General features: G+C 41.6%; 49 protein-coding genes and 3 pseudogenes (1 of these 52 cut by a window edge). 19 read left to right on the top strand and 33 right to left on the bottom strand.

Annotated features, from left to right (window positions below; genetic code table 11):
- Positions 1 to 278: 278 nt before the first annotated feature.
- Positions 279 to 731: a staygreen family protein gene (locus ABVF09_RS07130; protein ID WP_026568819.1), complete on the top strand. Its 453-nt coding sequence runs from the start codon at positions 279 to 281 to the stop codon at positions 729 to 731.
- On the opposite strand, the gene ABVF09_RS07125 is transcribed toward ABVF09_RS07130, so the two are convergent.
- From ABVF09_RS07125 to ABVF09_RS07080, 10 genes and pseudogenes are all read right to left on the bottom strand, one after another.
- Complete coding sequence (locus ABVF09_RS07125) at positions 719 to 2,113, bottom strand: amino acid permease (RefSeq protein ID WP_371068874.1); 1,395 nt, start codon at positions 2,111 to 2,113, stop codon at positions 719 to 721. The genes ABVF09_RS07130 and ABVF09_RS07125 overlap by 13 nt on opposite strands.
- A 263-nt stretch (positions 2,114 to 2,376) precedes the next feature.
- Positions 2,377 to 3,951 (bottom strand): L-lactate permease, encoded by a 1,575-nt coding sequence (locus ABVF09_RS07120; RefSeq protein ID WP_371068873.1) that lies wholly within the window; start codon positions 3,949 to 3,951, stop codon positions 2,377 to 2,379.
- A gap of 36 nt (positions 3,952 to 3,987) precedes the next feature.
- The gene (locus tag ABVF09_RS07115; RefSeq protein ID WP_371068872.1) at positions 3,988 to 4,923 is read right to left on the bottom strand and encodes an L-lactate dehydrogenase; all 936 of its coding nucleotides are present in this window, start codon (positions 4,921 to 4,923) and stop codon (positions 3,988 to 3,990) included.
- A 426-nt stretch (positions 4,924 to 5,349) separates the two neighbouring features.
- Complete coding sequence (locus ABVF09_RS07110) at positions 5,350 to 6,330, bottom strand: oxidoreductase (protein ID WP_371068952.1); 981 nt, start codon at positions 6,328 to 6,330, stop codon at positions 5,350 to 5,352.
- A 145-nt stretch (positions 6,331 to 6,475) separates the two neighbouring features.
- On the bottom strand, positions 6,476 to 7,831 hold the full coding sequence (locus ABVF09_RS07105; protein ID WP_371068871.1) for a hypothetical protein: 1,356 nt from the start codon (positions 7,829 to 7,831) through the stop codon (positions 6,476 to 6,478).
- A 90-nt stretch (positions 7,832 to 7,921) separates the two neighbouring features.
- Positions 7,922 to 9,007: a hypothetical protein gene (locus ABVF09_RS07100; protein WP_153463941.1), complete on the bottom strand. Its 1,086-nt coding sequence runs from the start codon at positions 9,005 to 9,007 to the stop codon at positions 7,922 to 7,924.
- A gap of 214 nt (positions 9,008 to 9,221) precedes the next feature.
- Positions 9,222 to 10,790: a histidine kinase N-terminal 7TM domain-containing diguanylate cyclase gene (locus ABVF09_RS07095; protein ID WP_371068870.1), complete on the bottom strand. Its 1,569-nt coding sequence runs from the start codon at positions 10,788 to 10,790 to the stop codon at positions 9,222 to 9,224.
- Positions 10,791 to 10,940: 150 nt separating this feature from the next.
- A complete protein-coding gene (locus ABVF09_RS07090) occupies positions 10,941 to 11,090 on the bottom strand; it encodes a hypothetical protein (RefSeq protein WP_155911827.1) in 150 nt (49 codons plus the stop codon).
- 76 nt (positions 11,091 to 11,166) lie between these two features.
- A pseudogene (locus ABVF09_RS07085) lies at positions 11,167 to 12,699 on the bottom strand (malate:quinone oxidoreductase); the annotation flags it as partial.
- A gap of 913 nt (positions 12,700 to 13,612) precedes the next feature.
- On the bottom strand, positions 13,613 to 14,605 hold the full coding sequence (locus ABVF09_RS07080) for an aldo/keto reductase (RefSeq protein WP_371068869.1): 993 nt from the start codon (positions 14,603 to 14,605) through the stop codon (positions 13,613 to 13,615).
- Between the two features lie 285 nt (positions 14,606 to 14,890).
- On the opposite strand from ABVF09_RS07080, the gene ABVF09_RS07075 reads away from it, so the two are divergent.
- Positions 14,891 to 15,433, top strand: a complete 543-nt coding sequence (locus ABVF09_RS07075; protein WP_371068868.1) for a hypothetical protein — start codon at positions 14,891 to 14,893, stop codon at positions 15,431 to 15,433.
- 121 nt (positions 15,434 to 15,554) lie between these two features.
- On the opposite strand, the gene ABVF09_RS07070 is transcribed toward ABVF09_RS07075, so the two are convergent.
- Positions 15,555 to 17,486: a fructose-1,6-bisphosphatase gene (locus ABVF09_RS07070; RefSeq protein WP_153463959.1), complete on the bottom strand. Its 1,932-nt coding sequence runs from the start codon at positions 17,484 to 17,486 to the stop codon at positions 15,555 to 15,557.
- 466 nt (positions 17,487 to 17,952) lie between these two features.
- Between ABVF09_RS07070 and bla the strand changes: the two genes are divergently transcribed.
- The 4 genes from bla (at position 17,953) to ABVF09_RS07050 (ending at position 22,929) form a co-directional block, all read left to right on the top strand.
- A complete protein-coding gene (gene bla, locus ABVF09_RS07065) occupies positions 17,953 to 18,882 on the top strand; it encodes a class A beta-lactamase (protein WP_371068867.1) in 930 nt (309 codons plus the stop codon).
- 201 nt (positions 18,883 to 19,083) lie between these two features.
- A complete protein-coding gene (locus ABVF09_RS07060) occupies positions 19,084 to 20,859 on the top strand; it encodes a BlaR1 family beta-lactam sensor/signal transducer (RefSeq protein WP_371068866.1) in 1,776 nt (591 codons plus the stop codon).
- Between the two features lie 22 nt (positions 20,860 to 20,881).
- Positions 20,882 to 21,265, top strand: a complete 384-nt coding sequence (gene blaI, locus ABVF09_RS07055; RefSeq protein WP_153463968.1) for a penicillinase repressor BlaI — start codon at positions 20,882 to 20,884, stop codon at positions 21,263 to 21,265.
- Positions 21,266 to 21,465: 200 nt separating this feature from the next.
- Positions 21,466 to 22,929, top strand: coding sequence for a methyl-accepting chemotaxis protein (locus ABVF09_RS07050; protein ID WP_161993085.1), 1,464 nt, complete (start codon positions 21,466 to 21,468; stop codon positions 22,927 to 22,929).
- Between the two features lie 78 nt (positions 22,930 to 23,007).
- Here ABVF09_RS07050 and ABVF09_RS07045 read toward each other — a convergent pair.
- Positions 23,008 to 23,460: pseudogene (locus ABVF09_RS07045) on the bottom strand (helix-turn-helix domain-containing protein).
- A 324-nt stretch (positions 23,461 to 23,784) separates the two neighbouring features.
- On the opposite strand from ABVF09_RS07045, the gene ABVF09_RS07040 reads away from it, so the two are divergent.
- Positions 23,785 to 24,210, top strand: a complete 426-nt coding sequence (locus ABVF09_RS07040) for a MarR family winged helix-turn-helix transcriptional regulator (protein WP_371068865.1) — start codon at positions 23,785 to 23,787, stop codon at positions 24,208 to 24,210.
- Positions 24,194 to 24,535, top strand: a pseudogene (locus ABVF09_RS07035) (DUF3147 family protein). Before ABVF09_RS07040 ends, ABVF09_RS07035 begins: the two are co-directional and overlap by 17 nt.
- 173 nt (positions 24,536 to 24,708) lie before the next feature.
- Here the strand turns inward: ABVF09_RS07035 and ABVF09_RS07030 are convergent.
- The 4 genes from ABVF09_RS07030 to ABVF09_RS07015 all read right to left on the bottom strand — a co-directional run bounded on the left by ABVF09_RS07030 (position 24,709) and on the right by ABVF09_RS07015 (position 29,283).
- A complete protein-coding gene (locus ABVF09_RS07030) occupies positions 24,709 to 25,149 on the bottom strand; it encodes a hypothetical protein (RefSeq protein ID WP_235162490.1) in 441 nt (146 codons plus the stop codon).
- Positions 25,150 to 25,179: 30 nt separating this feature from the next.
- Positions 25,180 to 26,889 (bottom strand): sodium:solute symporter family protein, encoded by a 1,710-nt coding sequence (locus ABVF09_RS07025; RefSeq protein WP_371068864.1) that lies wholly within the window; start codon positions 26,887 to 26,889, stop codon positions 25,180 to 25,182.
- Between the two features lie 30 nt (positions 26,890 to 26,919).
- Complete coding sequence (locus ABVF09_RS07020) at positions 26,920 to 27,204, bottom strand: DUF4212 domain-containing protein (protein WP_026568834.1); 285 nt, start codon at positions 27,202 to 27,204, stop codon at positions 26,920 to 26,922.
- A gap of 1,407 nt (positions 27,205 to 28,611) precedes the next feature.
- A complete protein-coding gene (locus ABVF09_RS07015) occupies positions 28,612 to 29,283 on the bottom strand; it encodes a hypothetical protein (RefSeq protein WP_371068863.1) in 672 nt (223 codons plus the stop codon).
- Positions 29,284 to 30,014: 731 nt separating this feature from the next.
- Between ABVF09_RS07015 and ABVF09_RS07010 the strand changes: the two genes are divergently transcribed.
- Positions 30,015 to 30,551, top strand: a complete 537-nt coding sequence (locus ABVF09_RS07010) for a hypothetical protein (protein ID WP_371068862.1) — start codon at positions 30,015 to 30,017, stop codon at positions 30,549 to 30,551.
- A gap of 132 nt (positions 30,552 to 30,683) precedes the next feature.
- Positions 30,684 to 31,049, top strand: coding sequence for a hypothetical protein (locus tag ABVF09_RS07005; protein WP_371068861.1), 366 nt, complete (start codon positions 30,684 to 30,686; stop codon positions 31,047 to 31,049).
- 609 nt (positions 31,050 to 31,658) lie between these two features.
- On the opposite strand, the gene ABVF09_RS07000 is transcribed toward ABVF09_RS07005, so the two are convergent.
- Positions 31,659 to 32,129 (bottom strand): LysM peptidoglycan-binding domain-containing protein, encoded by a 471-nt coding sequence (locus ABVF09_RS07000; protein WP_237648666.1) that lies wholly within the window; start codon positions 32,127 to 32,129, stop codon positions 31,659 to 31,661.
- A 259-nt stretch (positions 32,130 to 32,388) separates the two neighbouring features.
- On the opposite strand from ABVF09_RS07000, the gene ABVF09_RS06995 reads away from it, so the two are divergent.
- Positions 32,389 to 32,784, top strand: a complete 396-nt coding sequence (locus ABVF09_RS06995) for a hypothetical protein (protein ID WP_371068860.1) — start codon at positions 32,389 to 32,391, stop codon at positions 32,782 to 32,784.
- A gap of 5 nt (positions 32,785 to 32,789) precedes the next feature.
- On the opposite strand, the gene ABVF09_RS06990 is transcribed toward ABVF09_RS06995, so the two are convergent.
- The 4 genes from ABVF09_RS06990 to ABVF09_RS06975 form a co-directional block, all read right to left on the bottom strand.
- Positions 32,790 to 33,866 (bottom strand): sensor histidine kinase, encoded by a 1,077-nt coding sequence (locus tag ABVF09_RS06990; RefSeq protein ID WP_371068859.1) that lies wholly within the window; start codon positions 33,864 to 33,866, stop codon positions 32,790 to 32,792.
- Positions 33,863 to 34,543 carry a response regulator transcription factor gene (locus ABVF09_RS06985; protein ID WP_153463992.1) on the bottom strand — a complete coding sequence of 227 codons (681 nt, stop codon included), beginning with the start codon at positions 34,541 to 34,543 and terminating at the stop codon, positions 33,863 to 33,865. The genes ABVF09_RS06990 and ABVF09_RS06985 overlap by 4 nt, the downstream gene beginning before the upstream one ends.
- 97 nt (positions 34,544 to 34,640) lie before the next feature.
- Entirely contained in the window at positions 34,641 to 35,456 is an 816-nt protein-coding gene (locus ABVF09_RS06980; protein ID WP_026568841.1) for an ABC transporter permease, read from the bottom strand.
- Between the two features lie 2 nt (positions 35,457 to 35,458).
- A complete protein-coding gene (locus ABVF09_RS06975; RefSeq protein WP_371068858.1) occupies positions 35,459 to 36,472 on the bottom strand; it encodes an ATP-binding cassette domain-containing protein in 1,014 nt (337 codons plus the stop codon).
- A 359-nt stretch (positions 36,473 to 36,831) separates the two neighbouring features.
- Here ABVF09_RS06975 and ABVF09_RS06970 point away from each other — a divergent pair, with 359 nt between their 5' ends.
- Positions 36,832 to 37,494, top strand: coding sequence for a DUF4396 domain-containing protein (locus ABVF09_RS06970; protein ID WP_026772036.1), 663 nt, complete (start codon positions 36,832 to 36,834; stop codon positions 37,492 to 37,494).
- A 264-nt stretch (positions 37,495 to 37,758) separates the two neighbouring features.
- A complete protein-coding gene (locus ABVF09_RS06965) occupies positions 37,759 to 38,901 on the top strand; it encodes a hypothetical protein (RefSeq protein ID WP_371068857.1) in 1,143 nt (380 codons plus the stop codon).
- A gap of 754 nt (positions 38,902 to 39,655) precedes the next feature.
- Here ABVF09_RS06965 and ABVF09_RS06960 read toward each other — a convergent pair.
- The 5 genes from ABVF09_RS06960 to ABVF09_RS06940 form a co-directional block, all read right to left on the bottom strand.
- Entirely contained in the window at positions 39,656 to 40,582 is a 927-nt protein-coding gene (locus ABVF09_RS06960) for a hypothetical protein (protein WP_371068856.1), read from the bottom strand.
- Complete coding sequence (locus ABVF09_RS06955) at positions 40,575 to 41,075, bottom strand: sigma-70 family RNA polymerase sigma factor (protein WP_371068855.1); 501 nt, start codon at positions 41,073 to 41,075, stop codon at positions 40,575 to 40,577. The genes ABVF09_RS06960 and ABVF09_RS06955 overlap by 8 nt, the downstream gene beginning before the upstream one ends.
- A gap of 181 nt (positions 41,076 to 41,256) precedes the next feature.
- Entirely contained in the window at positions 41,257 to 41,799 is a 543-nt protein-coding gene (locus ABVF09_RS06950; RefSeq protein ID WP_371068854.1) for a YcxB family protein, read from the bottom strand.
- Positions 41,800 to 41,897: 98 nt separating this feature from the next.
- Positions 41,898 to 42,509, bottom strand: coding sequence for a hypothetical protein (locus tag ABVF09_RS06945; protein ID WP_371068853.1), 612 nt, complete (start codon positions 42,507 to 42,509; stop codon positions 41,898 to 41,900).
- Between the two features lie 60 nt (positions 42,510 to 42,569).
- Positions 42,570 to 43,142 carry a YcxB family protein gene (locus ABVF09_RS06940; protein ID WP_371068852.1) on the bottom strand — a complete coding sequence of 191 codons (573 nt, stop codon included), beginning with the start codon at positions 43,140 to 43,142 and terminating at the stop codon, positions 42,570 to 42,572.
- 553 nt (positions 43,143 to 43,695) lie between these two features.
- Here ABVF09_RS06940 and ABVF09_RS06935 point away from each other — a divergent pair.
- Entirely contained in the window at positions 43,696 to 44,604 is a 909-nt protein-coding gene (locus tag ABVF09_RS06935; protein ID WP_371068851.1) for a glycine betaine ABC transporter substrate-binding protein, read from the top strand.
- 258 nt (positions 44,605 to 44,862) lie between these two features.
- The gene (locus ABVF09_RS06930) at positions 44,863 to 45,687 is read left to right on the top strand and encodes an aldo/keto reductase (RefSeq protein WP_026568852.1); all 825 of its coding nucleotides are present in this window, start codon (positions 44,863 to 44,865) and stop codon (positions 45,685 to 45,687) included.
- A 240-nt stretch (positions 45,688 to 45,927) separates the two neighbouring features.
- Here ABVF09_RS06930 and ABVF09_RS06925 read toward each other — a convergent pair whose 3' ends face one another.
- Together ABVF09_RS06925 and ABVF09_RS06920 are read right to left on the bottom strand one after the other, a co-directional pair.
- Complete coding sequence (locus tag ABVF09_RS06925) at positions 45,928 to 46,659, bottom strand: SDR family oxidoreductase (RefSeq protein ID WP_371068850.1); 732 nt, start codon at positions 46,657 to 46,659, stop codon at positions 45,928 to 45,930.
- A 2-nt stretch (positions 46,660 to 46,661) separates the two neighbouring features.
- Positions 46,662 to 46,934, bottom strand: a complete 273-nt coding sequence (locus ABVF09_RS06920) for an Atu4866 domain-containing protein (RefSeq protein WP_371068849.1) — start codon at positions 46,932 to 46,934, stop codon at positions 46,662 to 46,664.
- Positions 46,935 to 47,198: 264 nt separating this feature from the next.
- Between ABVF09_RS06920 and ABVF09_RS06915 the strand changes: the two genes are divergently transcribed.
- The gene (locus tag ABVF09_RS06915; protein WP_371068848.1) at positions 47,199 to 48,080 is read left to right on the top strand and encodes an AraC family transcriptional regulator; all 882 of its coding nucleotides are present in this window, start codon (positions 47,199 to 47,201) and stop codon (positions 48,078 to 48,080) included.
- Between the two features lie 374 nt (positions 48,081 to 48,454).
- Here ABVF09_RS06915 and ABVF09_RS06910 read toward each other — a convergent pair whose 3' ends face one another.
- The 5 genes from ABVF09_RS06910 to ABVF09_RS06890 form a co-directional block, all read right to left on the bottom strand.
- On the bottom strand, positions 48,455 to 49,339 hold the full coding sequence (locus ABVF09_RS06910; protein ID WP_371068847.1) for an AbaSI family restriction endonuclease: 885 nt from the start codon (positions 49,337 to 49,339) through the stop codon (positions 48,455 to 48,457).
- A 209-nt stretch (positions 49,340 to 49,548) separates the two neighbouring features.
- Positions 49,549 to 50,331, bottom strand: a complete 783-nt coding sequence (locus ABVF09_RS06905; protein WP_371068846.1) for a toll/interleukin-1 receptor domain-containing protein — start codon at positions 50,329 to 50,331, stop codon at positions 49,549 to 49,551.
- Between the two features lie 24 nt (positions 50,332 to 50,355).
- On the bottom strand, positions 50,356 to 50,580 hold the full coding sequence (locus tag ABVF09_RS06900) for a hypothetical protein (protein WP_371068845.1): 225 nt from the start codon (positions 50,578 to 50,580) through the stop codon (positions 50,356 to 50,358).
- Between the two features lie 13 nt (positions 50,581 to 50,593).
- Positions 50,594 to 51,898 (bottom strand): GTPase family protein, encoded by a 1,305-nt coding sequence (locus ABVF09_RS06895; protein WP_371068844.1) that lies wholly within the window; start codon positions 51,896 to 51,898, stop codon positions 50,594 to 50,596.
- 138 nt (positions 51,899 to 52,036) lie between these two features.
- A complete protein-coding gene (locus ABVF09_RS06890; RefSeq protein WP_371068843.1) occupies positions 52,037 to 55,579 on the bottom strand; it encodes an AAA family ATPase in 3,543 nt (1,180 codons plus the stop codon).
- Positions 55,580 to 55,763: 184 nt separating this feature from the next.
- Here ABVF09_RS06890 and ABVF09_RS06885 point away from each other — a divergent pair, with 184 nt between their 5' ends.
- The 3 genes in view from ABVF09_RS06885 to ABVF09_RS06875 are tightly spaced (each overlapping or abutting the next) and all read left to right on the top strand, a layout consistent with a single transcriptional unit that may run on beyond the window.
- Positions 55,764 to 57,062: a dsDNA nuclease domain-containing protein gene (locus ABVF09_RS06885; RefSeq protein WP_371068842.1), complete on the top strand. Its 1,299-nt coding sequence runs from the start codon at positions 55,764 to 55,766 to the stop codon at positions 57,060 to 57,062.
- The gene (locus ABVF09_RS06880; protein ID WP_371068841.1) at positions 57,035 to 57,598 is read left to right on the top strand and encodes a hypothetical protein; all 564 of its coding nucleotides are present in this window, start codon (positions 57,035 to 57,037) and stop codon (positions 57,596 to 57,598) included. The genes ABVF09_RS06885 and ABVF09_RS06880 overlap by 28 nt, the downstream gene beginning before the upstream one ends.
- Positions 57,595 to 57,671, top strand: partial view of an AAA family ATPase gene (locus ABVF09_RS06875; RefSeq protein WP_371068840.1) — the beginning only. 1,906 nt of this gene lie beyond the right edge of the window; 77 of the gene's 1,983 nt are visible here — the first part of the coding sequence; the start codon lies at positions 57,595 to 57,597; its stop codon lies beyond the right edge, outside the window. The genes ABVF09_RS06880 and ABVF09_RS06875 overlap by 4 nt, the downstream gene beginning before the upstream one ends.

The following is a 57,671-nucleotide window of genomic DNA, read 5'->3' as shown; positions in this document are numbered from 1 at the left end:
CAGAGCGTCAGCTCGAGGAAGCTCACCAGCCGCCCGCGGAAAGCGCAGGGTATTTCCGCAGCGGCGAACACCTACTCAACGAATATAGGAGGGGAGGAAGGAGCATTCAAACTATGTCACATTTATATCTTACCTGAAAACCAAAGTCTAAAAACAGTCTTTCCTTACCTTGTTCCACTCATTTGTTGTGGTGCTCCTGTTCGGCAATTCAATATTCCGAACCAAGGTTTCCAGCCCTGCATAAGGTAAAGCAATGAAATTCAAGGATGTGAAAAACTGTGAACCAATTAAACCCCGAAAAGGTATCCGTAGAGTTCAGAGGTGGCGTCACACCTACCGCCCCCTTCATTTCCCGGCATTATACACTGACCCACTCGGATATTACTGCAGACCTTTTTGTCACCATCGGGAGAAGTTTTGCCTGGGATAAAGTCAACCCATTGTTGCGAGATGAAGTGATCGGAAAATGGTCAACATACAATGACTCCTTAGCCTTCCAAGCGTTCGTTCAGGTCGACGGGCCCGACGGACAGCCATCGGCCGCTGTGCGGGACGAGATATTCCGGAGGGAACTTCCGCTCGCCTTAGAAGCGATCCGTTATGCAGACCATACATTTTTTTCCATACACCCTGTCCTGGATCATTCACCTATTATCATAGACTTTCTTTCCACGGATCCCCGCTTCCAAAATCGAGAATGTTGGGGCACATTTTCGGCCTATGCCCCATGATCTTGCGGCGATTTCCGGAAAACCTTATAGCAAACAAAAATGACGACAATCAGCCCCACACTTATGAACAAGCCTATCCGTTCACCAGCATGGAATAGCGCACCAGCAAGTACGATCAGGATGAGAACCAAGCCCAAATAAGAGGTATATGGATAGCCAAAAGCTTTGAATGTTCCTTGATTTTCTTGATAGGTTGGATGCAACTTCAAATGAGAAGCCAAAATCATGCCCCAATTCAGGATTAAAATCACTCCGGCAGAAGTGGTCACGTATTCATACATCGAACCCGGCAGTAAATAGGAAAATAAAATGGATACAGCAAGCCCGATTGCAGTTATCAACAAAGCGTAAACAGCGACATCCCGGCTGTTTTTCTGTTTGACTTTCGATGGTGCATCTCCGTCCTTGGCAAGGGAAACCATGACGCGGCTTATCGAAAACAACGCGCCCACCATAGTCGAAAAGGCTGCACTGATAATAATGATGTTGAATATGGAATCTAGGTAGGGGATGCGGAAGGCAGACAAAGCGGTGACGAACGGACTTTCCGATTCGTTGATCTCAGACCAGTCCACCATCCATAAAACAAAGAAAAGGGAAAGGACATACAGGGTTACCAACGTGATGATCAATCCGATTCCGGATTTGGAAATATCCCGTTTATGGTCTAATTCAGATGCCGTGACCCCGACAACGGCAATCCCGCCAAAGGAAAAAAAAATAAAAATCATCGCTGCCCAAAGCCCTTCAAGACCATGGGGAAAAAATCCTCCTATGCCAGTCTGAACGGCTGTATCCATCTCCCCTGGGGAAATGGCCCCAAGCAGAAATAAAGCGCCAAAGCCAATGAACGAAACCAGTGTGGCTATTTTGACGGTTGCAAACATTGACTCGATTTTCCCGAAATTTTGCACTCCCAACAAGTTGATACCAAAGCCGAGCGCTGCGTAAATGATAGAAAAAATCCATAACGGAATATGCGAAAACCAAAACTGCGTGAAAGTCGACAGTGCCACAATCTCGCTGGACATAATCAACACGCCGGACAACCAGTACATCCAGCCGGAAGTGAATCCTGCAGCATGGCCAAACGCTTTCGTGGCATATGCGCGGAAAGAGCCTGGCGACGGATCATTTATCGTCATTTCTGCCAGGGCGCTGAACACAAAAAATGTCGTCAGACCGGCAATTAAATAACCAAACAAAATGGACGGGCCCGCCGTTTTGATGGAAAGACCGGTACCAAGAAAGAATCCCGCTCCGATGATGGAACCGATCCCGATCAAGGACAGCTGCCACCAATGAAGATTGCCCTTGCCTTTTTCTATCTGCTTCTGTTGACGATGCTTAACAGCTTGTTTTACCAGGAGATGATGCTTCAAACCGATTTCCTCCTGCAACCCGACTTTGCCCTTATTATGTGCCGGTTGCTACAAAACCATAACCGATTCTCTTTACAAAGGGGGCTCTTTATCAGCGATCCATAGTCTACTTAAAGGGAAATGGCTGCTTTTTCCCAATCAAAAGGGAACGGAAAGATAAATTTGATAAGACTGCCCTATGGTCTTGTTTACGAAAGTACCCACACTGCGCGAAGGAAATCAGTTTGTATTCCAGGTCTACCAGTCACTCCTTAACAATCCTTTTAGAAAAATAAAGATATCACCAAGGTCCAAATGCAAACAAACAATAACAGGCCAAAACTATATTTCAATGTCATGTTTGTTAAGGTTGCTTCGCTGCCTGTTTTACCTACCGCAGCGGTTGCGATGGCAATCGATTGCGGAGAGACAAGCTTAGCTATCACGCCGCCAGCTGTATTGGCGGCAACCAACAAGGAAGAATTGGTCCCGATGATATTGCCTGCAGTAGCCTGAATAGGTGCGAACAGTGTATTGTTGTTCACCACCGACCCTGTCATGAAGACGCCGATCCAACCGAGAACAGGTGACAGTAACGGAAAGACCTTTCCTGTTGTCGCAACTGCCTCCCCTAAAGCAGTTGTCAATCCACCGTAGGTCATCAGCTTGGCAATGCCGATAATGGCACAGATCATGACAATTGGTTTCCAAAATTCTCCAACGGTCTTACCAAGAAGCTGTAGACTCTGGCTAAAACGAATCGCCCTTGTGGAAGCAACTGTCGTCAATCCTGCCAACAATATCGCTGTCCCGGTCGCCCCCATGAAATCAATCGAAACAGGTATGGAAGAACCAGGAATGATGAAGCCCCATACCGCCCAATCAAACACTGCCCCCTCTGCAAACAACCCTTTAAAAACCGGCAAACTCCACACCAGCACGAATGCCGTTAATAGGTAAAACGGAGACCAGGCCTTGATGACTTCGCCGGCAGAATGCTTCTCCGTCTGACACTCCTTTCCGTTCAGTAAAAAAATGTTCTTCGGTTGCCACTTTTTTAAAAATAACGCCAACAAACCCATAGCAAGTAGAGAAGGAATGATATCTGCCAGCTCCGGTCCAAGCACAACTGTAATAAGCGCCTGGGTTACCGTGTATGTTGTTGAAGTAACCAGGATGGCGGGTAGTATTTCTTTCACTCCCTTTATCCCATCAACAAGCAGAATAAGCAAAAACGGAATCGTAAAATTAATGAGTGGCAATGTCAGAGCCGTCATGATCGATACGTCCATCGAAGTCACTCCGCCTTCCAATCCAAACGTGTCGATAATTCCCACCGGGATTCCAATTGCACCAAAAGCTCCGGATGCCCCATTGGCAATCAAACAGAGCATAGCGGCCTGCAACGGCTTGAAGCCAAGCGAAACCAACAGTACCGCACAGATAGCAATTGGAACGCCAAATCCGGCAGCCCCTTCCAAAAAGGCATTAAAACAAAAGCCAATCAGTAATAAATGGATACGCTGGTCCTTCGATATCCCTACAATACTCCCGCGGAGTGTTTCAAATTTCCCTGACTTGACCGCAACTTTATATAACCATACAGCCATGACGATTATATAACCGATCGGCCATACTCCTTGAATCAATCCTTGCATGACGCTGCCCAGGGATTCCCCCAAAGGAAGCCGGAAAAGGAACAATGCAATGAAGAACGTCACCAGCAAATTTAACAGGGCGGCATAAATCCCCTTCATTTTCAATACGGTCAGACATAATAAGAACAAGAGAATCGGTATTGCAGCGACCAGTGCTGATACAACCAGGTTATCAAATGGATTGAAGCTCTCTGCCAACATGTTAACTGCTCCCTTTTATAAGTTAGATCCCGACCGTTACTTCTTCCACAATGCTGCTTGGATATCTTTTAATGTTTTAACAGATTGGGCAAACTGGCCTTGTTCCTTTTCATCAAGCGATAACTCGACGATCTTTTTCACCCCTGTCCGGTTGATCACGGCCGGAACACCGATATAGACATCCTCATGCCCGAATTCTCCATCCAGCATGGCGCCAACCGGGAGGACGACATTTTCGTTTTTCAGGATTGCCCTCGTGATTTTCGCCAATCCCATGGCGATCCCGTAAAAAGTCGCTCCTTTTGATTCAATGATTTTGTAAGCAGCGTCACGCACCTGGATGGAAATCTCCCGCTTTCTTTCTTCCGTCAGTTTGGGAGCTATCGGTGTGCCAGAAATATTCGTCGAACTCCAAACCGGAAGCTGTGAATCACCGTGTTCCCCGATAATATAACCATGGACGCTCGTCGGAGCTGTCTCAAATTCTTCCCCGAGTAAATAACGGAACCTTGCCGAATCCAAAATCGTACCCGATCCAATCACCCGTTCTTTTGGCAGTCCGGAGAACTTCCTGGTGGCATAGGCGAGAATATCAACAGGATTGGTGGCCACCAGGAAAATACCGTTGAAGCCGGAATCCATTACACTGGTGACAATCGAATCGAAGATTTTCACATTTTTCGTTACTAAATCGAGTCTAGTTTCTCCCGGTTTTTGTGCTGCTCCGGCACATATCACGACAAGTGCCGCATCGTGACAGTCCTGATAATTGCCGAACCTTATTTGAACCGAGCTCGGAGCATAGACAATCCCATGGTCCAAATCCATGACATCGCCTCTCGCTTTTTCTTGATTCAAGTCAACCAGCACCAGTTCATCACAAATCCCCTGATTCATCAGCGCATAAGCATAACTGGACCCAACCGCTCCTGTACCGATTAAGACGACTTTGCTGCCAAGTGTTACATTCATCATTCATACCTCCCTATCCATATGTGAATTAATTCACATATGGATTTAAAAATTTTCACCTTGGATTTTTCACCAGATCGACTACATGTTGTGAAACATTTCACAATTAAATTATAATACACCTTTTTGAGATTTGCAATGCTTTTAAGGATAAGAATAAAGCATTTCTGAAATAGAAAGATTTTCGTAAAAGCCTCTCCAAAGTGTACACCGTTTCCTAAGTACCTTACCCACTTTCACAGGAAATCACACAATCCTGGAACAACAGGAAAACCGCTAGACGTGCAATCAAACAGATAAAGCTCTGGAACCCGTGGATTATAGGATTAGTCGCTAGGACCTGATGTAGAAGGAACAGGCTTCACGTTAAAGCCATCAAGCAGGGAGACAACTCGTGTACCTGCTTGATGGCTGCTTTTTTCTTCTTTACGAAACGGGGAAAGGAACACCGATATTTTCCTCGCTTAATTTCCAAAGGCGTTTCGCCGCTTCGGGATCAACCGCCCATGGACGGACACCCGTGGCTTTCTCACTATCCTCTGGAACGACTTCTGCGATATCGACATTTTCGCAATAAACTCCGCCAAGTCCATCAAGCTGCGGGCTCACAGCACACCAGACAACGGTGGCGGCCCCCTGCTCGATGGTATGGAATTGCGGCGTCTCCTCCTTGGATCCGGAACCGTTTTTGCTGTTTTTCATTTGCTTCGGTCCAAACTCCTCTTTAGTTAAATCTCTGCCCAAATCGGTGGTAGGAATCAATCCGGGATGAACAGAAAAGGCACGGACATGGTGCGACTTTCCGCGTTCATCCAATTCCAGTGCGAATAAACTGTTTGCCGTTTTCGACTGTGCATATGCTTTCCACTTATCATACGCATGATGCTCAAAGTGAGGGTCCTCAAAGTCAATGTTTCCCAACCGGTGGCCACGCGATGATACCGCCACAACTCTGGCACCATCCGCTTGTTTTAAAGCCGGCCACAGGCGGGCAGTCAGTTGAAAATGCCCGAGATGGTTGGTGGCGAATTGCGATTCATAGCCCCTTTGATCCCGTCTTAATGGCGGCGCCATGATCCCCGCACTGTTGATGAGTATATCCAATGGACGTTTGGAGGAAAGGAAATTCTCCGCAAATGTATCGATAGAGGCTGGATCAAGTAAATCCATGGTATCTATTTCCACATTGGGAAGACCTTTCAGCGCTTCCTCCCCTTTTTCCAGACTCCGGACAGGTACTACCACGGTTGCCCCTGCTTTTGCCAGCACTTTTGTTGTTTCCAACCCAATGCCTGAATATCCACCCGTTACGATGGCGGTTTTTCCTGCCAAGTCCATATCTCCTATCACTTCTGAAGCAGTTGCATAAGGATCGAAACCGGACCCAACCGGTTTTTTGAGCAATATTTATATTCATAGATGCAACACTCCTTCCTATCGTTTAGTAGTGAATGTTTAAGAGCAAAGCGGTCTTCCCGCCTGCTACCAGCACTTCACTATATAACCTACTATAAACGCGGGAGTGTACTTCAAGGCAAGCATGATGCTCTACCTATATGGAAAGATCCACAGTCGAAAAGGATAAATGATTGGACACCTTGATATCGTCCCGTCCATTTCCACCCGACAGACGCTCCACAAACCGGTTCCAATCACCGATATAATTGGCGGTGTTCCATGTATTATGGTAAGGGTGATAACGGGATAGGCTGTCGGTTTGTTCATCCTGGGTTTTACCGGCATAGGACTGCATAGCGGTGTTCACAACTTGCTTGAATGCAGCGTTGAAGTCGTTTTCTCCCAAGCTTCCCGCCATGCTGCTGACGATCTCGGAAACCAGGCTATTATCCCATCCAACTGCATACGATTCCTTATCCCTTGTGAACGGATCATTTCTCCTGTTGATTATATACTCCTCGGCTTTTTGGTTTTGCTTGTCAATAAAGGTATCGAATGCCGTTCCGAGCTTTGTCTTTACGCTGTCACTGATATCGTAGGTATCGGTAAGCAATGAAAACTTCATGGCGGTCAAACCCAGTTCGACGCCGAACTCTTCTTCCGATTTATGCTTGTTGTATCCAAGCTGCCGGGAGTTATACCCAACGTTCCGTGTCTCCTTGGCCAATATGCCGACCGCGGCTAAGTCCTCCATGCCATACCCTTTGTTTTCCTTATCTTGTCCCTCGACGTTTTCCTTTGCATATGCATGCCGCAATTGTTCCGCCATAAATTGGTTATCGGCCAGCAGCCACTCATCCGCGGTTCCCCTGATCCCTGCAAAATTCTCATTCTGCTCCACAAACGTTTGATACTGCTCTTTTCTTTGCTGGAATTGTGATAAAACACTGGCTTTTAACGCAGTTTGTTCACCACTGACTCCATTATTTTCGAGGAAGCCCCCAATGATAGTTGAAAATGATTCTGCATATTCTTCGATTTGCGTACCGATGATTGTTTCAAGCTTTTGAAACTGGTCTGCCTGCTCCTCACCCGGGTAGCTCTGTTTTATCCGTTGGGAAAACTGCACATACTGTGAAGCTAGATAGTCGAGATCATTGGCAATGTTATCGGTGGACGATGCACTTGCATTCCGATTGGTGAGCCGCAATTCCAAAGACGCCCAGTTTATATCCATGCCTTCCAAATCACTTTCGCGAATAGCCAAGACTTCCTCCTGGCTATAACTCCGTTTGTCGAAAGAAATCGTGCCGTCCTCCTTTTTGGAAAGGTTAACCAGAATAGGAGACATCATCCGGCGGAGTGCTTCTTCCTTATGGACGTTTACGGAAGCAGACACCTCTGCTTTTTGTGGTGATTTCAAATTACTATTGTTTAGAAAATTCGTGTTGAAGGGTTGGGACAAGCTTCGATCACCAGCATGTCCTCTGATATTTTGTCCAACTTTCATGATATGGCACTCCTTTAGCCTGTTTTTTTACAACCTTTTTCTTGGTGGGCAAGAAATCTCGTATTTCCCCATCCTAAGAATTCATAAAGGTTAGTTCAAGAAAGTTATGGTGGGAATAGACTCTGCTCCACTTGCATAATAGTAGTTCAACACACTAAAGAAATCGATTGACTCACCTGTATTTAAGTCAAATACCAAAATATGATCTCCCCAATTTGTTAGGTCGTCCGTGTCCAGTCTTCGTGGGGTAGTTTTCCCAATAGTATCAACAAAAGAGCTATCATATTGTGTAGGAGGTCCTGAACGGAAAGAAGAAACGTGGTGAGTAAATAATGAACCCTCGTCCAAGTAGAGCAATATTGCATTATTTGAGCTTGCATAACTTGCAGTATAACTCACAGGTGCAGAAATAGATTTAATGTTAACATCAGAAATACTATGCTGACGTTGGTTATAATTTCCATCCCACGCAAAATAAAACTCTCTCTCCCAATCTAGTTGGGTGTTTTCTCTTCCTATAGCAGCAACAAATACACCATTTGAATAAATGTCACCATTTGGATAGCCAAGCACAGCATATAACAGAGAATCTGATGTAGAGTACACACTTTCTGCTCCGTTAGGATTGGTTGCATTCATTTTAATCGTATAGGTATCTTCTAATGTATTGGAAGAATATACTCTGAGTGCCCAGTCTCCCGAAGTTATTTGATTGTTTGCAACTAATTGATTAGCATATCCGCCGATTGATGTAGGATATGCAGTCCCTGTTTCCCAATCGATTTGATAAAGTTCTACAATGTAATCCGGGTTCTCAGTTTCTATTTCGAAAAGGATACTCCTATCACTAGGAATGCTAAAAAACCAAAAGTCATCAGGGTCAGAACTTGTCAATGAATCATTAAAATTCATCCTATCTCCAGAGACATCAAAGTTCGAACTTACCGAAAAATCTGGTTTCTCTATAGAAATCCCACTATCCTTGTTTACTTTGGGAATCTCGGATTTAAAATCAACTTCGTTGTTATACAAGGGAGCTTGAACTTTGAACTTTTCTAAATTTTGTTGTTCATTTAGGGATGCGCTTTCAACTGTGGTAGAAATGGTGGAAATACTTAGAAGTAAGATAAGAAAAAAGATAGGAATAGAAGCATACTTTCTTTTAAGATTTTTCATTCATTCTCTCCTCCAAAAATTTTTATCAATCAATGTTTATATCGACATTATATAATGGAGTTTAATAGTTTGCTTGGTTTATTTTTATATTTTTGTAAATTACCAGGAAATAACGCAACATAAATGAATCCCTTGCTTTTCTCAGAGTACAAATTCTAGATACTTATAAGAATTCATATTACTTAACTCCTCCATAAATAAATTAATTTTAATTCTAAAACTCTCGTAAATTCTTTTCCTTACCACTAAAAATCACCACCTGATTCCGCCCTTCTCCTTTTGCCGCATATAGTGCTTTATCCGCTTTATTCAATACCAGATTCAGCGTATCTTCAGGCACTTTCTCCGCCTCTGCAACGCCGCAGCTTAAGGTGACGGAAACCAAACCATCGGTCGTTCTGAGTGGATGTTCCTCGACACTTTTCCGCAATCGTTCCGCGATTTCCCATCCCTCCCACGCTGTTTTCCCCTCCAGTCCAAGTACAAATTCTTCTCCGCCGTACCGGGCAAAAAGGAGGTTTTCCTGTAATTGGTTCTGGCAGATTCTTGCAACGTGAATAAGTAACTGATCCCCGGCAAAGTGACCAAATGTATCGTTCACATTCTTGAAAAAATCCACATCCATCAAAATAACCGTAAAAGGAAAGGCATTATTTTTCGCATTATTGAACGCTTTCTCGCACTTTTCGAAAAATGCCCGACGGTTGTATAGGCGGGTAAGTTCATCATAATAAGCCAAGTTTTCCAACTGAAGCTGAAGGCTTTTCACCTCGGTGATATCGGTAAAAATAATCAACAGACCTTTCGCTTGCTGGAGAGGGGCGGTTCGGACCTGATAGGTGCGCTTTACATCATCTACCGTTAATTCGATTTCGCTTTGGGATTTTACCGATTCCAAATTAGAAGGAAGCGGCGCCCCGGAAAGAATCGGCCACACTTCCCTAAAATCCATCCCGAACAAATTTTTCCTTAAGCGCGGCAGCATTTGTTGACTGGCATGATTGAACTCTATCAAATGGTTGGAAGCATCCAACACCAGCACGCCATCATTGATACTATGAAATATTTCATCCTTTGCAATCGGCATCACCCTGAACAACCGAGAAGAATTAATGGACCATAAATATAAAAGGGAAGAAAGCCACAAAACCATCGGTACAGGATCAATACCTGGAGGCGTAATTCCGATCAGGTAAACAAAAGCAGTGACCATCGGGACCAGCGTACTGCACATCAGAGCGATCAACTGGGGTTGGTAAATTTTCGCCGTTTCTTTCCACCGGGAAAGCACCAGCAGAAACCCTACAAACATACAGGCGAACGTATAGATGCCATGAACCGCATACCACATGCCGATTTCCTGGTAAATATAAGGGATACCCAAGACAGAATCCGCTTCAAAAACTTTATAATGAAGATGGTGAAAATCATTCGTGGCAACCATCAAAAAACTGACAAACGGAAGCAGCAAAAGCAGGAACAGGGTTTTCCTCTTCAATTGGATGCCTAAGTATCTCATGATGAACAACAAACCGAAGGGCGCGGCGAATGGCAGACCGATATATTGGATGGTTGTCCAAAATTTCATCTCTTCCAAGGTGGTTGCCATCAAGCCAAAAGCAGCAGCAAAACAATAGATGGTTATCGAGGCAGTGTATAGAATGAAGTAGTTGGCAATATCACGGTAATTGTGGCGTTTTCTACATACATATAAACATAAATACAGATTAAGCACACCAGAGGTGCAAATTAAGGTTATAAAAGCGGTTAAAGGAGCATGCACGATTTACCGGACCTCTTTTTAGTAGGTATTTTTCTATAATGTAGCACAGATTTCGTGCTTTTTGTGGTTTTCCCAGAAAAATTTTCCAGCGTGCGAAGGAAGAGGGTCCCGGCATGGGAGTTACTGGTACAATCAGAGCAGGGCTGGCATCTACCGTCGGTTAAATTGTCTTGTCAGTTCTAGGGAGGCAAATATGGCAACAAGCAGCATGACTGTTCCGTTGAAGTAACTATGATGAGAGAGATTCAACCATACCACCAGCATGGTCAGCACAAGGGAAATGAAAAGTGAAACTTTCACCAAAACCACCATCCTCTTCTTCCTAACATAAAAGGAAGCATAAATGAGTATATACAGCCATTTATGCTTCTTCCTATTACTTGCTATGGGCAAACGCTGCGTCTGCCAATCCAAGCGTCCTGCCTGTAGAGACTTGCAGCTCGCGGATCAACTCAGGTTTTTCCAAAAGGGGTTCGCCGTAAGACGGAATCATTTCTTTGATTTTCGGTTCCCACTCTTTCAATTGCTGCGGGAAGCACCTTTCGATGACTTCGAGCATGACGGATACAGCAGTGGAAGCACCTGGGGAAGCACCAAGCAGCGCGGCGATCGATCCATCAGCGGCACTTACCACCTCCGTGCCGAATTGCAGTGTCCCTTTGCCGCCATTCTCGGTGTCCTTGATGACCTGCACACGCTGGCCTGCTACGACCAAATCCCAGTCCTTGCTGTCCGCATTCGGGATAAACTCCCGCAGTTCTTCCATCCGCTTTTCTTTGGATAATATCACTTGCTCGATTAAATACTTAGTCAGCGATGCATTTTTCACACCTGCCGCGACCATCGTAGCAAGGTTATCCTGCTTCACGGATGTTACCAGATCAAGCAGCGACCCGGTTTTCAAAAACTTCGGCGAGAAGCCGGCAAACGGTCCGAACAACAAGGACTTCTTGTTATCGATAAACCGAGTATCCAAATGCGGTACGGACATCGGCGGAGCACCCACCTTCGCTTTTCCGTAAACCTTGGCATGATGCTGTTCGATCACTTCCGGGTTGTTGCATACCATGAAGAGACCGCTTACCGGAAAGCCGCCGATATGCTTCGATTCAGGTATGCCCGTTTTTTGCAGAAGATGCAGACTTCCGCCTCCACCGCCGATGAAGACAAAATTTGCCGTATGGTACTCTATCTTTTCACTTTCGATATCCTGTACTTTTACTTCCCAAGTGCCTTCGCTCGTTTGCTTGATATCTTCTACACTGTGTTTATAATTTATTTCCAGTCCGTTGCTTTCCAAATGATTGAACATTTTCCGAGTCAACGTGCCAAAATTGACATCTGTTCCCGTATCGATTTTCGTGGCAGCGATCGGCTCCTCCATCGAACGCTGTTGCATGATAAGCGGAATCCATTGTTTCAGTTGTTCCGGATCATCGGAAAATTCCATTCCTTCAAACAAAGGATTGTCTGCCATCGTTTTAAAACGCTTTCTTAGAAATTCCACGTTCCGCGCCCCTTGCACAAGACTCATGTGGGGCAATGGCATGATGAATTCCTGTGGATTGTCGATGCGTTGGTTGTCGACAAGATAAGACCAAAACTGTTTTGATACCTGGAACTGTTCATTCACCTTGATGGCTTTCGAAATATCGATCGAGCCATCAGGTTTCTCATGTGTGTAGTTCAGCTCGCACAACGCAGAGTGTCCTGTTCCGGCATTGTTCCACACATTCGAGCTTTCCTCTCCTGCACTGTCAAGCTTTTCAAATACACGGATGTTCCATTCCGGCACTAACTCCTTCAGCAACGTTCCGAGCGTTGCACTCATGATTCCTGCGCCAATTAAGATAACGTCTGCTTTCGTATATGATTTGCTCATTTTACCTTCAAACTCCCTAACGTTTGCTAAAGATGTAGTTACTTCTGCGAAGGCGTTTACAACAGCAAGGTTAGTTTCGACAAAGTTCTACATCTTTTCCAAATATTTTTATCTCCTCTCTAGTTTATCACTATTATCAAAAGATTAAAATATTTATTGCTAATATAAGGGATTTTGAGTTGGGAAGACTAAATGATTAAAAGAGATTCATAAAAAAGCCACCGGACAAAAGCTTGGCCATCAAAGCAAATTCGTTCGGTTGTTTGATGCGTGCTTCGTATCGCTATCGCTACAGCAAGATACTACACTTTCCACGGGCACGGCTTCAACTTCCTCAGAAAGCAAAAGACGCTTTCTTGCGGGATTTTCAGCTCGTGCTGATTCCGTTGGAGTCTCCGTATCTTGCCTCCGCTACATTTTCGGATGCTGATTTTTATATGATCAAGATAAAGTAAGTAGAACCGCATTTCTTCTATTGACGGTTAGGTTTTCTAAACAATGATGAACACGAAACCCAGCATGGAAGGTTTTTATTTTAGAAATTGAAATTTGCGAACCAACACCAGAAAAACAAAAAAGAAGGACTCCTCTTTCCATTCGGTTTAGCTTTCTTCCTATAAGAAAAAACAGAAATCAGCCAGGAGTGGCGCATCGTTCGGTTGCGGATAATTCCATATGAACGTAGGCAAGGTACGCAGACTCCTGCGGGATGAGCGCGAGCTGAAGATCCACTTGGCAAAGCGGTTTTCTTTGCCAAGTTAGCTGAAGCCGTGCCCGCGGAAAGCGAAGTACCTTGCCGGAGTGAAGCGTTACTCTTTTTAAAAGGAAAAGTTAGCACGGTTTACTTTTTTGTAACCAAAAAACCGAACGAATTGGAATCGTTCGGTTTTTGTTTTGATCACGATACTTTTGTCCCAGCCTCTTCTTTTATCCTGTACCTCTAGCGTGATGTCGGCAATGGAGCATTCGCTGAAACAAAGCCTTTATTCACCAGCTCGTTCCAGAAATCCCCGGGGATATCCCGTTGGATCATCTCGATGTCCTCTTTGATTCTTCCTGGGTGGGTTGAACCAGGAATCACTGCTTTGACTGCTGGATGAGCAGTCGAGAATTGCAGTGCTGCCGCTTTCAATGGGACATCGTATTTCTTGCCGATTTCATTTAACCGGTTCACCCGGTCCAAAATTTCAGGGCCGGCTTTTTCGTAGTTATAATGGTCGCCGCCCAGCAATACCCCGGAATTGTACGGGCTGCCGACCACAATATCGATGCCTTTCTTTTCAGCTGTCGGCATCATCCGCTGCAAGGCATGCTCGTGTTGGAGAAGGGTATATTGCGTAGCTGACAAACAGACATCCGGCTGGGTTTCCTCCAGCATCATCGCCAATTCGATCGGTTCTGTGGTATTCACCCCAAGACCCCAGGAACGAATGACACCTTCTTCCCGCAGCTTTGTCAGTACCCGGAAGGCACCTTTTCTGGCTTCTTCGAACTTCGCCGTCCATTCTTCTCCATGAAAGTCAGGAGAAACATCGTGAACGAATACCATATCGAGCCGATCGGTCTTCAACCGTTCCAGGCTTTGTTCAATCGATCGCTTCGTCGCATCCTCGGAATAATCGGTAATGACTTTATTGTCGCGGGCATACTCGAACAGCCCTTCCTTGTCCTCTTTCTCATCGAGGACGTAGCGCCCGACCTTGGTGCTTATCACATAATCATCCCGATCATATTTGGATAACACCTCGCCGACGCGCATTTCTGCCAGGCCGGCACCATAGAAAGGCGCTGTATCAAAGTATCGTACTCCTTGATCCCAGGCGGTTTGAATCGTGGTTTGCGCTTCCTCTTCCGGAACCTCCCGGAACATATTTCCCAAAGGGGCGGTGCCCAGTCCTACTTTATGATTTAGTGCTTCTTCTAGTGATTTCATCGATTCTGTTCCTCCCTTTTTCAAATCATTTTATATCATTGTATAACCTTCAACAGGAAGATTAAAACAATTGATATACACCGTGTTCTTCCTAAATGTAATGCTTGGAAATAAGACATCATTTCCTTTTTGAGATTGCTTTACTCCAAAAAAAGGGGATCGCTAGCAGTTTCTTGAATAAGTAATATTAAGGCAGATTAACCATCGAACAAATCAAGGATAAAATCAAAATCGATTCGCAGAAATAGTTCATATGGAACATGGTTTATAAAGGGGGACTCTCTTTTGAAAAATGCCGTTATTTTATCACTTTTGCTGCTAATTACTCTATTGTTTACTGCTTGTATGGACGATGACAGCCAAGCGATGAATGATGAAGGTTCAAACCAGGACAATGAAAACCCGGAAAAAACGGAGAAAACCAAAACCGAAATCCCAGAGACAGACAATTGGAAGCTATCCTCAAAGTTTGACTATACCGTCGAACCGAAAAACAGCGATCAACATACTTATAAGATTGTAGGAAAGAAAGATACCTTTGGGTTTACTGGTCCTTTTCCAATCGTCTCCAAACAGCCAAAAAAATATATGTGGTTCTATTTTGGAAAAGAAGATGTATATGATATTCCGGTAGAATTAAAAGCAGTCAAAAAAGGAACCGATAAGATTATAAATTTAGACTCCGGGACTTTCTTTAAGAGCGCGGCGGTAAGCCCTGATAGTGTCAATATGCCTTCAATACTAAGATTTCCATCAGCTGGCGTTTGGAAAATACTTGTTTATATAAACGAAAAGCATGTTGAAAGTATCGTCGTAAATGTCGAATAAGTTTTTACCATGCAACAAGGGATTGTGGAGAAGAATCACCAATAAACACGAAAGCCAAGCCCGCCAGGCTTGGCTTCTTTTGCTATTCACTCTTAACCCTCTCAAAAAGGGGAATCAAATTTTATTTCAAATACCGATACTCCAATAAATCGTTCAAGATAGACACTTGCTGCAATAATTCCTCGCCGACATTTGTTTCCCGTACTTTTTTCCTTTCCAGCTCTTTGTCGACCAATCGCTTCACGGACAACACGTCCATCCCGTTCTGCAGGATTTCTTCCTTGGAGTTAAAATGTTTGTGGGCGACGAGCTGCATCCCATATGAATTGTATAACAACGTATATCCTGCAATTCCCGTTGTGGGCTGATAAGCCTTGGAGAAGCCACCATCGATCACGATCATCTTTCCGTTGGCTTTGATGGGGTTTTCCCCTTCAATCTCTTTTACCGGTGTATGACCATTGATGATATGGCCCTGGTCCGGGTCCATGTCGAACTCTTCGAGGATTTTCCGACAGATGTCTTCCTGTTCGCGTAAGTAGTAATAAGGATTTTTCTCCTCTTTGTGCGTTTTTTTGTCCTTGATGAAGTACCTTTCAAAGGTGGTCATCGCTCTTTTGCCGAATAAAGAGGAAGATTCCCCGGTCCATAAATACCAGACCATATCGGTCGCCAAATCGTCTGTCTCTTCCGGATGGGCAAAGGCATGACGCAAATGGCGCTCGAAAACATCAAACAACTCCCGCCCTTTGTAGCTTTTTCCTTCAACCTCCATGCTCTCCATGTTTCCATCTTCATCCAAAGGAATACAGCCATGAATCAACAGGTTGCTGTTATACTTCAAATAAAGGCTGCCTTTTTTCATGAGGAACTTCATGTGTCTGGCCAGTTTTTCCGAATGCTGAACAGAAAACAGCAGCCGGTCGATCACTTCTGCTTCTTCCTCCAACAGTTCTTCCGGATGCTCTGGATTGACCGTAGCAAAGCATGGGTTTTCAAGCGGGTATGTTTCCCCGTGAATCGTCACTTCGTTTGTTTCGTAGTTAACTTTGTCGAGCAGCAGCCGATCAGTCATATTAAAGTATGGACGCCTCTTGATGATCGGACTTTCGAGCTTGAATTGAATCATCGTGATTGCCTGATGAATTTTCGTAATCTGCCATTCTTCATAATCGGACAGTTTATCATCCGGCTGTTTTTTGGGACGAAAAGCCGGATTATCTTCATAGTATTTCTCAGCAAGGTTGAGAAGCGGCCGGAGATTGATGCCGTAAGCATCTTCGATGATACCCAGGTTGTTATAACGGGCGCATATCCGGATAATGTTGGCAAGACAAACCTTGGATCCGGCAAAAGCACCCAGCCACAGCACGTCATGGTTGCCCCACTGAATATCGACAGAATGGTAATTGATCAGCGTCTCCATGATTTTATCCGGTTCCGGCCCCCGGTCATAAATGTCGCCTACGACATGAAGGTGATCGACGACCAGCCTTTGGGTTGTATAGGAAAGACCGATAATCAACTTGTCTGCCTGTCCGAGCGAAATGATTTCCTGGACGATTTTGGTATAATATTCTTTCTTGTTGGTGAATTCATCTGTTTTGTACAGCAGTTCTTCAATAATATATACGAATTGCTCCGGCAATGCTTTCCTTAGCTTGGAACGAGTATATTTGGAGGAAGCATAGGAAATGAGCTTGATCATCCGCTCGATCATTTCCGTGTACCATTGATTCAGTTCCCGGGTACTGTTGAAATTGCTTTTAATCAATTGGAGTTTTTCTTCCGGGTAATATACCAATGTCGCAAATTCGGTGATTTCTTCCTCTGATAGCTCCTTGGCGAACAGGTCGCTTATTTTCTCTTTCACTTTGCCTGAGCCATTTCTTAAAACATGCTGAAAGGCTTTATATTCGCCGTGAAGATCACTGACAAAATGCTCGGTACCTTTGGGCAGATTGAGAATAGCCTCCAGGTTGATAATCTCCGTTACCACTTTTTCTTCACTGTTGTATTTCTGGGCTAGCAAATCTAAGTATTTGGTGTTCAAAACGAATAAATCCCCTTTCGATGCTCCGCCTTACTTTTGATAATGTATAAGCAGCTGCAACACAGTCTATGTGTAGTTTTGCAATAAAGTCATATCTTCCCTTTTCTCCATTTGCGACCGAATTTCCTGCACGGAGCTGGTATGAAAAATATACCAGGGACCGCCGTATTCTGGATTAACACATGCCAGTCACTTTCTGTTGATCGTCCTTTGTAAATACCCCATGTGCTTGGTTATTAATCGAGCGTTTCATCCATCTTTTTCTTTCATCGGCCAAGTCCTTTCGTGTTGATGCCTGTTCCCCCTTTCCCCTGCAACCAAATCACTTCGGGGTTGACTTTCATGTGATTACATATGTAATATTGTCTTACGCGTGTAATCAAAGTGTTGTAGGCGGGATAAATGCGAAATGTAACAATCAATCCATCAGAAGAGTACTTTACTTTGACAGAAAGAAGGGATTATGATGAGGAAAACAAGCCCAGCCAAGTCCAGGCTAGTGAAATTCACACTATACATAGCGTTGCTGTGTCTGACAATGCTGACTGCTTGCTCAAATACAGAAAATAAAACAGATACATCATCCAATGAAAAAAGTGAAGCAGCGAAAACCATCGATTTAGATGAAGCATTCACCGAAATCGAGGAAGCGTTTGACGCACGACTGGGTGTTTATGCCATTGATACGGGCACGAATCAAAGCGTCGAGTACAATCCGGATGAGCGTTTCGCTTATTCTTCCACGTACAAATTACTAGCCGCTGCATTCGTGTTGAAGCAAAACGACCTCCAGGATCTTGAGGAAGTCGTGACCTATAGCAAGGATGATCTGGTTACCTATTCTCCTGTAACGGAGAAACAGGTCGATACCGGCATGACCCTTTCAGAAATCAGCGAGGCGGCCATCCGAGAAAGCGATAATACCGCCGGTAATCTGTTACTGGATGCCCTCGGAGGTCCTGACAACTATAAGCAAGCCTTGCGTGAAATCGGCGATGACGTGACCCAGCCCGAGCGGTACGAAACCGAATTGAATGCATTTTCACCAGAGAATAAACGTGATACCAGCACTCCAAGAGCTATGGCCAACAACCTGAGAAAAGTGGCACTTGGTGATTTTCTTCCAAAGGAAAAACAAGAATTACTTATCGATTGGATGAAAGGAAATGCAACAGGAGATGCATTGATACGTGCAGGAAAACCGGAAGGATGGACAGTCGGGGACAAAAGCGGAGCCGGAAGTTACGGCACAAGGAATGATATTGCCATTGTATGGCCCCCAGGTAGAGAGCCGATCGTCATGGCAATAATGTCCCGGCACAAGACAGAGGGTGCAGAGTATGACGATGAGCTGGTTGCAAAAGCAGCCAAAGCCACACTTAACGCTTTTAAGTAAAAGGAGTACACATGTCGGAAGACCTGGCATGTGTCCCTTTTTTGTTCCACCTTCATTTCTGACTTATTCTCTCATTTCATCATCGTCTATAGTAGTATACTATTTATGCCAAATGCAGTGACTGCCTGCCTTGACTAACATTTTGACGACAACATGGACAAATGGGCTTACAATCGGTTCCCGAACAAGGAGATGAATAGAATGCCAGACTTCCACCTGGCCGTATGCATGTTTGTATCTTCTGTCGTGGTCATTGCCATCGTACTGATCCGGAAGATTTTTCAGAACCAGCTATCATCCAAATGGCAATACAATTTATGGTTTCTTTTGCTAACTGCGCTAACACTTCCCTTTCTCCCTGCACATATAGTGCACGTAGGAGCTTCATTCGTGTGGCATCAGAACCAAACGAACAATCCATCGCCACCCCATTCTTCCCCGGAGAATCCCCTAATGGAAAACGGAAGAACTTGGGCGCACGATTTTTCCATTTCCGTCAATCGGTTCGACGTGACATGGCTAAGTCAAATCCTGACCATTGTCTGGGTTGCTGGCATCCTTGTGATGGTTGGCTTGAACCTGCATGCATGGCTGAAGCTGCGCCAAGTAAAAAAATCTGCCAGGGTCATGACGAATCAGCAAATACTCGCTGTATTCGAGACATGCAAGCAACGTTTGCGTGTCTCGCAAAAACCTGTGCTTGCGGATTCACCGCTTGTTAAGTCGCCGATGACGTTCGGCATTTTCAGAACCTATGTCATCCTGCCGCGTGGGGCAGAAGCATGGCTTTCCGAGGAAGAACTGACATACATTTTCCTTCATGAATTACATCACGTGAAGTATAAAGACATCGTCACGAATTACCTGGTCGTCCTGTTTCAAATGTTGTACTGGTATAATCCGCTGATTTGGATGGCATTCCGGAAAATGCGGTTAGACCGGGAAATTGCCTGTGACCATGCCGTCTTGAAAACACTCGCTCCAGACGACTATGCAGCCTACGGAAACACGATCATCAAGTTTGCGCGGAAATCCTCCTTTTCTGCAAGCCGGTTCGCCATGGTCAACCAACTAGCCAGTTCCAAGCAACACTTAAAAAAAAGGATTGAACGGATTGCTGCCTTTTCAACAGAATCCAGACGATTAACATTAAAAAGCATGGCGATATTCAGCTTGCTTGCAGCCCTGGTCGTTTGTCAGATACCGGTTGTTTCGGCCATGTCTTATGGAGAGGATCGTTTCCATTTCGAAAACAACCAGACAACATATGAGGATTTAAAGGTTTTTTTCAACGGGTATGAGGGCAGCTTCGTCCTGTACGATTTGCAGAAAGCACAATACCATATCTATAATAAAGAGAAAAGTGTGTTAAGGGTTTCGCCGAACTCCACCTATAAAATTTACGATGCCTTATTTGCATTAGACGCTGGTGTCATTACTCCCGGGCAGACTTCTTTGAAGTGGGATGGAACAACTTATCCATATAAAGCCTGGAACCAAAATCAAAATCTACATACTGCGATGGAAAATTCCGTGTCCTGGTATTTTCAGGAGCTGGACAAAAAGATTCAAAGGCGTCCTATTCAAGCCTACCTGCAAAAGATACAATACGGAAATCAAAATTTGTCTGGTGGAATGGAATCATACTGGCTGGAATCTTCGTTAAAGATTTCACCAGTTGAACAAGTGCAAACGCTCAAGAACTTTTATACAAATCAATTGATGTTTAAGGAAAAGCATGTTCAACTCGTCAAGGAATCCATTAAGCTGGAGACAAAAGACCATGCAGCACTATATGGAAAAACCGGCACAGGCACTGTAAACGGAAAAGATGTGAACGGCTGGTTCATCGGATATGTAGAAACGAAGAACAACACCTATTTCTTTGCAACCAATATCGAAAGCAAAAAGCATGCAAATGGCAGTACGGCTGCCGGGATTACAAAATCCATCTTAAAAGACAAAAATCTTTATTAAAAAGGCAAAGGCAGGGATTCACATGAGAAATGAGATACCCAGCATTTCAGAGTCGGAATGGGAAGTGTTGAAAGTACTTTGGCATAAAGCGCCGCAAACAGCAAATGACATCATATCCTCTTTGCCGGCCCAAACGACCTGGAAGCCGAAAACAGTGCGCACCCTGTTAGACCGACTAACCAAAAAACAAGTCATCGGCGTTAACAAGGACCAGCGAGTCTATACGTTTTATCCACTTTATTCGCAAAACGAATGCCAACGCGCCAAAACGGCGTCCTTTGTGAAACGATTTTATGATGGGACGTTCAAATCGATGCTCGTTCAGTTTATGGAGGACGAGGAATTGTCCGATGAAGATATTAAAGAACTGCAATCTATTTTGGAGAGTAAACAGGATAGACAATAACGCTGCACTGCTCGAAGTGAAGGTTCATACCTTCGCTTTTTTTATGGACTTTCTTCCTATTTCAAGAGCTATTACGATCATCAATTTACAGCCACCTCCCATCCCCCATCGGATAAAACAGTTCCAAATACCTGAAAATGACGTGCGTTTTTTTATTTTTCTGCTACTATTATAGTATAAAAGGACGAAGGAGAATGGGAATGTCAATCGAAGAACTAAACCTCAAAACCTTGAGAAAAAAAAATAACGTCATCTTGATGATGCTGATCCTGTCGGTGATCTTGGGTACCGTCGTGGAGATGAGTTTAGGAAAACCACTGGAGCTTATTTTGACCATTGCTATCGGCGGTGGAGTACTTTGTATCGTTGTCGCTTTCTTGAATATAACCAAGCGTCTGACTAAACAATTGGCCTATTTATCGATAATCGGGTTGGGGATGCTTTTGGGAGCGATTATCATTGTCAGCCCCTCGGAAAACAACCTTTCTTTGATTTACTTTTTGTTGATTTGTTCCGCCCTTTATATGAACCTGATCCTCTATGCCATCGGTACGGTTTTCGGAGTCGGTTTGCTCATTTTCGCTTTTACTTTAAACGGAGATGTCTATTCATCCGATATCGGCACCTATTTGCTATTGTTTTCTTTAGCTGTCATTGTTCTATTCTTTCAACAAAAAATCATGGGCAGCCTGGAAAAGAACCTCAGCTCCACCCAGATTGCCATGGCAGAAAAACTGGAAAAGGAAGAAGCACAGCGTGTCACGTTAGCAGATAACTCGGAAGTCATTGCAGCGAATATGCGTAAGATAGAAGGACAATCGGAAGAAGAGAAAGCAGTGACCCGTGAGCTCAACATGGCGCTTCAAGAGATGGCGTCTGGAACCCAGTCACAGGAAAATGCCATCACCGATATCACAAATGCGATTGAAAGCACCGCAAATCAAGTGAACGTGATGAATGGCCGAGTAGACCAAATTATCGACTCGACCACTCACATGACGTCACAAATCGATGAAGGGCGTTCGCAGTCGCAACTACTGAGTGACCAAATGGACGAATTCAAGCAGTTTATCCAATTAACGCAAAAGAATATGCAGCAGCTCAGCGGAAATATCGAGTCCTCCCTTGGATCCATCCAGGCAATTCAGGAGATTACTTCCCAAACGAATCTCCTTGCACTGAATGCATCCATCGAGGCGGCAAGGGCTGGAGAAGCCGGAAAAGGATTCTCCGTAGTAGCCGAGGAAATCCGGAAACTTGCTGAAACAACCGATTCAACCGCTGTCCAGATCTCTACTACACTGAATGAAATTCATTCGAACAATCTGGATACACAAGACCAAATGAGTAATGTCGCGAGTAAAATGGATGAAAATATCGAAGGCACAATCAAAAACAAAGCGATCTTTGAATCGATAGAAAAGTCGATCGCCAATTTGAAACAGGAAATCCATTCATTTAGCACCGTCGCGAAAAAAATTGATCAAGAAACCGGGTCCATCGAAGGAGCGGTCAGCGAATTTGCTTCCATCTTACAACAAGCCTCCGCTTCTCTGGAAGAAATTTCGGCAACCGTCCAATCCCAAACGGAAAATAAAGAACAGCTTGCCCAATTGATCCAAGACACTAATAAAGCCACGCAAAACCTTGCCGATCTTTTTTAAAACGGGAATTCTTTCACAGGAGAAACGGCCTTGCCCCTGCTACCAACAGGGACAAGGTCGTCGTTTTATTTACCTGTTCTAATCTTGTTTGTACTTCTCTTTCACCATACCGGCACCGATTCCTCCCCCGACCATGAGAATCAGTGGTCCGAAATTCCATAAAAAGGACCCGCCATACAAAGACAAATCCCATCCCGCTACCTTATTCAAAAGGATGACTACCAACTTAATCACCAAAAGAACGGCCCCGATTAAAAATACGATGTCAAAAAACTCCTTCAGTTTCGGATAAGCCAATTGCCTGCTATCGTTTATCACTTTTTCCTTCAGATCCTCATCACTTCTCAATAATTCATCAATCGTGATTCCGAATAGGTCGCTCTATTTCATGATGATTTCAATGCTGGGAAAATTCTGGCCATTTTCCCACTTTGAAATAGACTGCCGGCTTACAAAAAGTTTCTCGGCCAAATCTTCCTGGGACCAGCCCTTATCTTTTCTTTCCTTTTTTAGCTTATCTGCAAAGTTCATGTCACCATTCACCTTTCTGTTGTCTATGTGTCCATTATGGTTATAGCGGAAGCAAAAAGTAAAGATAGCTCTGGTTGCAACTCGGAGCACGCTAAGGTTGCACAGACAAAAAAACTTGATTCAACAGGACTTAAAACACCATTTCATCGCCTGGAAGGATGTCTGATTTCACTGGAAACTGAACAACATCACTCCTGGTGATCCTGCTTATCGCTACATTTTTTACACTTCCGAACTCGTTGCTTGTGTTGAAGAGGTTGCTATCCCTCCATTAATATCGTATGATAAGATATATTCCATCAATACGATATAAAGAGGGGAACTATGGTTAAAGAATTTGTTAAATTAAATCAGCTATGGACCGATATTTACTATCAGTTACGTTATAACCACCAAGAAAAGATTACGCATCAAAGCATACGTATTCTACAAGTTATCCAAAAAGAGGATGAAGTGGGGATCAAAGAAGTTGCAGAAGCTATTCAGGTGTCTCACAACACAGCATCGGAGCATATTAAACGCTTATTGAAAAAGAACTATGTATTTAAAACCCGCAGCAACGAGGATGAACGAAAGGTCATTATAAGGCTTACCAATTTGGGAAGTGATGTATTACACCGCCATTCCAGTCTCGATGATGAAAAATTAAAACAGGTTCTGTTTGACCAAATGAGCGAGGAAGAAAGAAAGCTCATCTTAGAAGCATTCACCTTACTTAAGGAGAGGGCAAAAGATGTTCACAGTCGTTAAAGTTATCATTTCAGCCATTATTATTGGTGTTATCACCGAAATTTCTCGAAGATACCCTCAACAGGGTGGAGTTATTGCTGCTTTACCGATCGTCAGCCTGTTAAGCATTTTATAGCTATATACTCAAGGTGAACAGATGGATAAATTAAGTAAGTTTGCTATTGGTGTCCTATGGGGGATTCCCGGTACAGTGGTAATGTTGCTAACCATAGGAGTCGCACTGAAACATTCCATTCATTTATTTGCTTCCATAGGTCTGGGAATGGCAGGTTGGCTAATTTTATATTTTGCTCAGGATTTCATTGTGAAACATCTAATTAATTAACAAGAGCATTATGTAACAAACTTTAACTTTTTAAAAAATATAGAAGACCGACTAAAAAAAGTCGGTCTCTTCCTTGCTGTTACGAAGTTAATTAGCGGATCATTATGGCTACTGATCGGTTCGTTTTTGGCAATGTTTTTTCACATCTAAACTGCTTACATGTTTAATGTAATCTATTCAGCCAGATACTCCTCAGTCGCTGCTCTTCTAATAAAATGGCCAGATCCAAGCCATGCCGATAATGCAAATATCAGATAAATAGCTTGTGTGGCCTGAGCACCCTGCAAGAGCACTTGTAATCCCATTCCAAGTCCCAGTGCGGGGATCACCACCAGAAAGGTGCGAAAGATGCGTTCAAACCCTTTGTGAGAAGGCAATGGCCAGATACGCGAAAATGCGATTCCGAGCAGGACACCCCATACCGTCACCACAAAAAGCTGGATGAGCACCAGTGGTGTTGGAAATGGCCAGTCTAACGCGTAAGAGCCTATTAGGTAAAACAGCTCCAAAAACAGCGTGATGCCGATTGCTTTGCGAAAAGTTTGCAGCCCCATCCAAGGATGAAACCATACGAGTACTGTGGCCGAAATGGCGATGATATTTATTAGATCCAACGTATCCACCCCCTTCTCATCAATGGCTGATCAGTTATCTTCTGTCGTTGCAGCGATTTCCAGCTCGCTGTCGACTTCAGGTGCCCGGACATTTTCTATCAGCTGCTGGATTTCCACTGGAGGTGCAGGCGTATTCCGGGAGACAATGAAACTCACGATAAAGTTTAATGCCATTCCGATAACACCCACTCCTTGGGCATTGATGCCAAAGAAGCTGTCCAAAATAGCTCCATCGGTTCCAAAAATCGATTCCGAGAGAATCAGCCCGATCATCAGAAGCGTGAAAATCAAGCCTGTTAGAATACCGGCGATGGCCCCTTCTTTATTCATCCGCTTATCGAAAATTCCGAGCAGGATAACCGGGAACAGACTCGCCGCACCTAACCCGAATGCCAAAGCAACGACCTCTCCGGCAAACCCTGGCGGATTGATGCCGACATAGGCGGCAATCAACAGAGCGACCAATAAGGTAATCCGACCGACCCGCAGTCTTTGTTTTTCGGAAGCATCTTTATTAAATATCCGATAATAAATATCGTGCGAGACTGCACTCGACATGGTGATCAACAACCCGGACGCAGTAGACAGGGCTGCCGCCAAACCACCTGTTGCCACGAGTGCGATAATAAACGGTGCTAAGTTGGCAACTTCAGGCGTGGAAAGCACAATGATGTCTCCATCGATGACGACTTCATTGTCTGCTTCTCCTTCTGAAAAATTGACGATTCCATCGCCGTTGAGATCATTGAATTGGAGTAACCCGGTTGTTTCCCATTTGTTCACCCAGTCGATGTTTTGCACTTCCTCCAATGGTTGATTTGCGATAGTATTGATCAGGTTGTACTTCGCAAACGCGCCGACGGCCGGAGCTGTTAAATAAAGCAGGGCAATGAAAATGATCGCCCATACCGCTGACCAACGGGCGGCCCGGACATTTTTGACGGTATAGAAACGGACGATGACGTGTGGCAGCCCAGCGGTTCCGGCCATTAATGCCAACGTGATCATGAACACATTGAGCATGGATAAATCGGTGAAAGGTGCCATGTACTCTGTCATACCAAGGTCGATCTGGATGGAAGTCAGCCGATCCACGATATCACTGCCGGTAAGTGCCAGCTGTGGAACTGGATTACCTGTCAATTGTAGCGAAATGGCGATGGCGGGGATTAAAAAGGCGATGATGATGACGAAATATTGGGTTGCTTGTGTCCAGGTGATTCCCTTCATCCCTCCAAGAAGGGCAAAGAAACCGACAATGGCCATTCCAATTAATACACCAATGATGATGTCCACTTGTAAATAGCGGCTAAAGACAATACCGACACCGCGCATTTGTCCTGAAATATAAGTGAGTGAAATAAAGATTGTCGCTATAGCTGCGACCGTACGGGCAGAGCTGGAATAAAACCGGTCCCCGATAAAATCGGGCACGGTGAATTTTCCGAACTTCCTTAAGTATGGTGCCAATAATAAAGCCAACAAAACATATCCGCCAGTCCAGCCCATCAAGTAGATGGTCCCGTCATATCCTAAAAACGCAACAAGTCCCGCCATGGAAATAAACGATGCAGCGGACATCCAATCTGCAGCAATCGCGGCTCCGTTCGCCACTGTGGGAACATTTTGTCCTGCCACATAAAAGCTAGACGTATCCTTCACCCTCGACCACCAGCCGATCCCTGTATAGAGACCGAACGTAATCAACACCATGATGATGGTAATTGCTTCTACACTCAATGCCATACCTCCCTGCAAATTTATTTCTTTTTACTGATCCTTCTTTTCATAATACTCCCGGTCCAATTTGTCCATTCTGATGGCATAGCTTAAAATTAACAGGATAAATACCAGGATAGCGCCCTGCTGTGCAATCCAGAATGACAACGTCACCCCGAAAAAGGGAACTTCGTTTAAAGGAGCGGCAAAAAGCACACCTCCACCTAAGCCAACAAGAAACCAAATCACTAGTAAAAACGAAATGAACTTGATGTTTTTCTTCCAATACCAATTCTGCTTGTCATCAAGTGTTTGTACTTTTTCCGGTTCTCCCATTGTCCAGCCTCCTTTGATTTTCATTCATCATCAAGCCAATGACTTACCGTCCAATAGATTTTGTTACTAGATAATTTAAAGCGCTTACAAAATTCCGGAAATAAATCACCCCCTTGAAGGCCATGAATCTTTGAAGCTTCTTTTTATTTATATGAAATAATCACGTTTTTATTTTTAGATAATTCAAAAATCTCAAGAACCAAGTGTGGTAGTAAAGACTGTCAGTGAAGGTGGAAATCAACATGGTGCACAAAAAGTTTTGATGTCGCTATCCTGCTTTTCCGGCACTATAGCTTAATCAAGATGGATGGGAACCCGGATTTAAGTTCATTGATTTTGCCCTGCCAATGACGGAACGGGGTAAGCAATGGACTTAATATGGATTGATTCCAAGTGTAAGATGTTCTGAGGTATAAATGTGTGGTGTCTACTATTCAATGAAGCTAACTAGACCTTGATCTTGCGAGAGCGGTGGAACCGGCATTCCAGATTGGGATTTCGGCTGGAATATTTAACATAGTGAGAACTAAGTTTATATTTCGACAGCCAAGCTAATTCTCCTCCCTTTCCTTTAAATTACCGCTTATATTTTTGCAATCTGTTCAGCAAGGTGATCGCTTCTTCATTCTTCTGAATGGATACAACGAATTAACCTAGGCGCAACTAAATATTTGAACAGTTACCTTTGGTTTTAAAGGAATTTAATACAGTATATGGAAACATATGATACACTATGGTTACTCAGATACACAACATAAACATTCCTTTTATCAGCTGATGAGCAAAAGACTTATAGAATAATTGACAGGGAGGGGTCCGATGGAAGTCTTGATTTTTGTACTTCCGATTATTTCAATTTTGATTGGACTGTACTTTATAACATTAGGACTATGGGAATTAAGAGAGGGCACAAATAGAAAACAATACGTAAAGTATATGTTCACCGGCTTATTTTTGCTGGTTATTTTAACTCCGATGATCTGGGTTTTTGGAAATAGTTTTTTATTTACCCTAATGAGTTAAGTATGAGGAAAATGGACTCAAAGTATTAAATCACCTTTTATCCAGTTGTTTGATGCGTGCTTCGTATCGCTACGGCAAGATACTACGCGTTCCACGGGCATGGCTTCATCTTCCTCAGAAAGCACCAACCGCTTTCTTGCGGAAATTTCAGCTCATGCTGTTCCCGTAGGAGTCTCCGTATCTTGCCTTCGCTAGGTTTTCGTGGTCTGATTTCTACATGATCTAGACAAATTCTTCTATCTGTGTTTGATTTCTAAACAGTGACGAAGAAGAAAAAATCAACAGGAATTCTTCAGAAATTGGAGGGTGCAGTTCAACAGCATAGTAAGGAAAATGCCCTTAGTTCCCATGCAGATCAGCTTTCTATCAAACAATTGACTAAGTTTAATGGATTTTCATCAATTGAATGAGCCGTTTAACTTCTTCTTCCTCGCCTGGTTCAACGTAGACTTTCTCCGTGTCTTCGATAATACCTTCTGTGTACTCCTTCATGAAGTTTTCATCTACATTAGGATCGCCGCTTTCCCAGCGCAATGGCACGTTATATACATTGATTGTTCCGTCACCGTTGCTGCTATATGTAACAGAACCATCCACTAACCGGGAACCTGCTAACTGGATGACATCCTCCGGATAGACAGCACTCGTCTCATCGTCGGGATTGATCAGCTCGCCAACTGATATACGATGAACATTCAGTTCATCGATTTCCTGATTCGGCCCTAGCTGCAGCCAAACCCTTGCGTATTCGATTTCCTCTGAAGAATATTCTCCCAACGGATCGCTTTCTTCACTTCCAGCGTTCTCAGATGAACTTTTGTTGCTTGTTGTTTCCGAACTTGAAGAAGTATCCTCCGATTCAGTCTCTTCTGAATCCGTCGAGGAATCTAAAACATCTTCCTCTTCAGCTGGTTCGTCTGACTTTTCTTCCGATTCGACAGCGGCATCCTTTTCCGCGGTTTCTGATTCTTCTTTGGAACTGCCACACCCCGTAAGCAACAGGACAAACCCCAATAAGGCAAGACTGCAGCATATAAGTTTTAAGCGTTTTTCCATTCCGTCACCCCTTTCCTGTACTCATAACTTAGCATACCGAGTTCTGATGTCAACGAACTAAAGAAATGAGTTCTCACACAAAAACTTTCTGGTTATTAAGTATTATGATCCACCTAGACTCTTACATTATATACCACCATTTTTTCAATCAAAGTACATTAGAATGGTTAATAGTTATCGAATTGGATATTCCCTTAAAAAGTGGATAATGAGGTAATTCGTCTCTATGAATATTCATATGATAGTTAAAACATCCCCACCCAGCCATATGGTTGTATAGAAGGGTGAATCTAATAATGGAAAGCAAGCACTCAATTAATAACCTTATAGCAAATCCCTGATGGTGTAGGGTAAGAATTTATTCGTTAAATTTCAATAATTTCGAATATAATATTTCCTCAATGAAAACTTTTTATAAGACATTAGATTATTTTATACCAATTCAATTAGTATTTTTTATCTACAATAAAATGTCAAAATAAGTCGATAGACTCCCACTATTAGCCTATCGAAAAAAATTGGAAAAGATTGTTACCCTAATAACAGAGATACCTTTTGCTTATTTTAAGGTGTCTAACAATATTTTAATAGGGGGAATTCTCATGAGTTATCTCAAGAAATCGTTGGTTGGCAAGGCTTTCGTGGTGTTAACAATTTTCTCAATGATTTTTACCTTAGTAGGGCCTTCCGTAAGTGCTACAACTACTACACAGGAGAAATAAAATGAAGCAATGAAAAAAGTAAATCTCAGTGATATCGAATTAAGCCAAAGTGAACAAGAATTTTTAGATAAAGTTATTTCAGTTGGGGAGTTTTTCGTGCCCAACAAAAAAGATAATACGCTAGACATTAGCCTAACAAAGAAAGAATTAATCAACGACTACAATTTTTCTGAAGAAGACTATAAAAAATTAAATGACAATGTTCTAAATTATAAATTACCTCAAGCCTCAAAACGTACTGTAACACCTCAATTCCATGTAGAAAATGGAGCTTTATATATAAGTCACACTGATTTAGTAGGAGGGGCGTTTGGTTTAGTTGCGGCAGCTCAGGCGGGTCCTTATGCATTGCAGGCAGCTTTAATTGCTCTTGGATCTGCCACATCAGGCCCTGTAGGAACAGTTGTGACTACAATTCTCGGAATTCTTTCTGTACCCTCTTTGACCACCTTATCCGGCATGATTATTTGGGCGCTAGGAAGTGGACAAGGTGTATATATTAAACCAGTATTTAGTTACCCTCCTTTAGAACTTGGATACTGGTAGAAATGGAAGAATTATCACCTATAAATAAGAGAGAGCCTTAAAGGGTCTCTTTTATTTAGTAAGTGTTTATTTTCAATGGGTTAGCCTATGTTAGTATATAAGTACTTAGAGTTGATGGAGGTTGGTTCCTTTATGGGAAAGTATGTACTTAAAAAAAACAAAGGATCATTACACCTTAATTCTTGGTTTGGCTATGTGTTGATTGCAGCAAGCATAGCGGGTTATTTTGGATACTACCTTCCAAATGATGATGCATTTATATGGCAATGGGTAATATTATCATTAGCAGGTGTTTTATTCTTAAGCTATAAAAATATCAAACTTAAAAAAAATAAACTGAGGACCGTGATTTTAGACATTTTGTACATGATAGTTTTACCATTAATAGCAAGCATACCTTGGCCAAGGGGTTTATCAATACTTTTGATGATTTTTGTGGCTGGTCTCTTAGTTCCTCTATTAATGCATCTTGCATTTCAACCTTGGTCAAAAAAATAATAGTTATTTGGTTGTTTCGGATTGAGTAATCTAACAATGAACCCAGGGCCTATACAGCAAGAAAAGTACACCATTGCACTAAAGTTAAAGTCTACTAAGAACCTACTACCAAAGATTTTTTGCATTGTTTGTTTTATATTTTTTTCATATGTTTATACTGAAAGTCTCAAGAATAGGTAAGATCCCATCTAGATGGATCTTAATCTTGCCAATTATTATGTTGATTTCCCTACTATTAGTCCTGAAGTATTTAGGAAAAAGAACAACCCATTTAAGCAGGGTTGTTTTTGTATCTTACCGTAAAGGATAAATGCTATTTTAGAAACTACTATGAAATATCCCTTTAAGAATCAATTAACCATTCCAGACATGAACAAAGCATTGTAAAATTAAACATCGGGGGAGACAATAGATGTACTTTATGAATACTACAATATAGTTGAAATGACATCTGCACATCTCCTTAGCAAAAATTAAATACGATGGAGAGTCTTATCGATGAGTATTTGACGCTTATGAAAAGATACCTGTGCGGTCATTCATAAGAATCTAAAAACCAGCCCCCTCCTTCTCGAGAAAGGGACTGGCTTCAATGTTTTCAAAACTATTCTAATACAAAACTTTCAATTCCTTGACGCCAAACTCCAACGCATCTTCTACGTCCTCCATATAAACATCCATCCGCCCTTTGGTGATGGCACTTCCCCTGTCTTCACAAGTGAATGTTTTATCAAAGTATGGAATGTAGACTTCTGTCCCAAAGGAGAAGGATGGCGGACAGGCGATCGTTTCCCCTTCTTGAACTTCGGTCCCCGATGCTGTAATGCCATACCCCGGGTCTCCTGGGTGTTTTCCGGTTGATTCATAGCCTGCTGTATAAGCAGATACTCTAAAGGTTTCCCCTTTTGCGTCCGGTATGGTGATCGTTTGTCCGGCAAAAATGACATCCGGATTGGTAATGGAGGAGTTATACTCCAGCAAGGAATCGACACTCACGTTATGTTTCATTGATATTTCCGATAGCACGTCGCCTGATTCGACCGTGTACTTGCTGCTTGCAGATACTTCGCCTGCAAACACGATTAATCCTAAAATTAGTAATGTGACTAGTGTTAAGTATTTGATAGTGATTACCTCCTATGTTTTTTCTGCTATAGATATCGCATAGGAGGCAGTCTCTTTTGGTGGTTTTAATAGAATTGCAATATAGATGTAAAGAGAAACGAAATAATAATCATTGTCCTCTTTCCCTTTTATAGTTAACTCTTGGAGTTATCTAATATGATAAAGTAACCCTAAGAGTTATATATTTTCTTTAGATTTTAAGGGGGGGAAAGGTATGTTCAAGAAAAAAATTAAAGCAGGTTTAATCTCATCAATCTTTTACACCCTGGTAATCACAACATATCTAGAGCTTAACAGTTTTCCGAATGAAACTTTTCCTTTTTATTTTTGGCTATTCTTTATTGCAATGTTTATTTTTCCAGCTATATTGATATTTGGATTATTAATATCATATATTTGGGATAAAATCTCTGACAAGTATAACCTTAATCACATAATTAGTTTGTTGTTTTACAATTTTTCCGCACTTATGATAGCCACTATTGCAGGTTTTTTTATAGATTTGGAACTCTTTTTGGTCATCTTGCGTCCAATAGTTTTCATTTCTACCATCCTTTGCGCTGTTACTTTTTGGTTTACTTTGTTTTGGTTGGATAAGAAATCCTATTGAGTACTTTAATAATATAAAACCAATTCCACCGTAATCTCCGTCCCTTTTCCAAGCTCACTATCAACGTGGATATGTCCGTTGTGCAATTCAATGATCTTTTTGACAATCGACAAACCAAGACCGCTACCTCCAGCATTGCGGTTTCTTGATTTGTCTGCTTTGTAGAAACGCTCGTACAGATGCACCAAGGTTTCCTTCTCCATCCCGATCCCTGTGTCTGAAATCCTTACCTCCACGCTGTTTTCAGCGGTTTTATTCGCTTTCACTCCAATAGTACCAGCGGCAGGGGTGAATTTGATGCTGTTATGCAGAAGATTCGTCCATACTTGGTCCATCAATTCTTCATCCGCCCTGAGCGTTACGTTCTCCAGGGAAACGTCCATGTTGATTTCTTTCTCGGTCCACTGCGGTTCATTGGCAAGGATGATGCGGCGCAGCTGGTGATCCAGCCGGTATTCATTTTGTTCAAGAGCTAAATGCTCGGACTCCAAAGAAGTGAGCTTCAATAAATTTTCACTCAGCTTGGACAGCCTATAGCTTTCCGTCTCAATGATTTGCAGGTAATGGTCGCGTTCTTCCTGGCTCAAGCTTTTATTTTTCAGCGCATGGGCAAATCCGCTAATGGATGTCAGGGGGGACTGGATTTCATGGGAGACATTGGAGATGAATTCCTGGCGCATTTCCTCCATTTCCCCGAGTTTGTCCGCCATATGGCTGATGCTCTCGACAATTCTGGAGTATGGATGATCACCCTGGTCCCGAAATTGTGTTTGATAAAAGGAAAGGTCGATATTGAAATTTCCTTCCGCCATCATCTTCATTGCCTGGATGATCGGATGCAGGAATTTCTCCTGATTGTTCCTCATCCATTTTGTTCGGCTGATAAAATGCATAGCAAACCCAAACAACAAAAAACCGAAGATCGAATTGACCAGCTGCTTGACAAGACCATGTGGATGATATCCTATCGCGTCATACAATAGAGAGGTTAACCAATAGGCACAGGACCATCCGATCAATAAAGCAGCAGCGACACCCAAAATGGGCATAATTCTTCGTTTAATGAATTCCCATCGCTTCACTGCCTCACCTCCAAACGATATCCGAGGCCCCGGACGGTCGCGATTTTAAACGGGCAGTCGTCTCGGGAAAAGCGCTGCCGCAACCGTTTGATGTGGACGTCCACCGTACGTTCATCGCCCTCGTAGTCAAATCCCCAAATGTCTTCGATCAATTGTTCCCGGGAGAACGTTTTTTGCGGCTGAGCCGCAAGCTTGAACAGCAATTCAAATTCTTTCGGCGGCAAGTATATTTCCTCTTTATCGATAAACACCTTATAAGCTGCACGATCAATAAGGACATTGCCTATTTCCATTTGGTTCGATATGGTCACCTGATAACGTTTAAGCAGTGCTTTCACCCGTGCCTCCAGTTCAGCAGGAGCGAACGGTTTTACCAAATAATCATCCGCGCCAAGGTCGAAGCCCTTCACTTTTTGGGCTGTTTCACCTTTTGCCGTCAACATCAAGACCGGCAGCGTGGCGGAATAGTAGCTGCGCAATTCCCGGCAAAATGCCCAACCATCCATATTCGGCATCATAATATCCAGGATGATCAAATCTATTTTTTCCTTTTCCAGTACGGACAGGGCTGCTTCTCCGTCTTCCGCCTCCACGATCGCTAGTCCTTCTTTGGATAAAATCACCCGAATCAATTCCCGGATGTTGGAATCATCATCTACCATCAATATTTTAGCCATGCAGTTCATTCCTTTTTATCAACTAAAGGGAATCGCCGGCCAGTTTTGCGATTCCCTTTGTTCTTTTTCCTATTTTATATCATCACGCGCTTTATCACTATGCCTTCCGCATATAAGTCCTTACTGTCAATGGTGCAAAAATGGCCACAATGATAGCTGCCCCCACCAAGGAGAGCGTAAAATCCCAGCCGATGGACCCCGCATTGATCAAATCTCTGACCGCTGTGACCAGATGGGAAATCGGGTTTATTTTCACAAACCATTGCAGCCAATCCGGCATGGTTTCAGCCGGGACAAACGCATTGGAAAGAAACGTCAGCGGAAACAATACAATCATCGAAATGCCTTGGACACTGGAAGCCGTCCGTGCAATCACGCCGAAAAAGGCAAAAATCCAGCTAATCGCCCAAGCACAGCCAATCACGAGGAGCGCTGCAATCAAGACATACCCCAATCCACCTTCAGGACGGAGTCCCATGACATATCCCATCGTAAAAGTGAGCACGGTGGCAATCGTGTAGCGGATACTGTCCGCCAACAACGCTCCGGCCAAAGGGGCAATTCGGGCAATCGGCAAGGATTTAAATCGATCGAATACCCCTTTGTCCATATCCTCCCGCAGTTGTACACCCGTTACAATCGACGTGGTAATGACCGTCTGCACGAGAATACCAGGAATGATGACGGGTAAATAACTTTGCACATCGCCAGAGATGGCACCGCCGAAAATATACGTGAACATCAAGGTGAAAATGATCGGCTGCAACGTCACATCGAACAATTGCTCCGGCGTGCGCCGTATCTTGATCAACCCTCTAATGGCCATGATGAATGAATTTCTCACCGATTGACGGAAGCTCGTTTTGTTGCGAAGCTTCCGTTCGTGAGCAGGTTTTATTTGTGTACTATCCATACTTATACCTCCACTGCTTTATTATTGGTTTCATCGGGAGTTCCAGCACCTTGACCGGTAATCGTCAAAAACACTTCGTCCAGACTTGGTTTCTGTACGCTTAATTCAGCCAACTGAATATCCGACTCTCTTAAGGCAATCAACAAGTCCGTCATCCGGTCGACATCTGCCATCGGCGCGGTGATTTTGCCGCCTTCCGTGGAAACTGTGGACCGGACATTCAATACCCGTTCAACAATGAGCCGAGCATCCTGCATCTGCCGGTCATGTTGCACTCCCAGGTGCAAGGATGAGGTGCCGATCGATGCTTTCAACTCATTTACCGTACCTTCCGCAACGACTTGGCCATGATCGATGACTGCAACCCGGTCGGCCAGCTCGTCTGCCTCTTGTAAATACTGTGTCGTCAAAAGGACGGTCGAACCTGACTTGACCAAACGCCGGATGGTGTCCCACATTTGGTTTCGCGTGCGCGGATCAAGCCCTGTCGTCGGTTCATCCAGAAAAATGAGCGGCGGCTGGGCAATCAGGCTGGCAGCCAAATCCAATCTCCTGCGCATACCTCCCGAAAAGTGTTTCAACGGCCGCTTTGCCGCTTCCGTCAAACCGAATTCCTCCAACAATTCATCCGCCTTCTTTTTTGCCTCCGCTTTCCCGAGGCCCAGCAGGCGGGAAAAAATCATCAAGTTTTCGGTAGCGCTGAGTGACTCGTCAACAGAAGCATATTGCCCCGTCACTCCGATCAATTGCCGGACGATATGCGGCTCCTTAACCACGTCATGGCCGAAGATGCTTGCAGAACCGGCGTCCGGCCGCAGCAAGGTAGCCAGCATTCTGATGACGGTCGTCTTTCCCGCCCCGTTCGGTCCAAGCACTCCGTAAATCGAGCCTGTGGGCACCTGTAAATCTACGCCGCCCACCGCCCGGTTTTCTCCAAACGTTTTCACGATCCCTTTCGCTTCGACAGCCCACTCGCCGCTGCCTTTAGTGTTATTGTTCTTATTATTCTTTTGCATGCTGATCCTCCTGTTTCTGTTTATATTTCGGATAAAATCTACGGATAAATCATCTCTGGATAGTCGTCCCTTGCCTTTTACTCCTTGTCAATTCCATAAGAGTCCATCGATTGATTGGCAAAAATGTTCATTACCTGTTGGATTATATACGACGTTTATGAACGTAATATGAACAGCGGAATATGTCTTTGAAAAGAATAGTAAAAGGGATATATGCCAGGCATTGGCCAAGTGATAGAAACAGAAGTCCAATAGGCGGTACAGCAGCCGCACCCGGGATAAATGTAAGAGGATATTCATGTAGAAGCTGATGTTTTTGTATGGAATAACTGGGAATAGTTTTGGAGAGGTGATACAAAATGAGCATACTGACTACGATAGCCTGGATTGCGATAGGAATCGGCTTGTTATCCTCCCTCATCATCCTTGTCGACATTATCAGACACCCGCAAATGATGTGGATCATGAACATCGTCTGGCCGATCAATGGTTGGTTTCTTGGTCCTTATGCGGTTTGGACTTATTTCAAATGGGGACGATTGAAAGCGAAAGATTCGGAAACGGAGGACGACCGCGGCTTCCCTGCAAAGGTGTACTTTTCAACAAGCCACTGTTCATCAGGGTGTACACTAGGGGATGCGTTCGGCGTACCGATTGTCACGCTGACCGGTTTCACCATCCTGGGCACCACTTTATTCGCCCATTATGCGGTACAGTTCACCCTGGCATATTTATTCGGCATTCTATTTCAATTTTTCGCTATTTATCCAATGAATAAAGACGCCGGTGTGTTGAAAAACCTTAAAAATTCGATCAAGGCGGATACGCTTTCCCTGATATTGTTCGAAGTAGGCATGTTTGGCTGGATGGCCCTCGTGCATTATGTCATCTTCGCCGAACCTCCAAAGCCCCACCAGATGAACTATTGGTTCATGATGCAAATTGCGATGATTTTCGGATTCCTGACAAGCTATCCGGCAAACTGGTGGCTGGTCAAAAAAGGCATCAAAGAAGAAATGTGAGTTTGATTAGCAGAAGGAGAACTGCTATTTTTCACCAATGATGATGGCCGGAACCCATGCGTTGGCCTACTCCGCCCCGCATAGGCTCCGGCTTTTTGTTTTACATCGTCTCCCCTATAAATGCATACAACAGCATGGTTCTATGGCATTACCTTTCACGAGGTGTTCATGCTAAAATATACCTGTTTGCTATTAAACTATTGAAATTAGGGAATAGATATAGAATCATAGATGAAGGAAATCCATACATAAGGAAGTGACAACATGAAAAAATTAGCCCTGCTACTCTCGGGAGTTCTCCTGGTCTTTTTCCTGGTCGCTTGTTCAGAGAACACCTCTACAAACGGCGACAACGAAAAAAACAAAGAAGACAAGCAGTCGGAAGAAAGCACCTCAGGAGATAAGAAGGAAGAAACCAAAGAAACAGATGAAAAACAGGAAGAACAGGAAAAGGAAGAAACGAAGCCCCCTCAGCCTTATGAACCGTTAGAGCCGTCGGAAGACGCCGAACCACTCAAGGATAAACTGTCTGAAGAAGAGTTGGAACAGATGCCGAAAGCCGAAGCGCACGGAGATGATCGCACAAGGATGGTTCCAGTCGGAGAAACGTTGGTAGAAGGAGCCGAGGATAAAACCGAAGGCCCTTTGAAGGATCATAGACTTGTAGCCTACTACGGGCACCCGAACTCTACCAATATGGGCATCCTTGGTGAAATGGAACCCGACGCACTGATGGAAAAGTTAAAAGAACAAACGCAGGCTTATTCAGATGCCGATCCGTCCCGTCCGGCCATTCCGACGATCGAGCTGATTTCAACGGTGGCACAGCGTAACCCCGGCCCCGAAGGAAAGTATTTCCACAGGACATCACCGGAGCAAATCGATGAATATGCCGAGCTCGCCAAAGAAAACGATGCGCTGCTTATGCTGGATGTCCAACTGGGAACGGATTCTGTATTGAATCAAGTGAAGTTGTTGGAAAAATGGCTAAAGCTCCCTTACGTGCATTTGGCCATTGATACTGAGTTCCACGTGAAAGAAGGAGAAACGCCTGGCATCGATCTTGGTCAAGTGAATGGAGAAGAAGTGCAAGAAGCAGTGAACTATCTGACGGAGATGGTAGAAGAAAATGACTTGCCGGATAAAATCGTCCTCGTCCACCAGTTCATGGACGAAGCATTGACAAATAAAGAAGCCATCAAGCCGACCGAGAATGTGGAAGTCGCTCTGAACTATGATGGCTGGGGCAATTCCGACACGAAGATGTCGCTCTACCGCAAGTTCGTGCGAAACGAAGCCGTCCAATACGGCGGGTTCAAGATCTTTTATCAAAAAGATGAACCGGTGTTGAGCGCGGAGGATGTATTGAAGCTTGATCCGAACCCGGCGATTGTCAATTACCAGTGATTAACAACTAGCAAAGATAATTTACTAGTTATATCTGTAAAAGAGGAAGCACTGAAATAACTGGATGCATTTTTCTATAAATTAGACAGAAAACATAACTCTCGGGATAACCATCAAATAAAATTATACCGTAAACAACGAAGCAGGGTCATAACCCTGCTTCGTTGTTTACAGACAGAACGAACAGCAGATTTTGAAATGGCCGCCAACTAAAGATCTTTCATATTCAATCAGATACCCCAAGGTTGTTTAGATGCTATTGAACTTTGTAGTCTAGGGGTGATTTTATTTTTATAACCTTTTCATGATGGAACATTCCAATAAGCCATGGAAATATTAGTGCCATTAGGGTTGAGATAGATTACTGGAATGATCTCCAATATTATGATCCGGAAAATAATTCGATTAAGGCGGAGAATTTTCTGCAATACCTAACTACATTAAATTGATCCCGAACCAAAAGAAAAACAATAATACAAGGATATTTAAGAGTGTTAACGCAAGGGCAATTACTGGTACCATTTTCTTTTCCCTATCATCTTTAAAAGAGTGATGGCTAAAATAATCGAGACAACTGTGCCTGTAGTATGAACCAAACTAACATGGAACCAATTGTCTCATCCGTCACAGTAGCAATAGGATCTAAGATTGCAATGGAGAGGGAACTAATACGCTAAGTATTACGAATGCGTAACTTTTCCATGTGGACTTCTTTTCTTCCATTTCCATACCTCCATAACCTTTAACGCGTTAACTAATCCAAAGACCTGTAACCCTTTAAGTCTGGCTCATATTCAAACTCCTCCAGGTCCTCATCTACTTCCAAAGTTATCGTATAAAGAGAATCAATGATATCTCCGTCCATACCATATATTTCATATTTGATTAATATTCCGGTCTCCTTATCCACCCAAAAACGAAAAGAATCTGCTGCATTATGTTCTTTTCCATAATCACTAAGCTCACCTGCGATGATAAAGACCTTCCTGCCATTTAGCTCTGCATTCTGCTCCTCAATCGACCACAAATCCATGCTTGCCAGGTAATTCATGGCCATATGTCGTGGAAACAATGATTGAGTAACAGGTTTTAATCCGGGTTTCCTATCTTGATTTTCTGTTTTAAAATAAGTTCTGTCCGACTCATCTAATTCCCAGATAAAATCCTCATTAAAGTAGTAGTTGTTTTCACTCCCGCCATCGATACTTCGAGAAGTGGCATAGCCTCCAAATGGGTCCTCCAAACTAAGCCTAAACTGAACTTCCTCATTCAAATCTATCGTGCTCCGGTGATAGGTGAATTCGCCTTTTGCTGTCGTGAAATTTTCCTCTGCATGCATCATAAGCTTTTTGATAGCTTTTTTGGTTAATTGGTCTTTTTTGGACTCTTTGGAAGAATCATCATTCTCACTAATTGATGGATTATTTTCGGAAGAAGAGTTGAATTGATTGCCATCCTTTATGACACCAAATCCAATATAGCCAATACCCAGCAATAAGATTGCCGTTAGAGCAAAACTTATTGTAATCCTCCAATGATTTCTTTTGTGCCGATTCTCAGCATTTTTACGATGTAATTTTTCCAAGACCTGCGCTTTACTCTTTTTTGTGAATTCGACTTTTGTTAATTCTGAAGAGTTATCCATTCTCTGTTTTAATGCCTGAAAGAATTCATCATTCATTCTTGGACACCTCTTTCTTTAATAAGTCTTTGGCCCTACTCAACCGGGATTTAATTGTGTTTTCATTCTTCTCTAATGTGTCGGCTATTTCCTTAATTGTCAGCTCTTCATAATAATATAATGTAATGATTTCTCTGTACTTAACAGGAAGGTTCATAAGGCATGTAGTCACATCTTCCTCTATGCTCTTCTCAAGAACCTTTGTTTCCACTGAGGGGCTTTTTAGTAGATTGATAAGACTTTCTCCTAATAATGTCCGTTTTTTGTAAGCACTCCGCAAATAATCTTTGGAGCGATTGATTGCTATTTGGATCAGCCAGTTCCTTAGCGAGTCCCCTCTAAATTGGTGGTAATGTGTGAAACACTTAATAAAGGTTTCCTGCGTAATATCGTCAGCTAATGAATAATCTCTAACATACATGTAGACAATCCTCTTAATATCCGTACCATAGCGGATCATGATTTCCCCGAATTCTAATTCCTGATCATCCATTTTTCCACCTCTACAATAGGACGGGATAGGTTCTGAAAAAGTTTAATTTATTTAAAAAAATGAAAAGTTGCTGGAAGAATACAAAAAGCGTATCCTTGGACACTACCGAGGATACAATTCTCTTATATCGGAGGGTTTTTCTCCTTTTGACCAGAAGCAAGCCACCCACAGTAATTCGTAATTATAGCTGGGAGGTACCTCCTTGATTCATCCAGTTCACTTTCTCTCTTATATAACGTTGATACTCTTCTCTCTCCGCAACACTTAAATTAGAAGGCTCTTTCTTTAAAATAACGGCAAATAATTCTGATACATAAAGGAAAAAGTGGTGTTCATCTTCACCGACTCTTTCAAATTCATCCCATGAATAACGGTCATGAAAGTTATCTGTCGTTCTTTCAATGCCAGAGTCCGTGATCACCACTTCATAGTCTCCTAAATGAACAGGTTTCGCCTTTTTATACAGCCTTTTGACATGAAACATGGTGAACCAATCATAAAATGGAGAAAAGCTTAAAGAGACACTACATGCAATAGCAAATGCTAGCAGTGCCTCGATCATAAGGGGAAATCTCCCTAGCATTACTAACGGGAAAAGAAAAACAAAGAGAGGAAAGATTGTCGTACCGCTCTTTTTCCTTTTGGTATGCATTTTTGAATTTGCCAAAGATTCTCTTTGCAAAGCGATCAAATCATCAAGCGTGATACGGTATCTTAATACCATCTATCATTCTCCTTAGTTTGGAAAGGTATCCCAAATCCAACTTTTCATAGCTTCCTAGTTTACTAGAATCCTTAAGGTCAGCGATTATGTTTGCGTTTTTACAGGTTGCAATGTAATTCTCTCTTCCTGTATATCCTCTTCCATTTCGCCTCTCCACTCCACGATGATGTATACTTCCGAAATATCCTCGATAGCAAGCGGTTCCCCTCGTTTATTTCTGCCGAAAACTCCCCGGTCGATTGCTCGGAGATTTCCAAATCTCCCGGATCCACATCTTTTCCTTCGGTGGAGAATGTTTGTTGATGAAGCGGGATGTCGTCCCTTCCATCCACCACAATATGGACCGCCGCTTTGAAGTAATCCGCCTGAAACAATTCCTCGCCTTTCATATATATCCTCCCAGCAAAGGTTCGGAACAACGCCGGATTCGCTTTTATGGTGTAATCCATGACTTTCCAATGTTCACTTTCTCCCCCATATGTTACTGTCGTTTGCTCTTTTGGCAAATCCCTATCATAGAAGAGTTGCTCTGCTTTCTCTAAAAGGGTGGCCAGTTGATACTTTTTCTCTGAAAATAATTCCCCTGTGTTTACCTTGCTTAGCTGTTCAGACAACCCTTCTATTTCCTCAAAGGTAACTCCCGGCCTAAGCTTCAAATCCTCTTCCAGGACTTCATCCACTGGCTTCTCTATATTGGCATGAATGAACAAATCATAGATTTCTTCTTTTGGGATTGAGAGGGAATCGTGTTCCTGCTGTTCCGGCAGCTTTTAGATGAAGAAAAAGGACAGCACCATTATTAGCAAGGCTGCTTGCAGTGCCGGGATTACTATTCGTATAGGAGACGGTTCATCGTGTTTGAGTGAGTCGACATGTGTTTGAAGAAACTCCCGGAATTCAGTGGCAGTCTCGTACTCTAACTCCCTTTTCGGTATGATCGTTCCTTTTCCATCTTTCCCATAGAGGTAAAAATAGGAGTCATCTTCTATGGCTTGATCAAAATGTTCCCAGAGGTAGAACTGTTGTTGAGTATCCGAGTGAAACGTCATTCCTTTTTCATTTATGATTGCATGTCGCGTTTTCAATAAAGCCTTATGAAAGAAAAAGCGATCCCTCACATAAAAAGCCAACCGCTCCAAAACAGGAAAAACCACTCCGGCAAAAACCAGGGTTTGAATGAACGTATCTGTTAGATTGGAAGACTGGAAATGGATGAAAAAGGTAGCTACAACCAAAAGAAAATATAATCCTAGTCGTACTTTTTTCAAGCGTTGAGAATAGACCCGGGCATTTTTTGTAAAGGCTCGAAAATCTCTTGGCTCCAATTTGAAGGGGAATTCCATACCTATACTCCTTTAATTATCATTTCTATTCCAATATATCATTTTCTTTACTATTTATATACATTTAATGGAAAAAGGCGCCTTCATGTTATGCTTACCTACTTCTCCCTAACTATGGAAGACGCGTTATAGGAGTGCTCCTCGTTTGATTTGAATATCTACCTACATAAAGTATTTTATTGTCTCCTTGCACACTTTTCCTATCTTGGAATCGACGGACATGCTTATCTATCCTAAGAGCGAAGCCAATTGGTACAGCAAATTTCTTATTCACTATAGTAAAAAATTCACATTGGGTAGAATGTGATGGAATTTAGAAGGAAACAAATGTAATAGACAATTAAAGTTAAGAAAATTTTAACTGTATGTACTTTTTGTACAAAATTAACTATTTTTACTGTTTGTTTTTATCAGAAGGAAAGATGTAATATTTAAGTTAGTCGTTTTTAAATCTCCTATTTACCTTTTTAATAAAAATTAATATAAACCAATCATTATGGAGATTATACGTAGAAAAATAGTAAGAATACCATACTAAGGAGTGTATTACATCATGTCATACTTAAACTGGAAGAAACTAGGGGTAATTGCTGGTTTATCCTTATCGCTTACCATAGCAGGCTGTGGGCAAGGCAATTCAAACGACGAGTCCACGGCAAATGTGAGTGAAGAAATGGAATATACTATTACCGGGATTGAACCTGGCGCCGGACAAACAGAGACAAACGAGAAAGCTATAGCTGAGTATGAGAGTCTCGCTGGTTGGGAACAAAAAACCTCTTCATCAGCTGCCATGCTTACCGCGTTAGGTGAGGCAATGGAAAAAGAAGAACCGATTGTTGTTGCTGCGTGGTCCCCTCACTATATGTTTGCAAAATTTGATATTAAGTACTTAGAAGATCCACAAGGTGTCTTTGGTGAGGAAGAACACATTGCTACACTTGTAAGAGAAGGCTTAAAGGACGACATGCCAGGTGCATATACGATTCTGGATAGATTCCACTGGGAACTACCAGTATTGGAAGAAGCATTGCTAAAAGCTCAAGAAATGGATTTTGATTTTGAAAAAGTAGCACAAGAATGGGTGGATGAAAATCAAGAAATAGTTGAAGAATGGACAGAAGGAGTAGATTCTGTTGATGGTACCCCAATAGATTTAGTTTTAACTCCTTGGGATGCCGAAAGCTTTTCAACGAATGTGGCAAAAATTGTTTTAGAACAAAAAGGGTTCAATGTTTCCCTTACACCAGTTGATCCTTCCGTCATGTTTGAGGCAGTTGCAACAGGCGATTCCGATGCTACGCTATCTCCATGGATGCCTGCAACTCACGGTGCTTTATACGAAGAGTATGAAGGGCAATTTGAAGACTTAGGACCAAATCTAGAAGGTGCCAAGATTGGCTTGGCTGTACCATCCTATATGGATATCGAGTCCATTGAAGACCTTGAACCTGCAGAATAAGTAGTCAATAAGACACCAAAAGCTCTCCTTTACAGCACAGAAGGGGAGCTTTTTTATTTATTTAGATACACAGTATTCTACTTCATTTCCAAGGAAAACCCCGCTTTTTCGCGGACCTTGCACAAATTATCTTATGTGCAAGAGTCGTCTTTAAAAGGGAGTATACTGCCGAAAAGAATATAAATGCAATTCCCCGGTTAGATTAATTGCATTCCCTTTATAAAAGTATTACGGTAAATAAAAAAGGAGAGTGAACCAATGAACTATATTACTTTAAACAACGGATTGAAAATGCCCCAGCTCGGATTCGGCGTATGGCAAGTAGAAAATGACGAGGCAGCAAAAGCTGTATCCAAAGCGCTTGAAGTTGGTTATCGCTCTATCGATACCGCGATGATCTACAAAAATGAAGAAGGTGTAGGAAAGGCGATCAAGGAATCATCCGTTCCACGCGAAGATTTGTTTATCACAACAAAGGTTTGGAACAGCGATCAAGGCTATGAAAACACCTTGCGTGCCTTTGATGAAAGCCTGGAAAGACTCGGTCTGGACTATGTTGACCTATACTTAATCCACTGGCCGACACCAGAGTATGATGACTATGTGGACACGTATAAAGCGATGGAAAAGCTTTATAACGACGGCCGTGTCAAAGCGATCGGCGTGTGCAACTTTGAAATCGAACATCTACAACGTCTGCTAGACGAATGTGACGTAAAACCAGTTCTAAACCAAGTTGAATGCCATCCACATCTTGCCCAAAACGACATCAAAGAGTTCGCCGCCAAGCATGACATCTTTGTGGAAGCATGGAGCCCATTAGAACAAGGCGGGGAAATCCTAAAAAACGATGCTGTCAAAAATATCGCAGCATCCCATGACAAAACACCAGCCCAAGTAGTGCTGCGCTGGCATCTACAGAACAACACGATCGTTATTCCTAAATCCGTAACGCCTTCCAGAATCGAAGAAAACTTTAACGTTTTTGATTTCGAGCTAACCAATGAAGAAATGGAAAGCATTAATAGCCTTAACCTGGACAGACGGAAAGGCCCGCATCCGAATGAGATGAATCATCGGTAGGTTTTTAATAACACACTAAAAAGAGACAGTTTTTGCTGTCTCTTTTCCACTTTTTCTAAGTGGATTACCATCAAAATAACCAGAATTAACTTAAAGGGTTGATTAACAAGCGTTAATCAGCTGTTTCGGTTAAGAAAAGGGAAGAGTACTGTCTTGTTAATAGTTATCAAGAATTTATATACTCATCCCCCAATTGAATTTCTAAATCCTCTTACATACTAGTCTCTACCTAAGGTTTCCTCACACCATTGGTTTAATGACCACTTCACTTACATCTGTATTTTCTGGCTGTTCAAGCGCATAGACAATAGCGCGAGCAATGGCCGTTGCTGGCAGAGCGGTACGCCGGTATTCCTTCATGAAGTCCCTTGCATCGTTGTCGGTAATGCTATCAGCTAGTTCTGATTCCGTTACCCCTGGCGATAACAGGGTTACACGGATATCTTGCCCTACAGTCTCTTGACGCAATCCATCCGTTATTGCACGTACTGCATATTTGGTCGCGCAGTAGACAGCAGCTGTCGGGCTAACTTCGTAGGCACCGGTGGAAGCGATATTTATGAAATGACCGTAACCTTGTTTTTTCATGACAGGAAGACCAGAGGCAATGCCATGGAGGACACCGCGAATATTGACATCAATCATTCGGTTCCATTCCTCGATCTTCAATGCTTCCAAAGGAGAGAGCGGCATTACCCCTGCATTGTTGACTATAGCATCCACCCGTCCAAAACGACTTTGGGCTAATCTAATGATTGCCTGCATCTGTTCTAATTCTGTCACATCGAGCTGTTGAACGACTACAGAACCACCATCCGAAAGAATGTCAGATGCCAATGCCTCTAGTCTTTCCATACGTCTTGCCCCGATAACAAGATGAACGCCCAAGCTTGCAAGCAGTCGGGCTGTTGCTTCACCAATTCCGCTGCTTGCCCCTGTAATCACAACAACTTTTTCATTAAGTGCAGACATCATTATTTGCTCCCTTCACTGAGTTCTTCCAGATATAACACCATACCTGCATGGTAAAGCACCCCGTTGATAAAATCACCATCGGCAGTAAAGCCTGTATCATCAATATAGTCGATATGATTGCCCTTGATGGTATAGTTGCCTTGGTAGGCACTTTTGCGGTCACCACGAGCTTCGTCGTATCGTCCGTTCGGAAGCAGCTCGTGACGAATATAGCCGTCCGCGGTCACCCAGGTTCCCAAATAGGGATGTAAATGATCATGTTCTTTTTTCATTTCATAACCTCCTTATTTATACGATGATGGCACTCCATTTTTTGCAGGATAAGATAACATAAAAAAGCGTACTAAAGAGCGAATGACAGAAATTTGCTCAATTTCTACCCCTCCAATTAAAGTGTCTCATCATAAATTCATTATGAACTTTTGAGCCAAAGAGGGGGTAGCGGAAAAATACACAATTATTGCCTAATCCTCCAATAAAATATAGTATAGTGTAAGATATCTATAAATTTGCTGGAAAAGATGGGGGAGCTGTCCATGGAGCAAATGAAGGAATTAGCAGAGCTGATTGAAAGAAATGTAACGACGGACGGAACGCATGAGACGTCTATAGCAGGCTTGAGATTTGTTCGTTCCTCTCGGATTTCCGAACCGGTTTACTCTGTTTATGAACCGTCCTTATGTGTTGTGGCCCAAGGATCAAAATTGGTCTTGCTCGGGGAAGAAAGCTATAAGTATGATTCGGCCAGTTATTTGACTGCTTCTGTTCATTTACCGATCACCGGGCAAATTGTAAAGGCTACACCTGAAAAACCTTATTTATGTGTTCATTTGCAGCTTGAAATGAGTCAGATCTTTGAAGTCGTTCAATCATCGAACCAAGAAAAACCTAATAGCTCCCCAGGACGTGGACTAGTAATCAGCCGGATAAATGACTCGCTCCTCGATGTGGTATTACGGCTTATTCGGCTATTGGAAAACCCTAAGGATATACCAGTCCTAGCTGAAAGTATCAAACGTGAGATTATTTACCGGGTACTACAGAATGAACAGAATGAGTCCTTGAAGCATTTTGCACTTGTAGGTAGTCAAGCCCACCGGATTGCAAAGGCGATTGGGGTGTTGAACAAAAATTTCGCTCAGCCCTTAAAGGTTGCCGATTTGGCGAAAGAAGCTAGAATGAGCTCCTCATCCTTCTACAATCATTTCAAAGAAGTCACGGGCATGAGTCCAATCCAGTATCAGAAACAGCTCCGGCTGCAGGAAGCACGCCGATTGCTTTTAACGGAAAACATGGAAGCAGCTGAGGCAGCGTTTCAGGTAGGCTATGAAAGTCCATCGCATTTCAGTCGGGAATACAGCCGTAGGTTTGGCCAGTCCCCAATGAAAGATATACGACTTTTGCGGGAAATGTTTTAACCCATTAATTGTTTCGCTCCGAAATGTCGGTATGGAGTATCTCTTGATCTATTTTCAAATGAAAGCGTAGTTAATAGCACAGAAGTGACCCATGATTTAAAATAGGACTCATACTCAAGATGGGGTTTGAGTACCTGATTTAAATTTTATTCACATATTTCGCTTTGACAAGATGCGATCTTTCTGAATCATTAACATTTTTATCTTTTTGAATAAACTCATCTGATCTTTCCATAGAAAGTAACATAAATTTTGAAACTATTAATTCGAGATCAGACCCCTTATCCGAAAAGGAACACTCAAAGTGTTATTCAAGCATTGCTTCTGAGTAGAATATTTGAACTTTTAAATTTATATAAGCCTATGTTCATTGGTTAACTAACAATTTTTAATTTATCATTTACTCGTAAGTATCTGATAAACATCTCATTATCGGGAGATATGCCAGAGACTTTGAAGATTCCAACAAACCTATACCTATTAAATCCAAGATTATCTTTGTATTTTGCAAATACTGCCCTTTCACGGCCAGATTCAACTTCTTCCATATAGCTTCCGCTTCTTTCTTTGACAATTCCCCCATCTTGGTGGGATTCATCAATGTATAACCAATCTTCTGCTAATATATTTAGCCAACCTCCAGCTACTGATTTAGTATCCCCATTTTCTATAATTGAGAGTTTCGGACACCATAACCACAGTTTATCTTTCACCCTAAAATAACTCCGTTGGTACCTTTTAGCATTTTTCCCGAATACAGTATTGGCTATATCCTTTATATCCATGAATGATATCTCATCGTAAATGGTTAGATATTCTTGTTGTTTCAACTGCTTTAATTCTTCTTCATATGTTTTCCACTTCAAAATAGTTTTTGAAGCCTTATCTTGGATAACTGAAACAATCTCATTGATGCTGTCATTTATCTCTTTTATCGACTTAGTGGCATCAATTCTAAACCACTGAAAATCATGAATAGAATCCTCATTAACAGCAGAAATAATATCATCCATACGGAGTTTATCTTCTTTTTGATTTTCTTGATGGTATGCTTCATCCACTTCCACCCCTATGTGTAATTGAGGGAAATATAGATCCATCAAAGCATATGTGCCATTTTGTCGTTTTACATATTGCTGACTAACAGGTTTAAGATTCATGTCGTCCAACTTATGCCAGATAGCAGTTAAAATATAATTCTCGTAATCTTTCCTCTTGGTACGTGAAAAGGTCTTTACTAAGTAATCACGCTTGTTCATCACTACACCCCTTCTTATTAAATTACTTCAATTTTTGTTAGTCTAAATCACCAAAGGTAAGTTTATTTCTTTTTGTTCTTTTCATCAATTTATTTATGATACGGTTCACCGTAACGTTGGATAGGGTAAAATAAAATAAAGGGTAGAGGGGAACATCTGTATTACCTTCTACCCTTTCAATATACATTTGACTTGTTTCCTGCTACGGCCTAAACATGAATTAATGGTATGCCACTAAACTGGTCATCTGATGTCGCTCTCATTAGTCCTTTTAACTGAATAGGTGAATTTGTTTTGCTCTTTACATTCACTTTCAATGGAAATGTTGGTGTTGTACTCCTACTTACACCAATAAAAATTGCATTAGCATGTGTCCCGTCATTTAATTGAATATTTGAAGTGAAGCTATTATTATACATACTTTCGTTTGTAACTTTGAATTCTATTTCGCTTTCATTGTTATCTAACAATATAAGATATCTTGAGATCGGCTCTGCATAAGACTCAGCTTTAAATTCTATGTTTACTTCACTAATAGAAAGCTTTGTCACATACCCTCGAACATTTTCGTATCTTTGTAACCCAGGACTATATGTATTTCTCCCATTAACAACATCAACCATTTGTCTAACTGCATATTCTAGGCCTTTTCCATATACATCAATGTACAATGTTTGTAAGAGTATAATGGGCATGAGACAATCATCCAATTTTACAGGTATGAATTTTATACCCGTATTGTTACTTGCTCTCATCAACATATTCTGCCATTCGAGCTGAACCATGCTGCTTTGTAAACTATTTTTGGAAACAAAGAAAAAAAAGAATTTACATTTTGATAGTCCTTCAGACATCTTATCAATGATCCCATCACCTGGCTGTATTGACCAGCTATCGTAAAATATATTTTCTTGACCAAACGTGTTAGCAAAGATTTGTGCTATTGGTTCAATTATTTGTTTGTCACTGTGTGTATGACTAAAAAATATCATTGAGTTCCTCAACTCCTCTCAATATCATTTTGCGCTAGTATAGCACGTAAAACAATAACCCCGCTCATACTCTTTGTAGTTATGTTCATATTCAAGTAATGCTTCATCTCTATTCTTAAAATGTAGCCATCCTCCATCACGGAGTAAGCCATTCAACTTTTTATATTTGGAATCACCTTTAGGTATGTATGAACAATCATCTTCATGGATCGTGACTTTTTTAGTGGGTATATCAACATTCAACCACATAAAATCCCCCTCCTTATTCAGGTGCTTTATCTTTACCTTCTTCACTTGCTTTTTTCATTATTGTATATAGTTCATCTTTACCTTTTTTATCGATATAATATGCTTGAGCTGTTTTCCCAATGGCATAAGTCCCAGAGAAAGCCAGTGTGCTGCTCACGGCACTTCCCGACCCTGGCAATACTAGGTTAAGGAGCTTACCTCCTTGTTGAGCAAAGGTTCTCAATCCAAAACCAAGAACGCCGACACCACCAATACCAAGTAAAAATTCCTTTGCAGTATCCTTATCAATATCAGATCCACTTAAGTATGCAATGAATATTACTAGTATTAATTGTAGCGGTACTAGTATTGCTATGTCACTAAACGGAATTGGAGTAAGTGCTATAGTAGAGCTTGCAATAGCAAAACCATTGATAATCAGGTTAGATATTTTTCTAATTGCAGTATCAATCCTTGCAGTCATCATTAAATATATGGAAGCACGAAAATCTATATTATTTTCCAAAAAATCTATTAATTCACCAATATTGTACCTTCCATCGAAATCAATAGTAAGTTCTTGTTGTTCTTGGACGCTTAATAAATGTGGGTCTTCCTTGTTCCATTCTATATAAGTTGATACTGGTATTACCGTTGAACAAGCAACATTTAAGTTCTTAAGTAAGTTTTCCATTTGTGCTTTTTTATCTTGTATATTTCTTAATTTTGAGCTTGTATATTTTTCGGGCTCTTTTATCCTTGAAGGTTCTAAGTCATCAACGTGAGTGAGCACAGTAACCAATGGAATTTCTGTACCGATTTCTTTATATAGTTTCTTAATATAATCTACATCTTCATCCATTCTCGCCCGCTCTGTGGCATCCGATAGAAAAAGTACAGCATCTGGGTCAAAATCCTCGATTGCATTTTTGAAATCTTCCTCTGCTGTAGTTTCTTTATCATTAGTAGATTCAGCAATCCCCCTTGTATCTATAACTTCAAAAAGAATGTCTCCCTCAATTTCATAGTTATATCTACTCAATTGATTAGTTCCGATTTCTACTGGGCTTGTTTTAGCAATGTATTTTCCAAAGATTGCATTAATTAAACTGCTTTTTCCAACCCCCGTTCTACCTACTAGAATAAGTCTTGGGGGTCTTCTTTCTTTAAATCCAGCGATAACATCATTTATTTCTTTATTGCTAAAAATGATTTTCTTCACCTGTTCTTTAGCACCTTCAGGAAGCTTTACAGGAAGTGTTTCTATAAGATTATCTAGGTCGTCATATAGATTTATTATTCTATTTAATCTTGTTTCAAAAAGTTTCTTATCTATCATTCAAATGCACCCTCCACAATTTTATAATATAGCTCAATATTACCACACAATAATTACCAATAAATAAAACTATTTTAATAGTCATACTTTTGTTGGATAGGCCAGAAAATAAGGAGAGGAATTCACCTCTCCTGCTTATTATTTATTCAAACTTTCCAGGACCACACTTCTCCAAGCTTTTGCATCGACACCATTTAAGTCATCTGTCACAATCAATCGTTGAGAGAATCCATGTTTATCGTACCAATTCTTTTTCTTTTCCCAATGTTGACGATAGCTTGGTACATCTAACATTCCAAGGTGTTCGATATACCATTCCTCTCCGCTGTACTTAAGAGTAAAGTCTGGTCGGTAGAATGTCCCATCATCTGCAAATAAAGGAACATCGTATTGGAAAGGAATGTCTTCTTCAAACAAGATATTAGCAATAATGACTTCATTTTTAGACTGAACCATATGATCAGAAAGGGTCCGATGTATCTTACCCTCCTCATACCATTCATCCATATCAAAAAACTCTAATGGAATAGGCTCAAATTCAAAAGTTGAAGAATTGATCTTAATTAGTTCAGATGCTTCTTTTCTGCTCAAACTTAGCAATGGGGATATATCTTCCTCCACAAACAGTGTTGTATGCATTTGTGCTCTTGTAATACCTGTATAAAAGAGTTCCTTTGAGAGTAAACGTTTCTTACTTTTCGGCAGCACAAAGTAAACTCTTTTAAATTCACTTCCTTGGGACTTATGTACCGATATCGCATAAGCTAATTCCAAATTTTCTTCTACTACCGACTTTGATTCAAAAGATACTCTGTAATGTTCTTTTCGATTAAATAGAACTTGGAACTTTTGTAACCGAAAGTTATTCCAGTACCATTTCTTTTTATCAAACGGATGCACATGTACAAATCCTAATTCTCCATTAAATACTTGGACCTTTTCATTTGATTTTGTTTGCATATTATAGGCCCAATATGGGTTTGACTTTGGACGATTTTTATATTGAATCACTTTATCGAAGTAACTAACCCCACCGAGATTTCCTTTATTTGTTTTATTAGAACCGTTAAAAACATCTTGGATTAACTGATTAATTGATTCAGTACCAAATGCTTCACCTCTATATGGTGAGATGATTTGGAAAGCCTCTGCACTGTGATTTCCACCTTCTTGATTAAGCACCTTAAAGTCTTCCCATAGCCTTTCTGGATCAACCTTTTCTCCTTTTATTTCCTCGATATCACTAATGATTGTTTGGTATATCTTCCGTTTAAGTTCTTCTCCATCATTCCAGTATAAAACGGTTAAATCTTTATCGATCTTTCCACCCTTCTGTACTTTTTGTAATACATCCTCAGAATTGATCTCCTTTTCTACATTAGACCTTTCCGTATAGATACTGGCAAGCTTTAAAGATATACCGCCGCTTTCTAGCTGCCTGCAATTCGTTTTTAACATTCCTACTGATTCAGGAAATTTGTTTTTCAACCAATGTAAAATGTCTGCAAAAGGCTTACCTACCCCTATTGGTGGGAGCTGGTTGACATCTCCAACAAAGATCAACCTTTGGACAGTATTTAAGTTTATCGCTTTAAACAGAGTTGCCAACAAATTGACGTCTATCATAGAGGCTTCATCGATAATATATGTGGTCACGTTCGTCTCTACTGTTCCGCCGCTTCTCTTAAAGGTCATATTATTATTTAACCAACCACGCTTGGCCAAGAATGAATGAATCGTCTCGGCAGCCTTGCCTGTTCTCTCCCTTAATCGATCCGCTGCTTTTCCTGTCGGAGCTAATAACTGAAAGGTTGTTCCTTCACCGTGTGCTTTCATTATTCCATTAATAATAGATTTAAGTATTGTTGTTTTCCCTGTCCCAGCTTCTCCATGGATAATTGATATTGGCTGTCTAAATATTTGACGGCATATCTCAACTTGTTCATTTAATATGCTCTTATATTGATCTGGAGCTTTTTCAAGAAGTGGGCTGTCAGGACTGTAAAGCATATTCTCCCAATCATCATCTGTAACTGGATACTTGAGGGTTATCTTAGACCGTGATAGCAACGTACGAATAACCTTTTCAATTTGTCTTTCTAGTTCATGTACATGTTTACGATATAGATAAATTGACTGGTCTGTCTTTCTTATATACAGGCTTTTGGCCAACTCGTCTTCATCTACTTCTATATGCCGCATTGTAAAAGAATCTTTTTTATATTCAGGCATGTGTGAAAGGCTCTTATTTAACTTGTTTAAAATCTGTTTCGCATCTAAAAATGCATGTTGGTTAAACTGCTTTAGCACTTCACAGCAGAGTGCTTTTAATCTTCTCGGGTCATCTGTATCCATCAAACTTTCTTGACCTAAGTCAGGGGATGGGAAAATTCCATGGTCAATCTTATAAAATGTTATTCTATCATCCGAGTCATCACCGATATATTCTTCGTTCAGTAAATATGGATTTTCAATTATTTCACTTAAAGATGAATATATACCAGATTCTTCTCTATTCTCACTAACAATTCTTTCAATCTGCTCTTTTGAAAGGTCGAAACGAGGAAGAACGTCTTTAAGTATAGTTCGCTTTTCGTCTTCTTTGATTTTCCAATGCCTCTGTATTTTCTTTAATTCCGTTTTATCAATATTTAAATAAGATGGTGCCTCAGCTTTTCCTTCAAGCAATCCAAAGAGCGAGTCCTTGATTTCTCTGATATCTGTTCTGGCGACTTGTGATTTTATATATGGAGTTGCTTTTGAGAAATTTATATAATTCATAACTGCTGGTAAACCAGGCAGTAGACCTCGGTGTTCCCAAAGCTCATTGATTAAGCTACTTAACCAGTTTATTCTTTGATTCCAATCTTCAGTGGTATCGCCAAGCTCTTTAAGCGTAAGTGCAATATCTAAAAAACGTTCAATTAAACCTAACGCCTCGTCATCACTAAATTTCCGTGTTCCATATTTGAAGTTTCGTTGATTTTCTGGAATAAAAGCTAATTTTGAAAGGATTTCTTCATTGTCCATATAACGGTGATAAGGAATTCTCATACCCTCTTCGGCATAATTAGATTGAATAACACGTCCCCATACAAAACCTCCGAATCTATTAAGACTGTCTTCACTTTGGTTTTCATAGGTCATTTCATCTCCAATTTTCTTTAAGCGAGCCACACCAACAAGAACATATTTTTTATTTTCACCGCTAAAAGGGTTATCATAGTTGGCATAATAAAAAATTAATGACGTACCTTGCTCTAGATCAGCAAAATACTCCCTCATATTTTTAGCTCTTAATTCAGGATCAAATCTACCATTACTTTTAGCACTCTCATCATACATAGCCTCATATGGCCATGTACTGATAGAGTATGGTGGCATAGTCCACTTTGCTGTTTTGGTATTATCGTTAAAAAATACTGGCGGTTCGTTCTCCGCAGTAATTTCACGGTCACCGAAAGCATTAATACTATACGAGCATGGGAGAACTTTTACTAACTCTGATGCATGTACTCCGCTGTTTTCTTCTTCCCATTCTAAATTACGTTTACTGGCAATAACATCTCCTGGGTAAGAGTATCTACCCACACAATAAACATTCTCACTCGGATTATTGCATACTCGCCCATTCCATCCATTGTCATGCCAGGCAATTCGTACCGATAAATGGTTTGGCATAAAAAAGCCTCCCTTTCAAGTTGTCTTTACATTTTTACATTTATTTCTATTATTCAATAAATTATAGAGGAATCCTGCTAAACTACTAGTTTTAAAGAAAAACAGCAGAGGTATTTGTAAAATTTTGTAGAATGTAATTAATATGAATTATTTTTACTTCTATAGAACTTTAGGAGGATAGTCGATGAGCGATGAAACACCTCATGTAAATAAAAAATCGGTATTACCTGATGAAGTTCTCTCTAGTACTGATCCAGGTGATGAAGTACAAAGAAGATTTAGATACCAGCATACATATACTGCTCTTATTGCTATACAAATGACTTCAGGGAAGATAGCATATAAAGAATTACTATGTGAACACCATGAAGATATTTTAGGTGTTCGTAATGATGGGAAATTTGAAGGAATACAAATAAAGACAAAGCAAATATCAGACGGGCCAATAGAATTGGATGAGGAATCAGTAAAAAAGAGCCTATTAAGATTCATTAACCTAAATAACGATTTTCCAGGTTCGTTTAAAAAATTTATTTTTGTATCTAATTGCCCAACAAGAAATGATGGTACAGGAAAAAGTTTAAATAACCTAATAAAACAGGCGAAGACTAAGAAACCACAAGATTCCTTCAAGCCATCTACATTAGATAAATTTTTCAAATGGCTTTGTGAAAATAGCAAATCAAATGAACAGGACGTTATTAATGTCTTATCCATAATTGAAATTCAACAAGGTCCTAGCATTGAAGATATAGAATCAAAAGTCTTAACTTATCATTTAGGAAAATTGGAACAATGCTTTCAAACACCTTTACCTAAATTAAAAATTATCCTTGATTCTATTGTTAGTCATATATATTTTTCTTCATCTAAAAGGATTGAAAATCCACTTCAAGACTATATTGCCTTCATAGATGGTAACGAACAATTACTCGATAAAGTGTATATAAATATTAAAAGGGTTTCTATAGATAGTATTAACAGATTAATAACTGAGCCGCTTACAAAAAACTTGTTTCTCAGTTCAAGAAAAGGACCTCCAATTCAATCTAACTCTTCTACATCTGACCTTATGTTTTATAAAATGCAATGTGGACTAATTGAAGAAGACAGTATTGAAATCATGGATGACTTAAGGGCGTCCTCAGAGACTTATATTTTAAATAATTATTATAAGACTAAAAATCCCGCTGAAACATTAAAACAATTAGATCAAATTCGTACGATTGTAAAAAACCAAGCTATTGAATCAAAATCTAGGAGCAAATTAAAAGGGACACCATTTGGCGTAATAATGCTTCACGATCTTGAAGACAGGTTGGAAAAAATTGTTGAAAACCGCCATCGTGATGTATATGAAACACCTTATGAAATCCTTAAGGGCATAGTCGGAATACTCACAAATGAATGCAAGGTTGCATTTAGTGAAGAACCAACAGGAGGTTGGAAAAAAGCATGGAACAATCATTACTCGAAAGAATAATTAGACTTGATGAGAATGATGAACTAAACATAATTAGGATTCTTATCTTGATTGATAAAATGGCGGGCAGAAATCAGAAGCAAACTATTGATGGGATAAATAAGTTAGTAAAATTAGATTTTCTCTTACGTTATCCAGTAGCCTTAGAAAGAGCGCTACTGAAGCTAAATAAGGATAAAGATATACATAATATAGATATAAAAGTATACGAAAGAGAAAGTGTAGAGACTAATTTAATGCATTTCAATTATGGGCCATGGGATAGTAGGTATCGGAGATTCCTTACAATTCTCGAAGCTAAAGGCTTAATTACATACATTATCAGTGGAAAAACAGTTAATGTCGCCATTACTCAAGCTGGTCATAAAACAGTAGATTCCATTTCTAGTTTTTTTGAATTTCAAGATTATGTAACAAGGAGTGGATTAATAAAAAGACATTTTGGTTCATACTCTTCAAAGAAACTTATTAATTTTTTTTATGAAGTGTTTCCTGAAATGGTTACGATGAAGCAGGGAGATGAGATAAAAATATGAAATTGAAAATAGAAAAATTAACGCTTACTTGTAGAAAAGAAATAGTAAAAATACCATTTGCAACTAACCTTAC

The organism is Sediminibacillus sp. JSM 1682029, assembly GCF_041366435.1.
Taxonomy (GTDB): Bacteria; Bacillota; Bacilli; order Bacillales; family Amphibacillaceae; genus Sediminibacillus; species Sediminibacillus terrae.
This window is presented reverse-complemented; position numbering and strand designations above follow the sequence as displayed.

What these genes read in the sequence shown, in the direction of transcription:
- ABVF09_RS06885 (WP_371068842.1), top strand. Translation starts at nt 55,764, where the DNA reads ATGAGCGATGAAACACCTCATGTAAATAAAAAATCGGTATTACCTGAT.
- ABVF09_RS07020 (WP_026568834.1), bottom strand. Translation starts at nt 27,204, where the DNA reads ATGGGAGAACCGGAAAAAGTACAAACACTTGATGACAAGCAGAATTGG.
- ABVF09_RS07115 (WP_371068872.1), bottom strand. Translation starts at nt 4,923, where the DNA reads ATGAATGTAACACTTGGCAGCAAAGTCGTCTTAATCGGTACAGGAGCG.
- ABVF09_RS06890 (WP_371068843.1), bottom strand. Translation starts at nt 55,579, where the DNA reads ATGCCAAACCATTTATCGGTACGAATTGCCTGGCATGACAATGGATGG.
- ABVF09_RS07005 (WP_371068861.1), top strand. Translation starts at nt 30,684, where the DNA reads ATGGGAAAGTATGTACTTAAAAAAAACAAAGGATCATTACACCTTAAT.
- ABVF09_RS06935 (WP_371068851.1), top strand. Translation starts at nt 43,696, where the DNA reads ATGTCATACTTAAACTGGAAGAAACTAGGGGTAATTGCTGGTTTATCC.
- ABVF09_RS06930 (WP_026568852.1), top strand. Translation starts at nt 44,863, where the DNA reads ATGAACTATATTACTTTAAACAACGGATTGAAAATGCCCCAGCTCGGA.
- ABVF09_RS06965 (WP_371068857.1), top strand. Translation starts at nt 37,759, where the DNA reads ATGAAAAAATTAGCCCTGCTACTCTCGGGAGTTCTCCTGGTCTTTTTC.
- ABVF09_RS06980 (WP_026568841.1), bottom strand. Translation starts at nt 35,456, where the DNA reads ATGGATAGTACACAAATAAAACCTGCTCACGAACGGAAGCTTCGCAAC.
- ABVF09_RS06995 (WP_371068860.1), top strand. Translation starts at nt 32,389, where the DNA reads ATGTTCAAGAAAAAAATTAAAGCAGGTTTAATCTCATCAATCTTTTAC.
- ABVF09_RS06925 (WP_371068850.1), bottom strand. Translation starts at nt 46,659, where the DNA reads ATGTCTGCACTTAATGAAAAAGTTGTTGTGATTACAGGGGCAAGCAGC.
- ABVF09_RS07050 (WP_161993085.1), top strand. Translation starts at nt 21,466, where the DNA reads ATGTCAATCGAAGAACTAAACCTCAAAACCTTGAGAAAAAAAAATAAC.
- ABVF09_RS07015 (WP_371068863.1), bottom strand. Translation starts at nt 29,283, where the DNA reads ATGGAAAAACGCTTAAAACTTATATGCTGCAGTCTTGCCTTATTGGGG.
- ABVF09_RS06955 (WP_371068855.1), bottom strand. Translation starts at nt 41,075, where the DNA reads ATGGATGATCAGGAATTAGAATTCGGGGAAATCATGATCCGCTATGGT.
- ABVF09_RS07040 (WP_371068865.1), top strand. Translation starts at nt 23,785, where the DNA reads ATGGTTAAAGAATTTGTTAAATTAAATCAGCTATGGACCGATATTTAC.
- ABVF09_RS06910 (WP_371068847.1), bottom strand. Translation starts at nt 49,339, where the DNA reads ATGAACAAGCGTGATTACTTAGTAAAGACCTTTTCACGTACCAAGAGG.
- ABVF09_RS06915 (WP_371068848.1), top strand. Translation starts at nt 47,199, where the DNA reads ATGGAGCAAATGAAGGAATTAGCAGAGCTGATTGAAAGAAATGTAACG.
- ABVF09_RS07080 (WP_371068869.1), bottom strand. Translation starts at nt 14,605, where the DNA reads ATGAAATCACTAGAAGAAGCACTAAATCATAAAGTAGGACTGGGCACC.
- ABVF09_RS06950 (WP_371068854.1), bottom strand. Translation starts at nt 41,799, where the DNA reads ATGGTATTAAGATACCGTATCACGCTTGATGATTTGATCGCTTTGCAA.
- ABVF09_RS06905 (WP_371068846.1), bottom strand. Translation starts at nt 50,331, where the DNA reads ATGATATTTTTTAGTCATACACACAGTGACAAACAAATAATTGAACCA.
- ABVF09_RS06880 (WP_371068841.1), top strand. Translation starts at nt 57,035, where the DNA reads ATGGAACAATCATTACTCGAAAGAATAATTAGACTTGATGAGAATGAT.
- ABVF09_RS07010 (WP_371068862.1), top strand. Translation starts at nt 30,015, where the DNA reads ATGAAAAAAGTAAATCTCAGTGATATCGAATTAAGCCAAAGTGAACAA.
- ABVF09_RS07105 (WP_371068871.1), bottom strand. Translation starts at nt 7,831, where the DNA reads ATGAAAGTTGGACAAAATATCAGAGGACATGCTGGTGATCGAAGCTTG.
- ABVF09_RS06960 (WP_371068856.1), bottom strand. Translation starts at nt 40,582, where the DNA reads ATGAATGATGAATTCTTTCAGGCATTAAAACAGAGAATGGATAACTCT.
- ABVF09_RS06895 (WP_371068844.1), bottom strand. Translation starts at nt 51,898, where the DNA reads ATGATAGATAAGAAACTTTTTGAAACAAGATTAAATAGAATAATAAAT.
- blaI (WP_153463968.1), top strand. Translation starts at nt 20,882, where the DNA reads ATGAGAAATGAGATACCCAGCATTTCAGAGTCGGAATGGGAAGTGTTG.
- ABVF09_RS06970 (WP_026772036.1), top strand. Translation starts at nt 36,832, where the DNA reads ATGAGCATACTGACTACGATAGCCTGGATTGCGATAGGAATCGGCTTG.
- ABVF09_RS06940 (WP_371068852.1), bottom strand. Translation starts at nt 43,142, where the DNA reads ATGGAATTCCCCTTCAAATTGGAGCCAAGAGATTTTCGAGCCTTTACA.
- ABVF09_RS06985 (WP_153463992.1), bottom strand. Translation starts at nt 34,543, where the DNA reads ATGGCTAAAATATTGATGGTAGATGATGATTCCAACATCCGGGAATTG.
- ABVF09_RS07120 (WP_371068873.1), bottom strand. Translation starts at nt 3,951, where the DNA reads ATGTTGGCAGAGAGCTTCAATCCATTTGATAACCTGGTTGTATCAGCA.
- ABVF09_RS07060 (WP_371068866.1), top strand. Translation starts at nt 19,084, where the DNA reads ATGCCAGACTTCCACCTGGCCGTATGCATGTTTGTATCTTCTGTCGTG.
- bla (WP_371068867.1), top strand. Translation starts at nt 17,953, where the DNA reads ATGAGGAAAACAAGCCCAGCCAAGTCCAGGCTAGTGAAATTCACACTA.
- ABVF09_RS06920 (WP_371068849.1), bottom strand. Translation starts at nt 46,934, where the DNA reads ATGAAAAAAGAACATGATCATTTACATCCCTATTTGGGAACCTGGGTG.
- ABVF09_RS06900 (WP_371068845.1), bottom strand. Translation starts at nt 50,580, where the DNA reads ATGTGGTTGAATGTTGATATACCCACTAAAAAAGTCACGATCCATGAA.
- ABVF09_RS07100 (WP_153463941.1), bottom strand. Translation starts at nt 9,007, where the DNA reads ATGAAAAATCTTAAAAGAAAGTATGCTTCTATTCCTATCTTTTTTCTT.
- ABVF09_RS06975 (WP_371068858.1), bottom strand. Translation starts at nt 36,472, where the DNA reads ATGCAAAAGAATAATAAGAACAATAACACTAAAGGCAGCGGCGAGTGG.